Raw genomic sequence first — 47,855 nt, 5'->3', positions numbered from 1 at the left:
GGCGGGATGGGGGGGATTGTGGGATTGTAGGATTGTGGGAAGCCGTGGCCGCGAACGGGCCATCCGGACGAGAAGAGGTCCGCGCCGTGCCTTGTTCCCTGCAGGCTTGGTTCCCTGGAGGCCCGGTTGCCGGGGCACCGGGTTCCCCGAAGACCGGTCCGTGGAACGGCCGCGGCATCGATCCCGTTGGCCCCGCGGCCCGCACCGGAGTGAACTTCGGCCGGACAGCCTCGCCGGGAAGGCCCCATGCTGCTCCTCGTCCTGTCCCTCCTGCTCCTGGCGACCTTCGTCCTGATGATCGTCCGGCGGCGCGACATCGGTCGCCTCACCTCCTTCGCGACGCTGCTGGCGGCCGTGATGCTGATGATCTGGATGCAGAACAACGGCCTCCTGCCGGGCAGCCAGGGGCGCTTCAGCGACGACCGGCCCCGGACGAGCCTCGATCCGCCGGCCCCGGCGCCGGCCGCGCGCATTCCCTGAGGGGCAGGGCCGTCACAGCACGGAGCCTGTGTCGCTCGATCGCGTGGGATGCCATGGACCGTTCCGGCCGATCGTGCGTTCACCGCTCGGCCCGTGCACGTGTCTTGCTCGGGGGGCTCGTGTGTCGGGGGCCGGGTCCTGTGCGGACCGCCCGGGGCGCGACAGATCCGGCGGCATCGGGGCCGGGGACGATCGAAGGGTATTGGGGTGATGGCGAAAATTCTTCTGGTGGAAGATCACGAGGAGATCTGGGACTTCCTGTCCCGCCGGCTGAAGCGGCGCGGCTACGACGTGATCCTCGCCCATGACGGCGAATCCGGCGTGCAGCAGGCCCGCACCGGGCAGCCGGATGTCATCCTCCTCGACATGAACCTGCCCATCCTGGACGGCTGGTCGGCGGCCCGCGTGCTGAAATCCGGCAGCGACACCAAGGGGATCCCGATCATCGCCCTGACCGCGCACGCCATGTCGGGCGATCGCGACAAGGCGATCCAGGCCGGCTGCAACGACTATCACCCGAAGCCGGTGGACTTCTCCAAGCTGCTGACCCAGATCAACGCCGCCGTCGGTCCGCAGGCGCCCGCCATCGCCTGAGGCGGCCCGCCCGGCCGCCCCGCGCACCCGATGCCCGCGCATCGGCGACCGCGTCGCTCACCCCAACGAGACCCATCCCATCCATGAGCGACGATCCCATCACCGCCCGCCTCCTGCGGCAGGCGATGCCGGTCTTCACGACCCTGGCCTCCTGCCTCCTCGTGATCACCATCGCGGCGGCCCTGTATCTCGGGCGCGACATCTTCGTGCCGGTGACCCTGGCGATCCTGCTGAGCTTCGTCCTGGTGCCGGGGGTACGCCTCCTGCGTCGCATCCGGGTGCCCCGGGCGCTGGCCGTCCTGGCGGTGGTGCTCACGGCCTTCGGGGCGCTCCTCGGGGTGTCGGTCCTCATCGCCAACGAGGCGGCGCAGCTCGCCTCCGACCTGCCGCGCTATCAGGTGACGATGCGCGAGAAGATCGCCTCGTTGAAGGAGGCGACCGCCGGCAGCGGCACCCTCTCCCGCATGGTCGACATGGTGCAGGATCTCGGCGCCGAGCTGCAGCCGGACCCGAACGCCACCCCGCCCGAGGGCAGCGCCGGCAGCGTCGCCCATCCCCTCCACGTCCAGATCGCCTCGGCCAAGGCCGGGCTGATCGGAACCCTCGGCGCCGTCGCCGGCCCGATCCTGCATCCGCTCGCCACCACGGGCCTGATCCTGATCTTCACGATCTTCATCCTGCTGCAGCGGGAGGATCTGCGGAACCGCGCGATCCGCCTGGCGGGCTCGGGGGATCTGCGCCGGACCACGGCGGCCATCGACGACGCGGTGGCCCGCCTCAGCCGGTTCTTCCTCGCCCAGCTCGTCCTCAACATCGCCTTCGGCCTCGTGATCGGCCTCGGCCTCTGGGTCATCGGCGTGCCCAACCCGATCCTGTTCGGGGTGCTGGCCGCGATCATGCGCTTCGTGCCTTACATCGGCGCGGCGATCAGCGCCCTCCTGCCCCTGATCGTGGCCGCCGCCGTCGATCCGGGCTGGAGCATGGTCATCGCCACCGCGGCCCTGTTCCTGGTGGTGGAGCCCATCGCCGGCCACGTGGTCGAGCCCCTGCTCTACGGCCATTCCACCGGACTCTCGCCCATCGCGGTGATCCTGGCCGCCACCCTCTGGGCCTTCCTGTGGGGGCCGATCGGCCTCGTGCTGGCCACCCCCATCACCGTCTGCCTCGTGGTGCTGGGGCGCCACATCGAGCGGCTCTGGTACCTCGACGTCATCCTGGGCGACCGCCCGGCCCTGTCGCCGCCGGAGATCTTCTACCAGCGCATGCTGGCGGGGGACCCCGAGGAGGCGATCGACCAGGGCCGGATGTTCCTCAAGGCCCGTGCCCTCGTCACCTACTACGACGAGGTCGTGCTGGCCGGCCTGCTGATGGCCCAGGAGGACCTGTCTCGCGGGACCCTCGACCGGATCCGTCAGGACCAGGTCGGCACCGCCCTGCGCACCGTCGTCGCCCGCCTCGGCACCATGCCGGTGGGCCGAAAGATCGGGTCCTCCGGCTCGGCCGGCAATTCCGAGACCTCGGCGGCGATCGCCGCCATCGGGCCGGACCGGCAGGTCGCCGCCGTGGTGCTGCGCCCGGACGACCTCCCGGCGCGCTGGCGCGCGGCCCGGCCGGTGCTCTGCGTCTCGAGCCGCGGTCCCTTCGACGAGGCGGCGACGGCGATGCTGGGGCAGATCCTGGGACGGCACGGCCTCGGCGCGCAGGTGATGTCGATGGCGGAGCTGCGCCGGGGCGAGACGCCGGACGACCTGTCGGGGATCGCCCTGGTCTGCTTCTCCTACCTGGAGCCCGTCAGCCTGTCGCAGATCCGGCTGAACGTCCGCCAGGCGCGGCGGGCGATTCCGGGCGTGCGGGTCCTCGTCGGCTTCTGGCGCGAGCGCGATCCGGCCTCCCTCGACCGGCTGCGCCGCACCCTCTCCGCCGACGTGCTGGTGACCACCCTGAACGGAGCGCTCGACGCAGCCCTGACCTTCGCCAAACGGGGGTGAGGCCCGGCCGGGCCGGCCCGGTCATTTGACATCCCCCTGGGCTTGACCCACTTCTCCCCCGCGCCGACCCCCTCTCCGGACGGGTGGCGACGCCCCCCGCACAATCTGGGAACGGTCGTTGCTGCGGGTCAGGCCCTGACGAGAGGCTAGTACCAGCACATGAAAGTCGTCGTCGTCGAGTCGCCGGCCAAGGCCAAGACGATCAACAAGTATCTCGGCCGCGACTACGAGGTTCTCGCCTCGTTCGGCCATATCCGAGACCTTCCGGCCAAGGACGGTTCCGTCGATCCGGAGGCGGACTTCCACATGCTGTGGGAGCTCGACGATCGCGGATCGAAGCGCGTCTCCGACATCGTCAAGGCGCTCAAGGGCGCCGACGGCCTGATTCTCGCCACCGACCCGGATCGCGAGGGCGAGGCGATCTCCTGGCACGTGGTCGAGGCCCTCACCGCCCGCCGCGCCCTCAAGGGCATGCCGGTGGAGCGCGTGACCTTCAACGCCATCACCAAGGCGGCGGTGGAGACCGCCATGCGCCAGCCCCGGCAGATCGACCAGGCGCTGGTCGACGCCTACCTGGCCCGCCGGGCGCTCGACTACCTCGTCGGCTTCAACCTCTCGCCGGTGCTGTGGCGCAAGCTGCCCGGCGCCCGTTCGGCCGGGCGCGTGCAGTCGGTGGCGCTACGCCTCGTCTGCGAGCGCGAGCGTGAGATCGAGGTCTTCAAGCCGCGGGAATACTGGTCCCTGGTGGCGACCCTGGTGACGGAGACCGGCGCCAGCTTCGAGGCCCGCCTCACCGGCGCGGACGGCAAGCGCATCCAGCGCCTCGACGTCGGCACCGGCGAAGAGGCGGCGGCGTTCAAGCGCGACCTCGAGCTCGGCACCTTCTCGGTGGGCAGCGTCGAGGCCAAGCCCGCCAAGCGCCACCCTGCCCCGCCCTTCACCACCTCGACCCTGCAGCAGGAAGCCTCCCGCAAGCTCGGGATGGCGCCGGCCCAGACCATGCGCGCCGCCCAGAAGCTCTACGAGGGCGTCGAGATCGACGGCGAGACGGTGGGCCTGATCACCTACATGCGGACCGACGGCGTCGACATGGCGCCGGAGGCGATCGCCGACGTCCGGCAGGTCATCGGCAAGGAATACGGCGAGCGCTACCTGCCGGGGGCGCCGCGCAAGTACAGCGTCAAGGCCAAGAACGCCCAGGAGGCGCACGAGGCGGTGCGCCCCACCGACATGAGCCGCCTGCCCAAGACGGTGGCCCGCACCGTCGATGCCGAGCAGGCCAAGCTCTACGAGCTGATCTGGACCCGCACGGTGGCGAGCCAGATGGAATCGGCCGAGCTGGAGCGCACGACCGTGGACGTGGTCGCCCAGGTCGGGCCGCGCACGCTGGAGCTGCGCGCCACCGGCCAGGTGGTGAAGTTCGACGGCTTCCTCACCCTCTACCAGGAGGGCAAGGACGACGAGGAGGACGAGGACGGCCGGCGTCTGCCGCCGATGAAGGCGGGCGATCCGCTCAAGCGCGAGCGCATCGCCTCGACCCAGCACTTCACCGAGCCGCCGCCGCGCTACTCCGAGGCCAGCCTCGTCAAGCGCATGGAGGAGCTCGGCATCGGCCGGCCCTCCACCTACGCCGCCGTGCTGCAGACCCTGCGCGACCGCGAATACGTGCGGATCGACAAGAAGCGCCTCGTGGCCGAGGACAAGGGCCGCCTCGTCACCGGATTCCTCGAGAGCTTCTTCAAGCGCTACGTCGAGTACGACTTCACCGCCGACCTCGAGACGCAGCTCGACCGGGTCTCGAACGCCGAGATCGACTGGCGCGAGGTGCTGCGCGACTTCTGGCGCGAGTTCTCCGCGGCGATCGCCGGCACCAAGGAACTGCGCGTCACGGAGGTGCTCGACGCCCTCAACGATCTCCTCGGCGCCCACATCTTCCCCGAGAAGGCCGACGGCTCGAACCCGCGCACCTGCCCGACCTGCGGCTCCGGCCAACTCTCCCTGAAGCTCGGCAAGTTCGGCGCCTTCGTGGGCTGCTCGAACTACCCGGAGTGCAAGTACACCCGCCAGCTCGCCGCCTCGGGCGTCGAGGGCGACGGCGAGGGCTCGTCCGAGAACGGCGGCCAGCCCGGCACGCGGGTGCTCGGCAACGACCCCGTCTCCGGGCTGCCCGTAACGGTGCGCGACGGCCGCTTCGGCCCCTTCGTGCAGCTCGGCGAGGCCTCCACCGAGAAGGAGGCGCCCAAGCCCAAGCGCTCGTCGATCCCGAAGGGCACCAGCCCGTCCTCGGTCGACCTGGAGATGGCCCTGAAGCTGCTCTCCCTGCCGCGCGAGGTGGCGAAGCATCCCGAGACCGGGGAGCCGATCCTGGCCAATCTCGGCCGCTTCGGGCCCTACGTGCAGCACGGCAAGATGTACGCGAATCTCGGGCGCGACGACGACGTGCTGGAGATCGGCGCCAACCGGGCCATCGACCTCATCGTCGCCAAGGAACAGGGCGGCGGCCGGCGCGGGCCGGCGGCGGATCCGGGCCGGCCCCTCGGCGAGCACCCGGAAACGGGCAAGCCCATCGTGGTGAAGTCGGGCAAGTACGGCCCCTACGTCACCGACGGCACCACCAACGCGACGCTGCCCAAGACCATGGCGGCCGAGGCCGTCGACCTGCCCCAGGCGCTGGAACTGATCGCCGCCCGGGAAGCCGCGGGCGGGGGCAAGAAGAAGGCCCCGGCTCGCAAGGCGGCGGGCGCCAAGGCCCCGGCGACCAAGAAGGCGGCTGCCAAGAAAGCGCCTGGCAAGAAAGCGCCTTCCAAGAAGGCTGCCGGGACGACGGCGGCGGACGGCGACGCGGTCACCGAACCCGCCAAGGCACCGGCGAAGAGCGCCGGCAAACCGGCATCCAAGTCGGCATCGGAGAAGTCTGCATCGGAGAAGTCTGCGGCGGGGAAGCCCGCCCCGGCCGCGCGCAAGAAGGCCTGAGCGCCCGCGAAGGCTCGCCCTCCCCCGATCGTCGCGGTTGTCGGGCAACCGCGCCGGTGGCGGGACGGCGCGCCCCTCGACGGCCGGGTCGGAGAGGATCTCGGCAAGGCTGCGGCGACCCTTGGGCGAGAGCCCGGCACATGACGCCGCGGGCTTCGGCCTCCGAGCCCGGCGACGGCCGAACCCGTGACCGGTCCCACGTCGCGATCCGGCCCTTTGTGGTCGGTTGGACTGCGCAATGTTAGCACTTGTTTATGGACTTGCCCCAAACATTGCAGACATGCGATTCTTATCCAGACAACAGGCTGACGGGCCCGAGACGACAACTGCACAGGCCGTGCCGGTGGCGCAGCCCCGAGTGGGGGCCGATCCGCCGCCGCGGGCCGTTCACGGCGAGGTGCTGGACGCCATCGAGAGCGACGTCCTGACGGCGATCGGCAATGTCGGCGCCGCCATCGCGGCGACCCGGACCGAGGTGGTGGACATGCAGGCCGGGCTCGCCGGCATCCGCGACCGCATGCGCCACCTCGCCGAGGCCGCCGAGGCGGCGAGCGCGGCCAGTGCCGGCTTCACCGGGCGGACCCAGGGCCTGTCCACGGTCTCGACGCGCATCACCGACGCCATGGCGCAGGCCTCCGGGCATCTCGATCAGGCGGGCACCCGCGGGGACGAGGCCCGGGCACTCATCGGCGCCCTGGCGACGGCCGGCAACGAGATCGCCAGCATCGTCGACACCATCTCGGCGGTGGCGCGCCAGACCAACCTGCTGGCGCTGAACGCCACCATCGAGGCGGCCCGGGCCGGCGAGGCGGGCCGCGGCTTCGTCGTGGTGGCGGCGGAGGTGAAGGCCCTCGCGGTGGAGACCGCCCGGGCGGCCGACGACGTCCGCAGCCGGATCGCGCGGCTGCGCGAGGGGGCGACCGCCTCCAGCGCCGCCATCGGTGCGGCGGCGGAGGCGATCGAGGCGGTCCGGCCGGCCTTCGGCACCGTGCGGGGCATCGTCGACCAGCAGGTCGGCATCGTCACCGACGTGGTCTCGGAGGCCACGCGGACGGCGGGCCTGATCGCCGACGTGAGCGTCGGCGCGGGCGAGACCAGCGCCGCCACTGTCGCCCTCGACCGACGGGCCGAGGCCATGGAGAGCGCCGCCGGCCAGGCCGCCGAGGAGGCCGCCGGCCTCGGGCGCCGCTTCGTCGCGGTGATCCGCCAGAACGAGATCGGCGACCGGCGGCGGGCGGACCGCTACCCGGCCGACCTGTCGGTCGCGCTCCGGGACGGGACCCGGACCCGCACCATCGACCTCAGCGAGGGCGGCCTCCTGCTGGCCCGGCCCGAGGCCGGGCCGGCGATCGCCGCCGGGAGCCTCCTCGAGCTCGAGGTCGCCGCGATCGGGCCCGTCCGGGCCCGGGTGGCGGCCGTCAGCCCGATGGGCCTGCACTGTGCCTTCGAGGATCTCGGCGCCGAGACCGCGGCGAAGCTCGCGGCCAGGCTCGCGGCGATCCAGGCGGAGTACGCCCCCCTGGTCGCCCGGGCCCAGGCCGTCGCCGGCACCATCAGCGGCCTGCTGGACGCCGAGATCGTGGCCGGGCGTCTCTCCGCCGGCCTCCTGTTCGACACCGACTACGTGGCGATCCTCGACACCCACCCGCGCCAGTTCATGACCCGGTCGGTCGAGACCCTGGAGCGGCTGCTGGGCGGCGTGCTGGAGGCGCCCCTGGCCGAGGACCCGGCGATGATGTTCTGCATCGTGGCCGACCGGAACGGCTACGTGCCGGTGCACAATCGCGCGGTGTCGCAGCCGCAGCGGCCGGGCGACCCCATCTGGAACAACGCCCACAGCCGCAATCGGCGCATCTTCGACGATCGCACCGGCATCACCGCCGCGCGCTCCACCCGCCCGGCCACCGTCCAGGTCTATCGTCGCGAGATCGGCGACCGTATCGTCATGGTGCGCGAGGTCGATGCGCCGATCCGCGTGCAGGGCCGGCACTGGGGCGCCTGCCGGACGGCCTACCGCTTCTGACGCTCCGGGACGCTGTCACACCGGTGCCATGCGGGGCGGCTAGCGGGAGGGTTTGCCGCCCGCTGTCCGCCTTCCCGCTGTCCCGCCTTCCCGCCACCCGCCTTGCCGGAGCCGCCGCATGACCGAACCGATGCGAACCCGCTCGCAGGCCGCCGAGGCCGCCGAGGATCACGGCTCGAACGGCAGCCGGAACCCGACCTTCGGCGACGTCGTGGCGGCGCGCTTCGACCGGCGCGACCTCCTGCGCGGTCTCCTCGGCGTCGGCGCCATCGCGGCCGTGGTGACGCCCCGCGCCCTGGCCGCCGGCGGGACGCAGGCGGCCGAGGCCGCTCCCAGCGCCGACACCCGCTTCCCCTTCGCCGAGATCGCGGCCGGATCGGATGCGCACCACCACGTCGCCGCCGGGCACGACGCCGAGATCCTGATCCGCTGGGGCGACCCGGTGCTGCCCGGCGCGCCCGCCTTCGACCCGCGCAACCAGACGGCGGCCGCCCAGGCCCAGCAGTTCGGCTACAACAACGATTTCGTCGGCTACTTCCCCATGCCGGGGGCGGCCGACCCGGCGGCGCACGGCCTCCTCGTGGTCAACCACGAATACACCAACGAGGAGCTCATGTTCCCCGGCCTCGGCCGCCAGGACGGCAAGGCGGTCGACTTCCAGGGCATGACCCGGGAGCTCGTCGACATCGAGATGGCGGCCCATGGCGGCTCGGTCATCGAGATCCGGCGCCAGGACGGCCGCTGGGCGGTGGTGCCCGACTCGCGCTACGCCCGCCGCATCACCGCCGCGACGCCGATGGTCCTGACCGGCCCGGCCGCCGGCACCGACCGGGTGCGGACCGCCGCCGATCCCAGCGGCCGCTCGGCCCTCGGGATGATCAACAACTGCGCCGGCGGCACGACCCCCTGGGGGACGTGGCTGACCTGCGAGGAGAACATCAACTACTACTTCTCCGGCGCCCTGCCGGCGGAGTCGCCGGAGGCCGCCAACCACAAGCGCTTCAACCTGCCGGCCGGCGCCTATGCCTGGGGCCGCTTCCACGAGCGCTTCGATGTCGGCCGCGCGCCCAACGAGCCGAACCGCTTCGGCTGGGTGGTGGAGATCGACCCCTTCGACCTGACGAGCGTCCCGAAGAAGCGCACGGCCCTGGGGCGCTTCAAGCACGAGGGCGCGGCCGGCATCGTCGCCAAGCAGGGCCAATACGTGATCTACCAGGGCGACGACGAGCGCTTCGACTACGTCTACAAGTTCGTCACCGCCGGCCGGGCCGACAGCGGCGACCGCGACCTGCTCGATTCCGGCACCCTGCACGTGGCCCGCTTCGACGCCGACGGGCGCGGCACCTGGATGCCGCTGGTCTTCGGGCAGGGCCCGCTGACGCCCGAGAACGGCTTCGCGTCCCAGGCCGACGTGGTGATCGGCGCCCGGCTCGCCGCCGACCGGCTCGGAGCCACCAAGATGGACCGGCCCGAGGATGTCGAGGCCAACCCGAAAACCGGCAAGGTCTATGTGATGCTGACCAACAACGGGAAGCGCAAGGCGGATCAGGTCGACGCCGCCAACCCCCGGGCCGACAACCGCTTCGGCCACATCGTCGAGCTCACCCCCGACGACGGCGACCACGCGGCCCCGGGCTTCGCCTGGGAGATCCTGGTCCGCTGCGGCGATCCGGCCATCGCGGCGGTGGGCGCCACCTTCTCGTCGGCCACCACCGCGAACGGCTGGTTCGGCATGCCGGACAATTGCGCCGTCGACGGTCTCGGCCGGCTCTGGGTCGCCACGGACGGCAACGCGCCCTCGCGCACCGGGCGCAACGACGGGATCTGGGCGGTGGAGACCGAGGGCGCGGGCCGGGGCACGGCCAAGCACTTCTTCCGGGTGCCCCACGGCGCCGAGATGTGCGGCCCCTATTTCGTCCCCGACGACACCACCTTCTTCGTGGCCGTCCAGCATCCCGGCGAGGCCGACGAGGAGGACCCGAAGGCGGTGCCCGCCACCTTCGAGGCGCCCGCCACGCGCTGGCCCGATTTCGACCCGGCGATGCCGCCGCGCCCCGCCGTGCTGACGATCACCCGCCGCGGGGGCGGCCGCGTCGGGACCTGAGGCGGCCCACGGGCGCGGTACCCGGGGCAACGATCCACGGATCACGCCACCGTCAGGCCTTCTTAACCACCCCCATACCATGTCATGGGGCGGTACGCCCTGTGCGGCGGGGGCTTCCGGCTCCCGCCTCTCGGAGCGGGAACCCCTTTCTGTTTCCGGTTTGTTCCGGTATGGTGAGAGGATGAAGGCGAATGCTGCACGGTCTCCCTCTGCGATCCGGCCCGCGAAGCCCGCGGCCTCACCATCACCCGCGCGAGGCGCTCCGGTGAGCGACCCCGCACGCGATCTCTTCGCCGGCGGCAAGGCGCCCCTGCCGAAGGCCGCCGAGCGTCGCAAGCTCGACGCCGCCGTGGCGCCGCTTGCGCCGCCGCCGCCGCCCGCCTCGGCGGAAGCCGACTACGACGCCTCTGCCATCGGGGTGCTGGAGGGGCTGGAGGCGGTGCGCCACCGGCCCGGCATGTATATCGGTGGCACCGATGCGCGCGCCCTGCACCACCTCTTCGCCGAGGTGATCGACAATTCCATGGACGAGGCCGTGGCGGGTCATGCCAGCTTCATCGAGGTGGAGCTCGAGGCGAGCGGCCACCTCGTCGTCACAGACAACGGCCGCGGCATCCCGGTCGACCCGCACCCGAAATTCCCCGAGAAGTCGGCTCTCGAAGTCGTGCTGACCGTGCTGCATGCCGGCGGCAAGTTCGATTCCAAAGTCTACCAGACCTCGGGCGGCCTGCACGGTGTCGGCATCTCGGTGGTGAACGCGCTCTCGGATGACTTGGAAGTTGAGGTCGCCCGCGGCCAGACCCTCTACCGCCAGTGCTTCTCGCGCGGCCACGTGCTCGGGCCGCTGGAGACGGTGGGGCGGGTGCAGAACCGGCGCGGCACGCGGGTGCGCTTCCACCCGGACGCGCAGATCTTCGGCGACCACGCCTTCGATCCCCGCCGCCTGTTCAAGATGGCGCGCTCCAAGGCCTACCTGTTCGGTGGGGTCGAGATCCGCTGGCGCTGCGCCCCAGCCCTCCTCGTGGGCCTGGACGACGTACCGGCCGAGACCGTGCACCGCTTCCCCGGGGGCCTGCGCGACTATCTCGCCCGCGATCTCGAGGGCAAGGAACTCGTCACCGACGCGATCTTTTCCGGCAAGATCACCAAGCCGGGCGGGCACGGCTCCCTCGAATGGGCCGTCGCCTGGATGGTGACCGACGACGGCGTCTCGGCCTCCTACTGCAACACCATCCCGACGGCGGAGGGCGGCACCCACGAGAGCGGCCTGCGCGTCGCCCTGCTGCGGGCCCTGCGCGAGCATGCCGAGCGCGTCGGCCAGGCCAAGCGCATGACAGCGGTGACCACCGACGACGTCATGGCGACCTGCGCCTCGATGCTCTCGGTCTTCATCCGCGAGCCCGAGTTCCAGGGCCAGACCAAGGACAAGCTCGCCACCGTCGAGGCCTCGCGCATCGTCGAGACCGCGATCCGCGACGCCTTCGACCATTGGCTCGCCGCCTCCCCGGCCCAGGCCAACAAGCTCCTCGACTGGGTGATCGACCGGGCCGAGGAGCGCCTGCGCCGGCGCCAGGAGAAGGAGGTCGCGCGCAAGTCCGCCACCCGCAAGCTGCGGCTGCCGGGCAAACTCGCCGACTGCTCCAAGGCGGGCATGGCCGGTTCGGAGATCTTCATCGTCGAGGGCGACTCGGCCGGCGGCTCGGCCAAGCAGGCGCGCGACCGCGCCACCCAGGCGATCCTGCCCCTGCGCGGCAAGATCCTCAACGTCGCCTCGGCGAGCCGGGACAAGCTCGGCGCCAACCAGCTGATCTCGGACCTGACCCAGGCGCTGGGCTGCGGCACCGGCACGGGCTACCGCTCGGAGGACCTTCGCTACGAGAAGGTGATCATCATGACGGACGCCGACGTCGACGGTGCCCATATCGCCTCGCTGCTGATCACGTTCTTCTACCGGCAGATGCCCAAGCTCATCGACCGGGGGCACCTCTACCTGGCGATCCCACCGCTCTACCGGATCAGCCAGGGGGCCAAGACGGCCTATGCCCGGGACGATGACCACAAGGCCCAGCTGATCAAGACCGTGTTCAAGAACGGCAAGGTCGAGATCGGCCGCTTCAAGGGCCTCGGCGAGATGATGCCGGCGCAGCTCAAGGAGACCACCATGGACCCGAAGAAGCGCACGCTCCTGCGGGTGGAAGTGCTGGACGAGGCCCGGGACTCCACCGGGGACGCGGTCGAGCGCCTGATGGGCAACAAGCCCGAGGCGCGTTTCACCTTCATCTCCGAGCGGGCGGCCTTCGCGGACGGGGCCGAACTCGACATCTGAGACGGCAAGCGCCTGCGCCTCCGGAAACCCGGGGGCGCGGGCGAGGATCGGCAGCTCTCCACCATCGGCAAGTCTTCGAACTCCGCAAGTCTTCGAGCTCGGCAGGTGCCCGAAGACGCGGCGCCGCGGATCAGGAGCCCAAACGCAAGAAAGCCCGGCCGTGAGGCCGGGCTTTCCTGTTGGCCGGGGCCCGCGCGACCGGATCGATCGCGCGGGAGGCCGTTGGTTCGGATCCTAGTAGGAGCCGAACTTGTAGTTCAGGCCGGCGCGGACGACGGCGAACTCGGTGTCGCGCACCTGGCGGCCGCCGCTGACCAGGACGACGCCCGGGCTGGTGGTGGTGACGACGTTGCCGACGTTGTTGACCGCGAAGGCGCCGTTGTTGCGGTTGCCCTGGTCGAGGTTCACGTACAGGCCTTCGATCTTCAGCGTGACGGCCGAGGACTTGAAGAAGTTCAGGAACGAGTCGGTGGGGAGCGCGTACTCGACGCCGCCGCCGGCAGCCCAGCCGGTCTGGAAGTCGTCGCGGCTGGAGTTGGTCAGACCGAAGTCGCGACCGCCGCCCGAACCGTAGGCGAAGCCGCCGGTGCCGTACACGAGGGTGCGGTCGAAGGCGTAGCCGAGGCGACCGCGGACGGTGCCGAAGTAGTCGAGGCCCGAGACGCCGGCCGGGTTGAAGACCTGCTGGGCGGCCAGGGGGCCGGTGGCCGAGAAGCGGTTCCGCTCACGGCCGAAGTCGACGTACTGGGCGTCGGCTTCGATACCGACGACCACGCCCGAGCCCGGGGTGAACTGGTAGTTGTAGCCGACCTGGCCACCGCCGACGAAGCCGTCGTTGCTCTGGCCGTTGCTGAAGGCGATGGCGGCCGTGGTGCCCGGCAGGACCAGAGTGCTGGCGCCGTTGACGCCGATGACGGTCGGCTGGCTGTTGCTGGAAGCGTCGAAGCCGTAACCGGCGTTGAAACCAGCGTAGAAGCCGGTCCAGGTGAACACCGGCACCGGCACGAACACCGGGGGAGCCGCGCGGCGCGGAAGGTCAGCGGCCGAAGCGACGGCAGTCAGGCCGGCGAGCACGGTGGAGGCGAGAATCAGTCTTTTCATTGGTTTACCTGGTCCTGGTTGGCGAGAGCCGGCGCGCTTGTAGTCCCTGGCCGACGCGAGGTCTGTCGCTTTCCTGCAACAAGGCCACCTCTTAGGCCCCCAGATGTCAAAGAAGGGTAAAGGTTAGCGATCGGTCATCCTGACCTTTGTGTGCGGGTGCCATCACGCACATCCACGAGAAACAAGTGATCCGCGGTTTGCGCGGGCCTTGTTGAAATCAAGACCCCGCTCAACACTTTCTTGAGATGTTGAAGATCGGCAAAATCTTGCCGAGCGTTGGTTCGCGCCGGTGTTTTCTTGCCTGTCGGTCGAGGGGGTGCCTTACCGGGCTGCCCAGGCGGGCTGCGCGGGCGCGACCTGCACGGTGGCGCGCGGGCAAGCCTTGCCCCCACCCCGCCGCCCGAGGATCCCGAGGCCCGGTCGCCGCCGCCGCCTTCGGCGCGACCCATGAATCCTCCTGCGCGGCGAACGGGATGGCGCGGGCGTCAGGCGGCGCGGGCGGGCGCGGCGAGGCCGCCGAAGCGGCGGTGTCGCCCGGCGAAGGCCGCCAGCGCGGCGGCGAGGTCGTCCGCATCGAAGTCCGGCCAGTGCGTCGACGTGAAGTACAATTCCGCGTAGGCGCTCTCCCACAGCAGGAAGTCCGACAAGCGCTGCTCGCCGCTGGTGCGGATCACGAGGTCGACATCCGGCACCGCCTCGCCGCTGACCGCACGTCCGAAGGCGGCGGCCGAGGGCGGTCCGGAGTCCGCCAGCGCCGCGTCGGCCGCCAAGGCTGCGGCAGCCGCCCAGGTCGCGGCGGCCGCCAGGATCGCCGCGCGGCCGGAATAGTCGATCGCCACGCGCAGGTGCAGGGCGGTGCCCGTCGCGGTCAGGCGCTCCGCCCGCCCGATGGCTTCGGTGAGACCGTCCGGCAGGCGGTCGCGCCGGCCGATCACGCTGAGGCGGATCCCCGCGCGCGCGAGGCGCTCCGCTTCGGTCCGGAGGTAGCGTCCCAGCAGGCCCATCATGCCGGCCACCTCCTCCGGCGGTCGACGCCAGTTGTCGCTGGAGAAGGCGTAGAGCGTCAGCGTGCCGATGCCGGCACCGGGCGCCGCCGCCACGACCCGCCGGGTCGCCGCGACGCCGGCCCTGTGGCCCGCCAAGCGCGGATAACCGCGCTCGGTCGCCCAGCGGCCGTTGCCGTCCATGATGATGCCGACGTGAAGTTGGTTCTGCAGAGCGCTTTGCATTGTAAAGTTTCCGGGTAAATGGAGAACGGATCTCGGACGTGGGGCGCGAGGGGGGGGCGGCTCGGTCAGGCCGGCTGCGGCCGGCCTCCGGGTTGGGGCGCGCGCTCGGTCGCCTCGGCGGCGTCCCGGACCACGCGCTCCAGCACGGCGAGGTAGTCGAGGAAGCGGCCGCGCCCGGCGGCGGTCAGGCCGCAGGTGGTCTGGGGCCGGTTGCCGTCATAGCCCTTGCGGATCTCGACGAGCCCCGCCTCCTGCAGCACCTGGAGGTGCCGGCTGAGATTGCCGTCGGTGAGGCCGCAGAGCTGCTTCAGGTCGGAGAAGGCGAGCCCCTTCGGATGCGCGATCAGGGAGGTGAGGAGACCGAGGCGGGCCTTCTCGTGGATGACCCGGTCGAGCCCGTCATAGGCGAAGGGGGCGGCCTCACGCGTCGCCATCGGTCGCCTCCGAGGCCGGGTGACGGATCGGGGCTTGGTGCGTGATGGAGGGTTGGTGGGGAATGGACGCTTGGCGGATGACGAGCGCCATCAGCCCCTGCCCGATCCCGAAGGGCAGCCCCATCGCCCAGGGCAGGAGGGCATGGCTCTCGGCCGTCAGCACCAGGACCGCGAGGCCCGCCACGAGGTACCAGGCGCCCACCACGGCGACCCCGCGCGGCATGACCCGGGCCCCGGCGAAGATCCCGAGGCTGACCAGCACCGGCCACAGGCCGGGCAGCAGCCACAGTGTCTCGGGCGAGACCCGCGCCAGCACCAGGGCGAGAAGCGCACCGGCGGCGCCGGCCGGCAGGAACTGCTCCACCGCGTCCCCGATCATCGCATCGGCGAAGCCGCCGCTGTGGCGGCGGGCCCGGGCCCGCATCTCCCAACCGACGAGGCCGAGGGCGCCGAAGGCGGTGGCGATCCAGCCGCCGAAGAAGAGCAGGGGCTGCGCCGTCGGATCCTCGAGGAAGAGGGTCTGCGCCGTGGCGGTGATCAGCGCTAGGCCGGCGGTGGCCGCGAAGGCGGCCGCGCCATAGCCCCGGAAGGCGCTGCCGCGCACCAGCTGGGCGCGGATCGCGACGATGTCGGCCAGGGCCTTGTCCAGATCCGTCATGTCCTGCGTCCTACTCTGCGCCACAAAGTATATGGGCCGGCAAAGTCCATGCAAGCGATTTTTTTGCGCTGCAAAGTGATTGGGGCGCTGCGCGGAACGAAGCCGAGGGCGTCAGTCCCCCGCCAGCAGGGCGGCGAGGGCCGGCGACAGGCCGTGGCTCGCCAGCGGCGGCGCCTCGCAGGTCCGGCCCCCTCCCCCGGCGCCGGCGGCGAGGACGGCGCGGGTCCCGGCCTCCACCGAGCAGAGGACCGGCGCCGGGACGGCGGGCTGGATCCGTGCCGCGAGGCCGGCCAGGGCCGCGCCGCCGAGGATCACCGCCTCGGCGGCGTCCTCCCGAACGCAGGCGCTGCAGGCCGCCGCCAGGAGGCCGAGGGCCGCCTCCGGGTCCGCGGCGATCTCGCCCCCCGTGGGCGCGACGGTGCGCACGCCGGTGAGGTGGTCGCCGAGGCCGAGGCCGGCGACGAACTCCGCCAGCATCGGTCCCCAGAGGACGCCGCCCGTGACGATGGCGAAGCGTCGGCCGCCCGCATGGGCGGCCCGGCAGGCGGCGTCCGCCATCCCCACCACGGGCACCGGGGAGACCTCGCGCAGGGCGGCGAGGCCGGGATCGCCGAAACAGGCGAGGTAGACCGCATCGCAGCCGGCCCCGTGCTCGGCGAAGGCGTCGAGGGCGGCGTGCCCGGCGATCGCCGCCGCTGCGCGACTGGAAATGTAGCGGGCTCCGAATCGTCCCGTGGCGGGCACCAGGGTGACGCCCGGCCCGGCGATCGCCCGGACATGGCCGGCCACGAGGTCGGTGACCGATGCGGTGGTGTTCGGGTTGATGAGCAGGATGCGCAGGGCGGTCGGGCCTCGTCCAGGGAGGGGGTGACGGCCCGAGAAAGGGGCCTGCCAGGGCGGGCGGCGGATCACGGGCTTGCGGATAAGCCGTCCTGCTGGGGTTCCCCTCGATTGACAAGGCCGTGCAAGGGCCTAAGTGTCCCCGCAACGCGTGTGCGCGGCGGGTCGTGTGTCGAAGCCGCCCCTGATGCCAGCCGTCGCCGTGTCGATGTCCTCCGCGCCGGTTGGTCCATTCCCGCGCGCAACGGTTCTCATAGAATATGTCTTTTGCCGACCTCGGATTGAGCGACAAGGTCCTCCAGGCCGTCACGGCGGCCGGTTATTCCGAGCCCACGCCGATCCAGGCCCAGGCCATCCCCCACGTGCTCGCGCGCCGCGACGTCCTCGGCATCGCCCAGACCGGCACCGGCAAGACGGCGGCCTTCACGCTGCCGATGCTGACGCTGCTGGAGAACGGCCGCGCCCGGGCCCGCATGCCGCGCACGCTGATCCTGGAGCCGACCCGCGAGCTCGCGGCCCAGGTGGTGGAGAATTTCGACCGCTACGGCATCAACCACAAGCTCAACGTCGCCCTCATCATCGGCGGCGTCTCCTTCGCGGAGCAGGACGCCAAGCTGATGCGCGGCACCGATGTGCTGATCGCGACGCCGGGCCGGCTCCTCGATCATTTCGAGCGCGGCAAGCTGCTGCTCACGGGCGTCGAGCTCCTCGTCATCGACGAGGCCGACCGCATGCTCGACATGGGCTTCATCCCCGACATCGAACGCATCGTGAAGATGGTACCCTTCACGCGCCAGACTCTGTTCTTCTCCGCCACCATGCCGCCGGAGATCGAGCGGCTGGCCGACATGTTCCTGCACACGCCGCAGCGGATCGAGGTGGCCCGGCCCGCCTCCACCGCCTCGACCATCGTGCAGAAGCTCGTGGCGACGAGTTCCGAGGGGCACGAGAAGCGCGACCTCCTGCGCCGCCTGATCCGGGGCGAGGCCGAACTGAACAACGGCATCATCTTCTGCAACCGCAAGCGCGACGTGGCGCTGCTGCAGAAGTCCCTGGCGAGCCACGGCTTCAACGTGGCTGCCCTGCACGGCGACATGGACCAGCGGGCCCGCACCATCGCCCTCGACGGGTTCCGCTCGGGCGAGGTTCCGCTCCTGGTGGCCAGCGACGTGGCGGCGCGTGGCCTCGACATCCCGGCGGTGAGCCACGTCTTCAACTTCGACGTACCGCATCATCCGGAAGACTACGTGCACCGCATCGGCCGCACCGGCCGCGCCGGTCGCGCCGGCAACGCCTTCACCCTGGTCAGCCGGGCCGACGAACGGTCGCTCCACGCCATCGAGGCGCTGATCGGCCAGCCGATTCCCTGGGCGGAGGGCGACCTCGCCTCGGTGCCCGAATCCAGCCCCTCGGCGGAAGGCGAGTCGACCCGCACGCGTTACCGCGGCAAGACCGGCCGGCAGGTTCGCGGCGGCGAGGCCCGCCGCTCCGAGGGTCGCAAGCCCGAGGGCCGGACTTCCGAGAGCCGGACTTCCGAGGGCCGGACGTCCGAAGCCCGCACGTCCGAGAGCCGGAATCCCGAGGGACGGGCCGCATCGGCCGGCCGCTCGGAGCCGAAGGCCGAGAGCGTCCGCTCTGAGGGGAGGCCCGAGGCCGGCGACCGGCCGGAGGTGTCCGCCGAGGCGCGCGCGCCCAGGCGGGAGGGACGCCGGGACGGACGGAGCGGGCGGTCGTCCCGCCGGGGTTCGTCCGAGCGTGCGGCCCCGGAGACGGAGATCGCGCAGGACGTCGCCGCCGCACCCGCGGCCCAGGCTCCGCAGCGGGCCCCCCGGCCCGAGCGCACGGCCGAGCGGCCCCGCGACGAGCGTCGCGCGCCGCGGCGGCGCGGCGACGAGGACGAGGGCGACACGCCCGTCGGTCTCGGCTCGCACGTGCCGGCCTTTCTGTTGCGTCCGGCCGTGGTCAAACCCTCAAAGTAACGTGACCCCATAAGTCGTTCGCCCGGGCGAACCTTAACCGCATCTCCACGAACGTTTCCGCATGATGCGATCCTGCGGAAACGCTCCGCTCCGGGATTGGGCCGGATGGATGAGACGGTTGGACGAACGATGGGCGGCAGTCAGGGCGACCACGAACGGAGCTTTGCGCTGGCCGAGCGTGCCAACGCGCTGATCCGTGATTATGGACCGTCGGCGGAGCCGCGCGCCTACGCGGTCTGGTACGCCTACGTCTCCGGCACGCAGCCACACATGAACGACGCTCTGAAGCGCCTGACGGCGGTCTCCGGGCGCCTGACCGAGGCGGATATCGACGGCCTCTACGCGGCCTATCTCGATCCCTCCCGCCTGTCCTCCGCCACCGAGCGCGCGAGCAGCAGCGTGCTGTCGGAGATCGCGGGGGTGATGGAGGTGCTGGATCTCTCCCTCGGCTCGACCGCCCAGTACGATGCGTCGCTGCGCGATCTGGCCAAGGATCTCGACGGGACGGTCCCGACCGCGGCCAGCGTGCACGCCATCGTGGCCGCCCTGGTGGCGACCACCCGCGAGGTCACGGCCAACAACCGTACCCTCGAGGCGCGGATGCGCGAGAGCCGGCGCGAGATCGAGACCCTGCGCGAGACCCTGGAGGCGACCCGCCTCGAGAGTCTCACCGATCCGCTCACGGGATTGTCGAACCGCAAGCACTTCGAGGATAGCCTGTACCAGCTGGTGCAGGGGGCTTCCCCCGCGGCGCCGGCCTGCCTCATCGTCGTCGACGTCGACTCGTTCAAGCGCTTCAACGACGTCTACGGCCACATCACCGGCGACCAGGTGTTGCGCCTCGTGGCCATGGTCATGCGCGAGCACGTCAACACCCGCGCCGTCCTCGCCCGCTTCGGCGGCGAGGAATTCGCCATGCTGCTGCCCGCCACCAGCCGGACGGCGGCCTACGCGGTTGCGGAGACGGTGCGAACCAGTGTGATGGCCCGTGAACTCGTGAAGCGCTCCACCGGCGAATCGCTCGGCAAGATCACGATCTCCCTGGGGGTCGCGGTGCATCGCCCGGGCGACACCGCAGTGTCCCTGCTCGAGCGTGCCGACCAGTGCATGTTCAGGGCCAAGCGCGACGGCCGCAACCGCACGGTCGACGACGCCGACATGGACGCGTCGGGCGTCGCGGATCTGTCGAGCGTCGCCTGACCCTGCGTCCGGCCGGGCGCCTCAGGCGCCGGCGTGGACCGCCTCGGGGTTCACCGGGGTGATCGCCACGGACTCGCCGCAGCCGCAGGCCGAGGTCTGGTTCGGGTTGTTGAACACGAACTGCGACGAGAGCTTGTTGGTCTGGAAGTCCATCTGCGTCCCCAGCAGGAACAGCAGCGCCTTCGGATCGACGAAGACGGTGACGCCGCGATCCTCGACCTTGTCCTCGCCGGGCTTCTGCCCGTCGGCATATTCCATGGTGTAGGACATGCCGGCGCAGCCGCCGTTCTTCACGCCGACCCGGACGCCCGCGATCGGCTGGTCCGCATCCGCGATGATCGCCTTGATCCGGTCGGCGGCCGCGTCGGTCAGCGACAGGACCTTGAACTTCGATGCCATGATGTCTCTCCGACGGCCGGGTTCAAGGCCCGGGCGGGTGAGGGTGATTGAACCCGGTTAAGATAAGGATTGCGGAGCCTGCGGTCCATGGCCGACCGCGCAGGAAGCGATGCCGTGTGGTAGAGTGGTATGAGGGAAGGCAGGGAACGATCGTCATGGCCGACTCCGCACGCCTTACCATGACACCCGAGGATTTCTTCGTCTGGCAGCGCGATCAGGACGAGCTCTACGAACTCGTCGACGGTCAGCCGGTGCCGCGGCATCGGATGATGACCGGAGCCAGCATGCAGCACGATCGGGCGACGGTGAACGTCATCGTCAGTCTCGGGACGCAGTTGCGTGGGACATCCTGCCGTCCGACGACCGCCGATATTGCGCTCCGGACCAGCATCCGGGGCCTGCGCAGGCCCGATGTGATGGTCGAATGCGCGCCTCTGGTGCCGGATACTTACGAGGCGCGGGAGCCGAAGCTGGTGGTCGAGGTGGCATCGCCATCGACCACGACGATCGACCAGACGCGGAAAGTCGAGGAATACAAGCGCCACCCGACCCTGGCCTACATTCTCCTCGTCGAGACGCTGAAGCCGCAGGCCCTGCTCTACCGGCGCCTCGGCGACGGATGGGACATCGAGACCTTTGAGGGGCTCGATGCCGTCATCGCCCTCCCGGAGATCGGCGCGACCCTGTCGCTGGCGGAGATCTATGACGGCTTGAGCTTCCCGCCGCGCCGGGATCTCGCCGGCGCAGGCTGATCCCCGCTACCACATGTCCAGGGCGACGCGGGCTTCGTCGGACATCCGGCTCTGGTCCCACGGCGGGTCGAACACCATGGTGACGGCGCAGGACTGCACGCCCGGCACGGCGGCCACGGCGGTCTCGACCCAGCCCGGCATCTCGCCGGCGACGGGGCAGCCCGGCGCGGTGAGGGTCATGTCGATGGCCACCTTGCGGTCGTCGGCGATGTCGACCTTGTAGATCAGGCCGAGCTCGTAGATGTCGGCCGGGATCTCGGGATCGTAGACGCTCTTCAGGGCGACCACGATGTCGTCGGTCAGGCGGTCGAGCTCCTCGGGCGGGATCGCCGAGTCGCTCGCGATGGTGGGGGTATTGGCCCCGCCGGTGATGGCCGAATCGCTCATGGGTGTGTCCTCGTCTCGGGGCGGCGCCCCGGATCGCGCTTCCGCGACCCGCGCGCCGCCGGAATGCGTCAGGCGAACATCATCTCGGCCTTGGCCAAGGCCTCGGCGAGGGCGTCCACTTCCTGCGTGGTATTATACAGGCCGAAGGAGGCGCGACAGGTGGAGGTCGCGCCGAAGCGGGTGAGAAGAGGCATGGCGCAGTGCGTCCCCGCCCGGATCGCGACGCCGTAGCGGTCGATCACGGTGGCGATGTCGTGGGCATGCGCCCCCTTCATCTCGAAGGCGATGACGCCGCCCTTGTCCCGGGCCGTCCCGATCATCCGCACGGAATTCATCGCGCCGAGGCGATCCTGCGCGTAGGCCAGCAGGGACGCCTCGTGGGCGGCGATCCGGTCGCGCCCGACGCCCATCATGAATTCGAGCGCGGCGCCGAGGCCCACCGCCTCGACGATCGCGGGCGTGCCGGCCTCGAAGCGGTGCGGCGGATCGTTGTAGGTGACCGAGTCCTGGCTGACCGTGCGGATCATCTCGCCGCCGCCCTGGTAGGGGGGGAGCCGCTCCAGCCATTCCTTCTTGCCGTAGAGGACGCCGATGCCGGTGGGGCCGTAGACCTTGTGGCCGGTGAAGACGAAGAAGTCGCAGTCGAGCGCCTTCACGTCGATCGGCGTGTGGACGGCGCTCTGGGCCCCGTCCAGGAGCACCGGGACGCCGTGGGCATGGGCGATGCGCACGATTTCCCGGGCCGGCGTTACCGTGCCCAGCACGTTCGACATGTGGGTGATCGCCACCATCTTGGTGCGGGGCGTGAACAGCTTCTCGTACTCCTCGACGAGGAAGTTGCCCGCGTCGTCCACGGGCGCCCACTTGATCACCGCCCCCCGCCGCTCGCGCAGGAAGTGCCAGGGCACGATGTTGGAATGGTGCTCCATGATCGAGAGGATGATCTCATCCCCCTCCCCGATCAGGCCGGCCCAGCCCATGGACGAAGCCACGAGGTTGTAGGCCTCGGTGGCGTTGCGGGTGAAGATGATCTCGTCGGTGGAGTCGGCGTTGAGGAACTGCCGCGTGGTCTCGCGCGCGCCCTCGAAGCCCTCCGTGGCGGCGTTCGCCATGAAGTGCAGGCCGCGATGGACGTTGGCGTAGCCCGTCTCCATGCAGGTCACCATGGCGTCGATGACGGCGCGCGGCTTCTGTGACGAGGCCGCGTTGTCGAGATAGACGAGCGGCCGGCCATAGACCTTCTCGGCGAGGATCGGGAACTGGGCCCGGATCGCCTCGACGTCGTAGGGAGTGTTCGGGACGGGTGCGTTCATGGGTGGACCTGTGTGGTGTCGGACGCGCGCGGCCCTCCCCCGTGGCGGGGAAGGGCCGTTGGCGGGGTGCGATCAGCCGCGCGCCGCGAGCCACGCCTCAATGGTGCCGACCAGCGCCTCGCGGGCGCCGTCGTGGCTGACCGACTCGATGGCCGCGCCGAGGAAGGCCTGGACCAGCAGGCTCTCGGCCTGGGCCTTCGGCAGCCCGCGCTGCATCAGGTAGAACAGCAGGTCCTCGTCGAGGGCGCCGCAGGTGGCACCGTGGCCGCAGGCGACGTCGTCGGCGAAGATCTCCAGCTCGGGCTTGTTCATCATCTGCCCGTCGTCGGACAGGATGAGGCAGGCCGACATCATCTTGCCGTCGGTCTTCTGGGCCGCCTGCTGGACGATGATCTTGCCCTGGAACACGCCCGTGGCCTCGCCGTCCACCACGGTCTTGAACAGCTCGCGGCTGACGCCGCCGGTGCCGGCATGGTCGGCCAGGAAGGTGGTGTCGGCGAGCTGCCGGCCGTTGAGCATGGCCGCCCCGTTCACCACCGCGCGGCCGTCGGCCCCGGCGAAGTTCAGGTAGACCTGGTGGCGCGAGAGCACACCGCCGACGACCACGTTGACGGTCTCGACCGCCGAGGCCGCGCCGAGCTTCACCGAGAGCGTCGAGAGGGCCACGGTCTCGCGGCCCTCGGCGTTCAGGCGGGCATGCCGGAAGGTGGCGTCGTCGGCCACCGTCACGTCGAGGGCGTCGTTGGGCTGGTAGGCGACGCCGTCCGGCCCCTCGTGGCTCTCCAGCACCATGACCTCGGCGCCCTCCCCCAGCACCACGAGGGCGCGGGTGGCGGTGGAGAAGTCCTGGCTTCCGGCGGCGACGAAGCGCAGGTGCAGCGGGGTCTCGACCTTGGCGCCGGGCTCCACGGCGATCAGCACACCATCCGCCAGGAAGGCGGTGTTGAGCTGGTAGATCGGGTTCTCGGAGGCCTGGCGCACCGGCGTCAGCCGGTCGAGGAGCGCGTGGCCCTCGGTCAGCGCCCGGGTCAGGGGCGTGACGGTGACGCCAGCGGGAATGCGGCCGAGGTCGGATTCGGCCTCGATCAGGTGGCCGTTGACGAAGCTGAGGCGCACGGCCTCGATCCCGGCAAAGCCCTTGGCGCTAGCCACGGCCGCCTGGGCGACCTCGGCGGAGGGCATCTCGGCCGGATGGGCCGCGTCACGGAAGGCCGAGCGCAGGTCGGTGTACTTGAACGCCTCGACGCGGCGGGTGGGCAGGCCGACCGCCTCGAAGTAGCGGAACGCCTCCTCGCGGGCGATCGAGACGCCCGTGGGGTACTTCATCTTGGTGGCTTCGAAGAGCTTGGACAGCCCGGTCTCGGCCGCAGTGCGGAGGGAGGTGATGTCGGCCATGATCAGGCGGCCTCCCCGGTGCGGTACTCGGCGTAGCCGGAGGCCTCGAGCTCGAGGGCGAGCTCCTTGCCGCCAGACTTCACGATGCGGCCCTGGGACATCACGTGGACGACGTCCGGCACGATGTGGTTCAGCAGGCGCTGGTAATGGGTGATGACCAGGAAGGAGCGCCCCTGGGCGCGCAGGGCGTTGACGCCCTCGGAGACGATGCGCAGGGCATCGATGTCGAGGCCGGAATCGGTCTCGTCGAGGACGCAGAACTTCGGCTCCAGCAGGGCCATCTGCAGGATCTCCATGCGCTTCTTCTCGCCGCCGGAGAATCCGACGTTGAGGGCGCGCTTGAGCATGTCCTTGTTGATCTCGAGCTTCTCCGCCGCGGCGTTCACCCGGCGGATGAAGTCGGGGGTCGTGAGCTCGCCCTCGCCCCGCGCGCGGCGCTGGGCGTTCAGGGTCGCCTTGAGGAAGGTCATGGTGCCGACGCCCGGGATCTCCAGCGGGTACTGGAAGGCCAGGAACACGCCCGAGGCCGCGCGCTCGTCGGGGCTCATCTCGAGGATGTTCTCGCCGTCGAGCAGGATCTCGCCGTCGAGGACGTCGTAATCTTCCTTGCCCGCGATGACGTAGGACAAGGTCGACTTGCCCGAGCCGTTCGGGCCCATGATGGCGGCGACTTCGCCGTCGTTCACGGTGAGGTTGAGGCCGTTGAGGATCTGCTTGTCCTCGATGGCGACCACGAGGTTCTTGATTTCGATCATTGCAGCATAGTCCGTTCTAAAACTTGATACGCGGAGCGACCCTTCCGCTCCGACGGCGGAGGGGGCCTGCGAAGCAGGCGGGTGGGGGAAAGGTGCCTCCGAAGCAGGCGGGCCACCCTCTCCCGCAGTCGGGAGAGGGGAAGTGCGCGCCGGACGCGGTCGAGGCGATCCTAGCCCACCGAGCCTTCGAGGCTGATCGAGATCAGCTTCTGGGCCTCGACGGCGAACTCCATCGGCAGCTGCTGCAGCACGTCGCGGACGAAGCCGTTGACGATGAGCGCGGTCGCCTCCTCGTTGGAGAGGCCGCGCTGCTGGCAGTAGAACATCTGGTCTTCCGAGATCTTCGAGGTGGTGGCCTCGTGCTCGAACTGGGCCGACGAGTTCTTGGACTCGATGTACGGCACGGTGTGCGCGCCGCACTGGTCGCCGATGAGGAGCGAGTCGCAGTTGGTGAAGTTGCGTGCGCCCGTCGCCTTCCGGTGCGCCGAGACGAGGCCCCGGTAGGTGTTCTGCGAGCGCCCGGCCGAGATGCCCTTCGAGATGATCCGGCTGGTGGTGTTCTTGCCGAGGTGGATCATCTTGGTGCCGGAATCGACCTGCTGCATGCCGTTCGACACCGCGATCGAGTAGAACTCGCCGCGGGAATTGTCGCCGCGCAGGATGCAGGATGGGTACTTCCAGGTGATCGCCGAACCGGTCTCGACCTGCGTCCAGGAGATCTTCGAGTTGGCGCCGCGGCAATCGCCGCGCTTCGTCACGAAGTTGTAGATCCCGCCCTTGCCCTCGTTGTCGCCCGGGTACCAGTTCTGGACGGTCGAGTACTTGATCTCGGCGTCGTCGAGGGCCACGAGCTCGACCACGGCGGCATGGAGCTGGTTGTCGTCGCGCTTCGGGGCGGTGCAGCCCTCGAGGTACGAGACGTACGAGCCCTTGTCGGCGATGATCAGCGTGCGCTCGAACTGGCCGGTGTCGCGCTCGTTGATGCGGAAGTAGGTCGACAGCTCCATCGGGCAACGCACGCCCGGCGGGATGTAGACGAACGAGCCGTCGGAGAAGACCGCCGAGTTCAGGGTCGCGAAGAAGTTGTCGGTCACGGGCACGACCGAGCCGAGGTACTTGCGCACCAGGTCAGGGTACTCGCGGATAGCCTCGGAGATCGGCATGAAGATCACGCCGGCCTTCGACAGCTCGGCCTTGAAGGTGGTGGCCACCGAGACCGAATCGAACACGGCGTCGACCGCGACCCGGCGCTCGGGGGCGATACCTTCCAGCACCTCGACTTCGCGCAGCGGGATTCCGAGCTTCTCGTAGGTCTTCAGAATCTCGGGATCGATCTCGTCCAGGGACAGGGCCGCCGGACGCTTCGGAGCCGCGTAGTAGTAGATGTTCTTGTAGTCGACCTTGTCGTAGGAGACCCGCGCCCAGGCGGGCTCCTGCATGGTCTGCCAGCGCTTGTAGGCGTCCAGGCGCCAGGCCAGCATCCACTCGGGCTCGTCCTTCTTGGCCGAGATGTAGCGGATCACGTCCTCGGAGATGCCCTTCTCGGACTTCTCCATCTCGATGGTGGTCTCGAACCCGTACTTGTACTGGTCGAGGTCGATCGAGCGGACCCGGTCGATGGTTTCCTGCACTGCAGGCATTAAACGTCTCCTGACATGCCCGGCGTCAAGGGCCGGGTGTGGGTCGGATGGCTTGGGAAGGCGGCACTCACGCCGCGTGCCCCTGCCGTCGATATAGGGTCTCCACCAGGCGTTCGCAGGCGGCGCGACACCGCGCTGCGTCGCTTTCGGTGCTGTTCCACCCGAGGCTCACGCGCAGGGCCCCTGCGGCCAGCGCAGGGGTGACGCCCATGGCTGCGAGGACGGGCGAGCGGGCGACCTTGCCGGAGGCGCAGGCCGAGCCGGACGAGATCGCGACGCCCGACAGGTCGAGCGTCATCAGCGCCGTCGGGGCATCGATCCCCGGAACGGCGAAGCACAGGGTGTTGGGCAGGCGCGGGGCGCCGGCGCCGAACACGACGAGGTCGGGCGCGCAGGCCCGCAGGCCCGCCTCGAGGCCGTCGCGCAGATCCGCGAGGCGGTCCGCGGATGCGGGATCGGCCAGGTCCGCCGCGACCCCGAGCCCGACGATGCCGGGCAGGTTCTCGGTGCCGCCGCGCAGGCGCGCCTCCTGGCCGCCCCCGCGCAGGAAGCCCGTGCTGAGAGTCACGCCCGCGGCGAGTACCAGGGCGCCGATGCCCTTCGGGGCGCCGAACTTGTGGCCCGAGAGGCTGAGGGCGTCGAGGCCGAGGGCGGCCATGTCCAGGGGGATCTTGCCGATGGCCTGGACCGCGTCCGTGTGCACCAGGGCGCGGCCATGCGCCCGGGCCAGGGCCACGATCGCCGCCAGCGGCTGGATCACGCCGGTCTCGTTGTTGGCCGCATGGATCGAGATCAGCACGTCCGCGTCGGCATGCCGGCGCAGCAGCCTCTCCAGCGCGCCGAGATCGACCAGGCCCGCGGCGTCCACCGGCACGCGGTCGACTGCCTCCGCCGGGAAGCGGTGGCCGTCCGAGACGCAGGGGTGCTCGGTGGCGCCGAGGAGGAGGCGTGTTGGTGCGGAATAACCCGCCCGCGCCAGGGCGCCGGACAGGACCGCGTTGGCCGCCTCGGTGCCGCCGCTCGTGAACACCACGCGTCCCCCACCCGCACCGACCCGCCGGGCCACAGCGTCGCGGGCGCGCTCCAGGGCGGCGCGCGCCGCCCGGCCCTCCGCGTGCACCGACGAGGGGTTCCCCGGCAGGCTCAGCGCCTGCGCCACGGCAGCCGCCACCTCCGGCCGAACCGGTGAGGTCGCATTGTGGTCGAGATAGGCGCGGGGCGAAGTCATCCGGGAAAAACCACTGGCGGCGTCAAGTGCGAAAGCGACAAATCCTTGCTTTTGCCCCCCACGATCATGCTAAGGCGCGGACACGATACGTGTTCCGGTCACCCGTCGTGCGGGGAACGCGCCGATCCGAAGCTGGCTCGACCGACGCTTGTTTAGAATAATTCTAGTTCGCTAGAATTATTCTAAGAGCGCTTTTAGGTTCGTGGCCGGACGAGTCAAGGCACGCCTCACGGCTTTGCCCAGGCGTCGGACGCGCGCGTGTTGCCATCGCGTCGGCGATCCACCGCGCGATGCCCGCCCGGGACATCCGCTCAGGAGTGTTGGTTTCCATGCCCGAAGTCATCTTCACCGGTCCCGCCGGCCGTCTCGAGGGGCGCTACCAGGCCCCTAAGAAGAAGGGCGCTCCGATCGCGATCGTGCTGCATCCGCACCCGCAATTCGGGGGCACGATGAACAATCAAATCGTGTACAATCTCTTCTACACCTTCGCCAATCGCGGCTTCGCGGCCCTGCGCTTCAACTTCCGCGGCGTCGGCCGCAGCCAGGGCGCGTTCGACCACGGCACGGGCGAGCTGTCCGACGCGGCCTCGGCCCTCGACTGGGTGCAGTCGGTGAACCCGGAAGCCCGCGCCTGCTGGATCGCCGGCGTCTCGTTCGGCTCCTGGATCGGCATGCAGCTGCTGATGCGCCGCCCCGAGATCGAGGGCTTCATCTCGATCGCCGCGATGGCCAACCGTTACGACTTCACCTTCCTGGCGCCCTGCCCGTCCTCGGGCCTGTTCGTGCACGGCTCCGAGGACCGGGTCGCCCCGGCCCGCGAGGTCATGCCGGTGATCGAGAAGGTGAAGACCCAGAAGGGTGTCATCATCGAGCACCAGATGGTGGAGGGCGCGAACCACTTCTTCGACGGCAAGGTCGACGAGCTGACCCAGACCGTCGACACCTACCTCGACAAGCGCCTCGGCCCGAAGCCCGACGTGGCCTAGGGATTGTGCTACTTGAAGTTGATTTAAGGGAGGACTATCCTTCATGGCGCAACCTGAGGAAGCGTCATGAATGATGATTTGGAACGTCGCGGTCCGGAGGATCCGAGCAAGGTAAGCCTTAGCGAGGCCTGGGAGATCCGCTACTGGACGAACCGATTCAACGTTACGGAAGAGCAACTCCGTGCCTGCGTGAGTCGCGTCGGAAACGGAACAGCGAAGGTTGCTCAGTGCCTTGGTAAGAGATGGCCTTAGCGGTCCAGCTGAGTCGTCACAACGAACATCGATCGAGTTGATAAGCGGCGGCGCTCTGCAAAAGGAGCGCCGCCGTTTTTTATCGTAGTTCCGTTCTTACGCCGCTGCGTGCACCACAGGCACCGCCGGGGCTCCCTCCCACTCCGAATGGGCCGGGATCGACTCGCCCTTCATCACGATGGTGAGGGGGCGCAGGCGGGCGTAGTCGCCGACCTTGGTGTCGTAGAGCACCGTCGAGAAGGCGCCGACCGACACGCCCCGGCCGACCTCGACCCGGCCGACCTTCATGATGCGGTCCTCGTAGAGGTGCGTCTGCAGGGCGGAGGTGCGGTTGATGGTGGCGTAGTCGCCGATGGTGACGCAGTCGAACTCGGTGATGTCGGTGGTCAGCATGCAGACGCCCTGCCCGATCTTCACCCCGAGGAGGCGCAGCATCCAGGGCAGGAACGGAGTGCCCACGAGGTGCTCCAGCAGCACCTTGCCGGCCAGGCCCCAGTAGAGCACCGCGACGGCCTCGGTGCGCATGGCCCACCACGACCACATCGGTTGCATGCCGGGCTTGTAGACGCCCATCAGCAGCCACTTCACCGCGATCACCGTGAAGGACTGGATGAAGGCGATGGCGACGGAAACCGCCACGAAGCTGACCGCGAGGCCGGTCCAGTCCTGGGCCAGGATCGCCGGGTAGAAGTAGAAATCGATCGCCGAGATCGCGAGGGTGATGAACAGCATCGGCGAGAACGAGGTCGAGAACGCCTCGAAGATGCCGCGCCGGAGCTTGGGCCCGATGCCGGGCTCGTAGGTCTGGGTGTTCGAGCCGAGGTCGACCCGCTGGCGCGAGGGCAGCTTGATCGGCGGCGAGCCGAACCAGGTGTCGCCCGGCGTCATCAATTCGTTCGCGGGCGGCTTCGACTTGATGCCGATGAGCACGTCCTCGGGGATCACCGCCCCCGGCGGGACCACCGCGTCGTTGCCGACGAAGACGCGCGCGCCGGTATGGACCTCGTGCATCGACATCCAGCCGCGCCGGATCTCCTCCTCGCCGAACACCACCTCGTCGGCGATGAAGTTGCGCGCGCCGATATCCGCGAGGTCGTAGCGCCCGGCGAGGTTGGTGGAGATCTCGGCCCCCTGCCCCATCCGGGCGCCCATCAGGCGGTACCAGGCCCGCATGTAGACGGTGGCGAACAGGGAGGAGAGCGTCTCCAGGGTCACCTCCGCGGCCAGGGCCACGGCCCATTTGCGCAGGTAGAAGCCGCTGTAGATCGAGTGGGTGCCCGAGGAGACGCGGGGCAGCGCCAGCCAGCGGATCGCTGCGATCAGCAGCACCGTGCCCGCCGTCATCAGCATGGCGGTCGGCCAGGTCAGCAGGGGCAGGTACCAGTGATAGTCGATGTCGGTGATGTCCCCGAGGGAGTCGCTGAGCTGGTCGAAGATGTAGAAGGCCGGGAAGATCGGCAGCAGGCCGATGGCGGGGATCGCCGCCAGGAGGAAGGTGTAGAGGGCCGCGAAGGCGAAGCGCCGCCGGGGCGAGGCCGCGGCCGGCGCGGGCAGCGCCTCCGGGTCGGCCTCGCCGACCTTGCGCCCGGGCGAGCCGTCCCAGATCTCGGCCGCCCCCACCCGCGTTCCGGTCGGGATGGTGGTGAGGTCGCCGATCTCGGCATGGTCGCCGAGGACCGTGTCGGGCCCGATGACGCAGGAGGCGCCGATGGCGACGTCGGCGCCGATGCGCACGCGGCCGATGATCAGCGCGTCGCCCACCACCTCCGCGTTGGCGATGACGAGGCGGCCGCCCAGCGAGGCGCCGGGGCCGACGCTGAGGAGGTCCGGCGCACCGATCTCCGCGTCGGAGATCAGCGCGTCCTTGCCGATGTCGGCGCCCAGCAGCCGCAGGTAGAACACGATGGCGGGCGAGCCCTGCAGCCACTTGATGTGGACGAGCGGCGTCAGCCGCTGCGCCAGCCACCAGCGGTAGTAGTAGACGCCCCAGAGGGGATAGCGCCCGGGCCGGGTTCGCCCGAGGATCAGCCACTTGGCCGCCACCGCGATGGCGGCCGTGACGGCGTTGATGCCGATATAGACCAGCAGCAGAACGCCGAGCTCGCCGAAGAACCCGAGCCCGCCGCCGGTGAGCAGCAGGTAGGTCACGAAGATGCCGAGCCACTGCGCCGTGGCCAGCGCGATGACGAAGGGCAGGGCCGCCGCCTGGGCGAGGCCGCAGAGGAAGCGGCGCCGGAGGGACGGCGCCGGGAAGCTGAGATCGCGGATCGCCATCTCGGTGCCGACGCCGCCCGTGCGGGCGATGAGGGTGTCCGCCATGGCCCGAAGGGTGCGCTGGCCGTAGACGTCCTGCAGGGTGATGGCGGCCAGCGCCGGCACCTCACGGACCGCGCCGACGAAGCGGGCGGCCAGCAGCGAGTGGCCGCCGAGATCGGCGAAGAAGTCGCCCTCGAAGGGGATCGCCTGGTTGCCGAAGATGCGGTTGGCCGCGGCGAGCAGCGCGGCCTCGGTCTCGTTGCGCGGCGGCTCCTGCTCGCCCGCGGTGTCGGCCACCGTGAGGGTGGCGATGCGCAGGGCCTTGCGGTCGACCTTGCCCGAGGTCAGGCGCGGCAGCACCGCGACCCCCTCGAAATGCCCCGGCACCATGTAGGGCGGCATCTGCTCGGCCAGGGTCTGGCGCAGGGCGGCCCGGTCGATCTCGGTGCCGCGCTCGGGCACCAGGAAGGCGACGAGGCGGTCGACCCCGTCATCCTGGCGCAGCACCACCGCCGCCTGGTTGATGCCGGGCAGCACCTGGATGCGCGACTCGATCTCGCCGAGCTCCACCCGGAAGCCGCGGATCTTCACCTGGTCGTCGATGCGGCCGTGGAACAGGATGTTGCCGGCGGCATCGAGGGAGACCGCGTCGCCGGAGCGGTACAGGACCGGGTCGGTCCCATCCGAGGCATAGGGGTTGGCGATGAATTTTTCCGCGCTCAGCTCGGGGCGCTTCAGGTAGCCCTTGGCGACGCCGGGACCGCCGATGAGGAGTTCGCCCTGCTGCCCCCGCGCGAGAAGCTCGAGCGCCTCGCCCGCGACATACACCGAGTAATTCGGGATCGGCCCGCCGATGGTCACGGGCACGCCGGGTTGCATCTCCGCCGCGGTGGCCACCACCGTGGCCTCCGTCGGGCCGTAGGTGTTGAAGAGCTTTCGCGCGCCGCTCGCCCAGCGGGCGACCAGGGGCTCGGGCAGGGCCTCGCCGCCGAGCAGCACCAGGCGCACCGTGGGCAGGTCCCGGGAGATCATCGCCAGCAGCGTCGGCACGGTGTCGAGGACGGTGACGCCGGCCCGGGCGATGATGTCCGGCAGGCTCTCGACGTCGCCCATCATGGCCGGTGAGGCCACGAACAGCGTCGCGCCCACGAGGTAGGGCACCCAGATCTCCTCCATGGAGAGATCGAAGGCCACGGAGGCGCCCTGGAACACCACGTCGTCCGGTCGCATCCCGTAGAGGGCGTTCCCCGAGCGCAGGAAGTGGCAGATGTTGGCGTGGCTGATGACGATGCCCTTCGGCACGCCGGTCGAGCCCGAGGTGTAGATGAGGTAGGCCGGGTGTTCCGGCGTCAGGCCCGCCGCGCGCAGGTCCGGGAGCACGGCCTCCGCCGGCGTCGCGGACGCGAGTCCCGCGACCGTCAGGCTCGGCGTGCCGGCGGGGGCCTGCGGTTCCAGGGCGGTCGAGACGAGGAGGGCCTTGGCCTGGGCATCCTCCAGGCAGACCGCGACGCGGTCGGCCGGGGCCTCGGCATCGAAGGGCAGCCAGGCCGCCCCCGACAGGGTGATGCCGATCTGGGCGATCAGCAGGTCGGGGCCCCGTGCCATCCAGAGGCCGACCACGTCGCCGGGGCCGATGCCCCGGTGGGCGAGGCCGCGGGCGATCGCACCGGCCTGGGCCTCGACCTCCGCATAGGTGAAGGCCGGATGGGCGCCGTCGGGACCGGTCCGGGCGCCGTCGACCAGGGCCGGATGATCCGGGCGTGCCGCGGCGCTCGCGCGGAAGATCTCGCCCAGGGTCTCGTCGCGGATGAGGTCGGGGCGGACCGCGCCGCGCAGGACCGCCCGCGGGCCGGCCGCGTCCGTCGACGGACTCGTGTCCTGAGGCCCGCGCGCTGCCGCCCGGGGCCGGGTCGTCTCGGCGAGACTGGTCATCCGTTGCTCCGCTGCCGGCGCCCGATCGATCGGGAACCGTCCTTTTGGCCGGGTAGGCGCCCGGATCGCGCCGAAATCACGGCGCGTCTAGCACGTTTGGGCGGCCGGCTTGAACCGGGGTTGAACGCGCAGGCGAGGCCGGTCAGGCCCAGCGCCAGCCGGCCCGGTCGAGGATGAGGACGCTGCCCTGTCGAATTCCGATGCGGGGCGCGTCGCGGATGCCGAGGTGACCCCGGATCACCAGGATCGCCCGGGCGACGCCGCCATGGGCGACGATCACGGTGGGCCGCGTCAGTCCGGTGATGGCGGGCGTGACCCGCTCCACCAGCATGGCATAGCTCTCGCCGGTGCCGCCGGGCGGACGATAGCCCCAGCGGTCGCGGTCGCGGGCCAGGGCGCCGGCCGGATCCCAGCGCCGGATCTCGGCCCAGGTCGAGCCCTCCCAGGCGCCGAAGCTGATCTCCGCCAGGCGCGGATCGCGGCGATAGCCTTCCGGTTCGAGGGCCAGGGCCGCCCGCAGCGTCTCCATGGTCCGGCGGGTCCGCGTGAGGGGACTGGCGACGAAGTCCATGGCGGCGAGGTCGGCACCGCCGGCCGCCGCGGCGAGACGCTCGGCCACGGCCCCGGCCTGACGCAGGCCCTCGGCGTTCAGGTCGATGTCCCGCTGGCCCTGGAGGCGTCCCTCCGCGTTCCAATCGGTCTGGCCGTGGCGGATGAAGTAGATCGGATTCACGGCCTCACGCCCGCCGTTCGGCGGAACGGCCGAGCCGGGCTATCGTTTTCGCACTCACATCCTGGCCTTGCACATCCTGGCCCTGCATCTCGGCGGCCGCCCCCGTCCGCCGTCCACCGCGGAAGCGAGTCTCATCATGTCGAAGCATCACGGCAAGCATCGCCGGGGCCAGAGTCCGGGAGAAACCGGAGCTTCCGCGTCGCAGCGTGACGTTTCGCACCGCAAGGAGGCCGCCCGCGGCAAGGCGGACAAGAAGGCCGAGGCCCGCCGGGCCGGGCACCGGCCCCCCTCCGCGGCGCACTGGGCCCGCGAGGCCGAGAGCCGGACGACCGCGGCCGGCGAGACCATCGATCCCCGCCTCGCCCCCGCCGCCGGCGGCATCGTCACGGTGCAGCCGGGAAGCCGCTGCGACCTCGAGGCCATCGACGCGAACGCCGATGGCGGCCTCGACAAGGAGGAGGCCAAGGCGGCGCTGGTGACCGAGCGGGCCCGCATCGCCACCCTGCAGGAGCGGCTCTACGCCGAGCACAAGCGCAGCCTGCTCGTGGTGTTCCAGGCCATCGACACGGGCGGCAAGGACGGTACGATCCGGGCGGTGTTCGAGGGGGTCAACCCGCAGGGCTGCCGGGTGTGGTCCTTCAAGGTGCCCAGCGCCGAGGAGAGCGACCACGACTTCCTCTGGCGCTATCACGCCAAGGCGCCAGCGCGCGGCATGATCAACGTGTTCAACCGGAGCCATTACGAGGATGTTCTCGTGGTGCGGGTGAAGGATCTCGTGCCGGAGCCAGTCTGGCGGGCCCGCTACGACCAGATCAATGATTTCGAGCGGATGCTCGCCGCCGCCGGCACCACCGTGCTCAAGTTCTTCCTCCACATCTCGAAGGACGAGCAGAAGGAGCGGCTCGAGGCGCGCATCGCGAACCCGGACAAGCACTGGAAGTTCGATCCGGCCGATCTCGTGGAACGCCGGTCCTGGGACGCCTACCAGGCGGCCTTCGCGGATGCGCTGACCGCGTGCTCGACGTCGCATGCCCCCTGGCACGTGGTCCCGGCCAACCGGAAGTGGTACCGCAACCTCCTCATCGCCCGCACCATCGCCGACACCCTGGAGGCGATGGATCCGCGATTTCCCGAGGCGCAGACGGGCATCTCCGGGATGACCGTTCCGGATTGACCCGGCGCCCCACCGCAATCCATCGTTGCGTTCCGGATCTCGCGAGGCCCGAGCGGTCGATGGGAGCGCGCATGCTGGCTGTTCGCGACGTCGCCGTGTCGGGGTCCCGCTCGCTGCACGCGATCCGCTTCCCGCTGGGGTCCCTCTCGGTTTTCATCGGCGCCAACGGCGTCGGCAAGACCAATCTCTACCGGGCCCTGGAATACCTGCAATCGGCTGCGACGGACACCCTGATCCGAAATCTCGTGGCCGAAGGCAGCCTGGACTCCGTGAGCTGGGCCGGGGCGCGCAAGGTCCACGAGTCCGCTCGGATTCGCTGGAGCGTCGAACTCGCCGACGATGTGAGCGGCCTGGCCTACGATTATGCCGTCGAGGTCGGCTGCAAGCCGCCCGCAGCCGCGGCCGGCTTTCCCCTCGAGCCCGAACTCAAGACCGAGCGGCTTCGCCTGATCTCGGCCCGGCGGCCCGCCACCCTGCTCCACCGCCACGGCCCGGGCGGCTTCCTGCGCGACGGGGAGGGGCGCAAGCGCAGCCTCGGGGGCGACCTGCTGCCGTCCGAGACCGTACTCGGCACCGTTCCGGATGGCGGCGGCTATCCCGACCTGCATCCGGACCTGCTGGCGCCCCTCGCCCGCCTGATCGTGATGGCCTCCGCGCGGACGCAGGTCTGGCTGGTGACCCATTCCGGACGGCTGGCCGACGCCATCCTGGCGGAGGGCGGGACGCGCCCCCACCGGGTGATCCAGCGCGAGGGCGCGACCTGGATCGAGGGCCTGAAGCTGTTCGGTGCCTTCGCCGAGGACGACTGAAGGCCGTCGGTCCCGTCAGTCCTTGTCGAGACTGAGGTCCGGGGCTTCCGGGTTCTTCATGCCGACGACGTGGTAACCGGCATCGACGTGGAGGATCTCGCCGGTCATGCCCTTGCTCATGTCCGAGACGAGGTAGGTGGCGGTCTCGCCGACCTCCTCGATGGTCACGGTGCGCCGCAGGGGGGCGTTGTACTCGTTCCACTTCAGGATGTAGCGGAAGTCACCGATGCCGGAGGCGGCCAGCGTCTTGATCGGGCCCGCCGAGATGGCGTTGACGCGGATCTTCGAGGGGCCGAGATCGGCCGCGAGGTAGCGCACGGAGGCCTCGAGAGCGGCCTTGGCCACGCCCATGACGTTGTAGTGCGGCATCCACTTCTCGGCACCGTAATAGGTCAGCGTGAGCAGCGAGCCGCCGTTCGGCATCAGCTTCTCGGCGCGCTGGGCGATGGCCGTGAACGAGTAGCAGGAGATCAGGAGCGACTTGGTGAAGTTCGCCTCGGAGGTCTCGACGTAGCGGCCCGTCAGCTCGTCCTTGTCCGAGAAGGCGATGCAGTGGACGACGAAGTCGATGCCTTCGGGGAACACCTCGGCGGTGGCGGCGAAGACCGCGTCGATCGAGGCCGGATCGGTGACGTCGCAATGCCCGACCACGTGGGCATCGAGCTCCCGTGCCAGGGGCTCGACGCGCTTCTTGAGGGCGTCGCCCTGGTAGGTGAACGCGAGCTTGGCGCCGTGGGCGGCCGCGCTCTTGGCGATACCCCAGGCGATCGAGCGGTTGTTGGCGACACCGAGCACCAGGCCGCGCTTGCCGGCGAGAAGGCCGCCGACGTGATCGTGAACCGGGTGCGTGTCCGCCATGTGTCACCTGAGCGAGAGCCGTGGCGCGTGCCGTCGGGCCCGTCGGGCGACGGATCGGCGTGTTCGCGCCGGGCATCCTTAGCGGAGGCGCGCCTGGGACGGAAGTCCGGGGCCTGACAGCGCCGGAGCGCCGTCGCGCATCCGGCCGGGGGCGTCGGGATCGGCCTGGTCCGCCGGGTGGTCGCGTCAGCCCGCCTTGGCCGCGCGCCGGGCGCGGGCGAACTCGGTGAGCGCCGGATCCTCGGCGGTGGGCAGCATCACGGCGGTGACCGCCAGGAGGTCGCCCCGGGTCCCGTCCTTCTTCGGCAGGCCCTTGCCCCGCAGACGGAAGGTGCGGCCCGAGCCGGTCATCGGCGGGATTTTCATCTCGACGGCGCCGGTGAGCGTCGGCACCCGGATCGGGCCGCCGAGGATCGCGTCCTCCAGGGACACGTCCACGGTGCCGCGCAGATCCGCGCCGTCCACGCTGAAGCGCGCATGGGGCAGGATGCGGATCGTCAGCAGCGCATCCCCCGGCGCGCCCCGCAGGCCGCCCGGGTTGCCGAGGCCGCGCAGGCGGATGGTCTGGCCGTCGACCACGCCCTTGGGCACCACCACGTCCACGTCGCGCCCGCCCGGCAGGGACAGGCGCAGCTTCTCCTCGCTGGCGACCTGCTCCAGGGTCACGCTGAGCTCGGCCGCCACGTCCTCGCCCTTCACGGGGCCGCGCTGCGGGCCGCCGGGCCCGGCACCGGCCGCCCGGAAGGCGTCGCCGAACAGGTGGGAGAAGATGTCCTCGCCGATGCCGCCGCCCCCGCCGGGGGCGCGGCCGCGCGCGGCGCTCTCGAAGTCGAAGCCTCCACCGCCGCCGCCGCCGCGCCCGCCGCCGAATCCGCCGAAGCCCTCGAAACCCGTCGCGCGCGGCTTGCCGTCCGCGTCGATCTCGCCGCGGTCGAACTGCGCGCGCTTGCCCGCATCACCCAGGATCTCGTACGCGCTGCTGGCCTCCGCGAAGCGGTCCTTGGCCTTGGCGTCGTCCTGGTTGCGGTCGGGATGGTAGGCCTTCGCGAGCTTGCGGTAGGCCTTCTTGATATCGGCTTCGCTGGCGCCCTTGGAGACACCCAGCACATCGTAGGGATTTCGCATCGGTCTTCAGGATTCTCGGTGCCGCCTGGGACCGGGCACGGGCCCGGCTCCTTCGGATTCGTCTGTCATGTGGACGGCCTGTTGCTTCTCTGCAACGGTCTCGCGCGAGAATTCGCTGCGATTGGCGCGGCGTCAACGCTTCTGTTCGCCCTGTGATCCGGACGGACCCGCCGCGGCCTTCCGCGACGACCCTCAGGACGCCGCCTTCGCCGTCCGCACCTTGGTCAGGGTCCAGTCGCCGCCGGAGGGCTTGCAGCCGGTGCCGCGCACGAAGCGGCTGCCCGCCGGCGAGATGACGGAGGCCAGGAAGTCGCGGCAGACGAGGTCGTTGGCGACGTAGGGCAGGCCGGTGGGGTTCACCGAGCCGCGCAGGGTGGTTTCCGGATTGTCCCACTTTACCGGGCGGCCGTTGCCCTGCGGATCGAGGGCGACGGCGAGCGCCGCGTTGGCGCGGCGCCAATCCTCGACGCCCAGATCGTTGCCGAAGCCCAGCGGGCGCTTGTCGATGCTGCCTGTGACCGTCGGCTCGTCCGACAGGGCCGCACTCGCCTTGTCGCCGCGCTTGGCCGCCTCCGCCACGGCGCCGGCCGCCGTCTCCTCCGCCTGGAAGGTGATGATCGGCAGGCCGCAACCGCTCAAGCCGAGCAGCACGCTGAGGCCGATGGCCCGCGTGGCCCGTCGCGGCACGGTCCGCGACCGGCGGCGGACATGAATTTCCGGGACGGCCTGGGCTTTACAGTCGCGCCGACGCATTACACCTGATCTCAAACGACGTGTTGGGCCGAAACGTTCGTGTCCCACGTCGGTGCCCCCGACCCGGATCTCACCACAGGATTACGCCTTGGAACGGTTAAGGATCGATGATCCCGCTTCCCGCAGCGCGAACGGGGACGCCACGGGGGCCGGCGGCGACTTCACCCGCGCCACCGATCCGTGGGCCTTGTTCGCGACCTGGATGGCCGAGGCCGAGGCCTCGGAACCCAATGATCCCAACGCGATGGCGCTGGCCACGGCCGGCGCCGACGGTCTGCCCGACGTGCGCGTGGTGCTGCTGAAGGGCGTCGATGCGCGCGGATTCGTGTTCTACACCAACGTCGATTCCGCCAAGGGCGACGAGCTGCGCGAGAACCCGCAGGCGGCCCTGGTGCTGCATTGGAAGAGCCTGGGGCGTCAGGTCCGCGCTCGTGGCCCCGTGACCCGCGTCACGCCCGAGGAAGCGGATGCCTACTTCGCCAGCCGTGCCCGCAACAGCCGCCTCGGGGCCCATGCGAGCCGCCAGTCGCGTCCCCTGGGTGATCGGGCGACCCTCGAGCGCGAGGTCGAGGCCCTCGCCGAGCGCTACGGGGAGGGCCCGGTGCCGCGTCCGGAGAACTGGACGGGCTTTCGCATCGCACCGGTCTCGATCGAGTTCTGGCAGAACGGCGCGTTCCGCCTGCACGATCGCGTCCGCTTCACCCGCGACGGCGAGACCTCCGACGGCGAGACCTCCGACGGCGGGATTTGGCGCGGGGCGCGCCTCTATCCCTGAGGCGGATCGGCGGACCCTGGCCCTCCGCAGGCCGGCCACTTGGTGCGTCGCGGGATGACCCTGGATTTTAGCCCCCGCGCCCCTTAGACCTGAGCGTGGCGTGGGGGCTTCGCGGCGGCACGGCGGTTCCGCCGGCCGAACGCCTCCCGATCCTGAAGGAACGGTCTTGGCCTCATCCAACGAACGCCGGCGCATCATGCTGCTCACGGGGGCGAGCCGTGGGATCGGCCATGCCACCGTCAAACGGTTCTCGGCCGCCGGTTGGCGGGTGATCACCTGCTCGCGCCATCCCTTTCCGGAGAACTGTCCCTGGGAGATGGGCCCGGAGGATCACCTCCAGGTCGATCTGTCCGATCCCCAGGATACGGTGCGGGGCATCGAGGAGGTGGCCGGGCGCCTCGCTGCCGAGGGTGGCCTCCTGCACGCGCTGGTCAACAATGCCGGCATCTCGCCGAAGGGCCCGCAGGGCGAGCGCCTGGGCGCCATCGCCACCGAGTTCGGCGATTGGCAGCGGGTGTTCCAGGTCAACCTGTTCGCCCCCCTCCTCCTGGCCCGCGGCCTCTGCGAGGAGCTGACCCGGGCCAAGGGCTCCATCGTCAACGTCACGTCGATCGCGGGGTCCCGCGTGCACCCCTTCGCGGGCGCCGCCTACGGCACCTCCAAGGCGGCCCTGGCCGGCCTGACCCGGGAGATGGCGAGCGATTTCGGCCCCCTCGGCGTCCGCGTGAACGCGATCTCGCCGGGCGAGATCGACACCGCGATCCTGTCGCCCGGCACGGACAAGATCGTGGCCGGCATCCCGCAGCGCCGGCTCGGCACGCCCGACGAGGTCGCCAAGGCGATCTACTTCCTGTGCACCGAGGCCTCCTCCTACGTGAACGGCGCCGAACTGCACATCAACGGCGGCCAGCATGTCTGAACGGGGGGCGCGCCGCGCGCTTCTCATCGGGCTGCTGATCGGCGTGTCCCCCGCCTGCGCGGAGCCGTCGGTGACGATCCTCGACCTGCCCTTCCGGGCCCGTGCCCTGCGGGGACCCGGCAGCGAGGTCGCGATCGCGGTGGCGACCTCCGGCCTGCTGCCCCTCGCCCGCTTCCGCAGCGCCGATCCGGCCACGCCCGAGCCCGAGGCGCCGATCGCCGTGGTCTGGGGCGACGCCGGCGGCGCAGCCCTCAGCCTCGTCGACGGACAGGTGACCACCACCCTGCTCGGCGCCGAGGCGGTGGACGGTCTGGCGACCGCCGAGACCCCGCGCGGCGCCCTGCCCGGCTCCCGGCGCGCGGTCTCGGGCCCCTTGAGCGTCCATCTGGCGGATCCCCGGCCGGCCCTGGCCGGCGGCCCCGAGCAGGCCGGCGCCCTCGTGATCCGCGAGCGTCAGCCGGTGGCGATGGGGGGCGACCCGAAGCCGGTGCCGATCGTCACCACCACCCTGTCCGCCGCGCCCGACGCGGCCTTCGCCCTGCGCCGACCGCGGATCGCCCGGCTGGACGGCAAGCCCGTCGTCCTCGCGGTCACGGTCGCGCCCGCGGGCGGGGCCGCCCTTGCCCTGTTCGCCAAGGCGGAGCCCGGTGCGACGGCCTCCGGAGCGGCCTGGACCCTGATGGCCCGCGGTCCGGAACAGGCGGCCGGTTCGGGAGGCCAGCCCCTGAAGCCGGCCGCCATCGCGGATTTCTCCGGCAGCGGCCGACCGCAGATCGCGGCCGTGGCGGCCCCCGACGGCGCCGGCCAGCTGCAGCTCTGGGCCCTGGAGGCCGGCGCCCTGCGCCTGGCCCGGGCGGCACCGGGCTACACCAACGTCTCGCCGGGCGAGGGCGAGGTCGACCTCGCGGCCCTGGTCGAGCCGGAGCGCGAGGGCGCCCCCGAGCTGGCCCTGCCGATCGCCGACCGGAGCGCCGTGGCGATCCTCTCCCTGAAGGAGGGCATCCGCGAGCGATCGCGCGCAGCCCTGCCCGGGCTCGCCGCCTTCGGCCTCGCCAGCCTCGGCCGGGGCCCGGCCACCCGACTCCTCGTCGGCCTCGCCGACGGGCGCATCGCCGTGGTGACGCCATGAGCGCGACCGATCCGGAGGCGGCCGAGTCGCGCCTGTTCCCGACGCGGCCCTTCGTCGGCACCTCGATCGCGGTCCTGCGCGACGACCGGGTGCTCCTCGCCGCCCGGGCCAACGAGCCGATGCGCGGTGTCTGGACCCTTCCCGGCGGCCTCGTCGAGGCGGGCGAGGCTCTCGCCGAGGCGGCCCTGCGCGAATTGCAGGAAGAGGTCGGGCTGTCGGCCGAGGTGGTGGGCGTGCTCAGCCCCACCGAGATCATCCTGCGTGACGCCGAGGACCGCGTGCGCCACCACTACGTCGTCCATCCCCACGCGGCCCTCTGGACCGGCGGCGAGCCCGTGGCCGGCCCGGAAGCCCTGGGCGTGCGCTGGTCCACCCTTGCCGAGCTCGAGACCCTGGCGACGACCCCCGGTCTCGCTGGGACCGTTCGCGAGGCCTTCGCCCGGGCCGCCCGCCGCGCGGAGCCCGCGGCGTGAAGGGTCGTGGTGCGGGGATCGCGGTCCTGTGCGGCCTCGCCGTGCTGATGGCCGTGCCGGAGGCCGGGTTCGCCCAGCAATCCCGCGGCGGCTCGTCCCGGGCTGCACCGAAGCCGGCCGAGAAGGAGAAGGAGCCGCCGCCCCCGCCCGAGCCGCCGCCGGCGCCCTACGACCGCGACCTGCTCCGCCTCTCGGAGGTCATCGGCTCCCTCGCGTTCCTGCGCGACCTCTGCGCCGCGCCCGATGCCGCCGAGTGGCCGGCCCGGATGAAGGCCCTGATGGAGGCCGAGGGCGTCACCCCCAGCCGGCGCGACCGTCTCGCCGGCGCCTACAATCGCGGCTATCGCGGCTACAGCCTGACCTACCGGGTCTGTACCCCCGCCGCGAACGAGGCGGCCGCCCGCTACGTGGCCGAGGGCGAGCGCCTGTCGCACGCCCTGGCGAGCCGGTTCGGCGGGTAGTGATGCCGGTTGGCCACAGCGTCCGGGCCGCAGGCGAAAACGGAGAATTTGAGCGCCCGCGTTAACCGCTTCGCAATTCCTGGCTTTGCGAACTCCACCGATCGCCCTATCCTCGTGGTTACTCGCCGGGTCGTTCACCGGCGCAAACGATGATGTGGCCCATGCACATGGATACGGTCTCCGCGCCCTTCGAGGCGGATCTCGACGACAAGCGCGTCGCCCTGAGCTACGTCTCGGAAGCGTTCGCCGAAGGCTGTCTCGACGGGCTCGACGGCGACTGCATGGCTCAGGCCGCCCTGTTCGCGGCCTTCCAGGAACTCGTCACGACCTATGGCGAGGAAGCCACTGCCCGCTACGCCGAGGGCTTTCCGGACCGTATCCGCGGCGGCGCCTTCACCACCAGCCCGCAGCATTAACGAAGCCCAAGCCTTAACGAGGCCAAAACCTTAACGAAGTCGATGTCGGAGCGCCGCGGCGCTCCACCGGCGCGAAGAACCGAAGGGCAGGCGCCGGGCGCCTGCCCTTTTTGCTGCGTCGGCCTCAGGCCGGACGCAGAGCCTCTTCGAACAGCACCGCCTCGCCGCGGGACGGCGCGGTCAGAGCCCCCTCCCACATCACGCCGTGGCCGCGCACCAGGGTGCCCACCGGCCAGCCCGTCACGGTGACGCCGTCATAGGGCGTCCAGCCGCATTTCGAGGCGATCCAGTCGTTGCGGATGGTCTCCCGACGCTTGAGGTCCACCACCGTCACGTCGGCGTCGTAGCCGACGGCGAGCCGCCCTTTCCGGGCGATGCCGAACAGCCGCTTCGGGCCGGCGCTGGTGAGGTCGACGAACCGGGCCAGGGACAGCCGTCCGGCGGCGACATGGTCGAGCATGATCGGCACCAGGGTCTGCACTCCGGTCATGCCCGAGGGCGAATCCGGATAGGGCTTGGCCTTCTCCTCCAGCAGGTGCGGTGCGTGGTCGGAGCCGAGGATGTCCGCGACGCCCTGGGACAGGCCGCGCCAGATGCCGTCGCGATGGTCGGCCCCGCGCACCGGCGGGTTCATCTGCACCAGGGTGCCGAGGCGGGCATAGGCCTCGTCGCCGTCGAGGGTGAGGTGATGGGGTGTCACCTCGCAGGTCGCCACGTCCTTCGCTCCGGCGAGATACGCCATCTCCTCCTTGGTCGAGATGTGCAGGATGTGGATGCGCGCGCCGGTGGCCCGGGCGATGCGCACGAGGCGCTGCGTCGCCGTCAGGGCTGCCTCGGGTGAGCGCCAGACCGGGTGCGAGGACGGATCGCCGGGGATGCGCCGGTCCTTCTGCGCCCGCAGCATCGGCTCGTCCTCGGCGTGGAAGGCGGCGCGCCGGCGGGTCCGCTTCAGGATCTCGGTGACGCCGGCATCGTCCTCGACCAGCAGCGAGCCCGTCGAGGAGCCGACGAACACCTTGATGCCGGCGGCCCCAGGCAGGCGCTCGAGCTCGGGAACGAGGTGCGCGTTCTCGTGGGTGCCGCCGACCCAGAACGCGAAGTCGCAATGCATCCGATGATGGGCCCGGGCGACCTTGTCGGCCAGGGCCTCGGCGCTGGTGGTGAGCGGGTTGGTGTTCGGCATCTCGAACACCGTGGTCACGCCGCCCATGACGGCCGCGCGCGAGCCTGATTCGAGGTCTTCCTTGTGGTCGAGTCCCGGCTCGCGGAAATGCACCTGGCTGTCGATGACGCCGGGCAGCAGGTGCAGGCCGGTGCAGTCGCGCCGCTCGGCGGCCTCGGTCGCCGCGAGGTCGCCGATCGCCGCGATGCGGCCGGCGCGGATGCCGAGGTCGGCGCGGTGCGCGCCGTCCTGGTTCACCACGGTGCCGCCGGTGAGGAGGAGGTCGAAGGGCTGGTCCATTCCGAATCTCCTGGGGCCGTGCGCGGTCCGGACGCACATTGAGACGGGGTCGCGGGCGGCTTATGTCAGGCCCGGACGGGGCGCAATGCCGCCGCCGCCTGTGTTAAGGAGTCGCCATGCCGATCGCCCTGCTGCCGGACCGCGCCGTCGTCACCGTCTCGGGCGAGGATGCGACGAGCTTCCTGCAGGGCGTGTTGACCTGCAACGTCGAGACCCTGGAGCCCGGCGAGGCCCGCCTCGGTGCGCTGCTCACGCCGCAGGGCAAGATCCTGTTCGACTTTCTCGTCGGCCGCACCCCGGAGGGCTTCGAGCTCGACGCCGCCGCCGAGCGTGCGCCTGACCTCGCCAAGCGCCTCGGGCTCTACCGCCTGCGCGCCAAGGTGACGATCGCTCTCGCGCCGACCCTCGGCGTGGCCGCCGCCTGGGACGGGGCCGAGACCGCCGCCGCGGTGACCCGCCGGCGCGACGGCCGCCTCGGGGCGCTGGGCGAGCGCCTGACTTTCGCCCTCGGCGCCTTCTCGGCGGATGCGACCGAGGCCGATTACCACGCCCACCGCATCGCCTTCGGCATTCCGGAGGGCGGGCGCGACTTTCCCTGGTCGGACGCCTTCCCGCACGAGGCCCTGATGGACCAGATCGGCGGCGTCGACTTCCGCAAGGGCTGCTATGTCGGCCAGGAGGTGGTCTCGCGCATGCAGCATCGCGGGACGGCCCGGACCCGGATCGTCCCGCTGGTCGCGGTCTCGGACGAAGCACTCCAGACCGGGGCCGAGATCACCGCCGGACAGCGCGCACTCGGCACCGTCGGCAGCGTCGCGGGCGGGCGGGCTCTCGGTCTCCTCCGCCTCGACCGCCTCGCCGACGCCCTGGCGGCCGGCGAGCCCCTGCGGGCGGGCACGGTTCCGGTCGGCGTCGAGAAGCCGGCCTTCGCCACGTTTCCGTTCCCCGAGACGGCACCGGCCGGCTGAGCGCAGCGCGACATCGACGGCGCCGCCGCGCCCGGCTAAACCCTCGGCGATGCTGACCGACGCCTCCGGCCTGATCCCCCATCCCGACGGCTGCACCCGCTGCTGGTGGGCCGGGCTGGACCCCGTCTACGTCGCCTATCACGACACCGAATGGGGCGTTCCGGAGCGGGACGGCCGTGCCCTCTACGAGAAGCTGATCCTCGACGGTTTCCAGGCCGGCCTGTCCTGGATCACCATCCTGCGCCGGCGCGAGGGCTTCCGTCGCGCCTTCGCGGGCTTCGACCCGGAGGCGATCGCACGCTTCACCGAGGCCGATGTGGCGCGGCTGATGCAGGATACCGGCATCATCCGGAACCGGGCCAAGATCGTCGGCACGATCGCGGGCGCCCGGGCCTACCTCGCCATCGAGGCGCGCGGGACGGGCTTCGCGGCCTTCCTCTGGGACTTCGTCGACGGCGCGCCGATCCAGGGGACGGCGCGGGATCGGGCGGGCATCGCCACCGAAACCGACATCTCGCGAAAGCTGTCCAAGGCCCTGAAGGCGGAGGGCTTTGCGTTCTGCGGCCCGACCATCGTCCACGCGTTCATGCAGGCGGTCGGCCTCGTCAACGATCACCTCGTCGGCTGCCACCGGCACGGGCCCTGCGCCGCCCTCGGGGGGCGGATCCATCAAGATGAAGATAAGGTCGTCGGGGGCCCGGCATGAGCGGCGCGCCCGGCCGCGCCTGGCAGCGGATGCTGTCGGGGCGCCGCCTCGACCTCCTCGACCCGGCCCCCCGCGACATCGAGATCGCCGACATCGCCCATGGGCTCGCCCGCGTCGCCCGCTGGAACGGGCAGACGGCCGGGCCGCACGTCTTCTCCGTGGCCCAGCACGCTCTGCTGGTGGAGGCCATCGGCCGCGGGGAGGCGCCGGGCCTCGGCGCCGGCGACGGCCTCGAGCTGCTGCTGCACGATGCCCCCGAATACGTCATCGGCGACATCATCTCGCCCTTCAAGGCGGCGATCGGCGATTCCTACAAGGCGGTGGAGCGACGGCTCCTCGCTGCCATCCGCGAGCGCTTCGGGCTTCCCGAACCGGGCGCGGCGCTGTCCGCCCTGGTCAAGCGGGCCGACGGCGTCGCCGCCTATCACGAGGCGACGCGTCTGGCCGGATTCTCCGGCTCGGAGGCCGATGCGATCTTCGGCGCCTGCGCGCCCCTCGGTCCCGAGGCCGAGGCGCTGCTGGTCCCCTGGCCCACCGACGTGGTGCAGGCCCGCTTCCTCGCGCGTTTTCACGTCCTCGCCCCTGTCCCTGTCCGCGCGCCCCCGGAGCCCGCCTGATGCCGCATCTCGAGGTCTGCCCCCTGTCGCGGCTTCCCGACACGCTCGACGGGTCCGGCGCGACCCATCTGATGACCCTGATGAAGGTCGGCACCGCGATCGCCCGACCGGCGGGCATCCCGGAGGGACGCCACTGCGTCGTGGAGGTCAGCGACATCGTCGCGCCGATGGAGGGGCACGTCACGCCGGGCGAGGCCCACATCGCGCAGATCCTCGACTTCGCGAGAGCCTGGGACCGGACCCAGCCCCTGCTGATCCACTGCTATGCGGGGATCAGCCGCTCGACGGCGGCGGCCTACATCGTCGCCTGCGCCCTGGCCCCGGACCGCGACGAGGCCGAGATCGCCCGGGCGCTTCGCGCGGCCGCCCCGTCGGCAACGCCCAACGCCCTGTTCGTGGCCCTCGCCGACCGCATGCTGGGCCGCGAAGGCCGCATGGTCGCGGCGATCGCGGAGATCGGTCGTGGCGCGGAGGCCTTCGAGGGGGCGCCGTTTCGGCTGGACTTCAGCGCCGGCCTCCAAGTCGTCGCGTAAGCTCTTCCAGGACAAACCGATCCGGCTTCGGGCCTGCTGCCCGTCGTCGCCCTGAAACCGGGCTGTCGAGGTGTGGCGCAAACGCCGCCCCGGACGACGAAACGACGATCCACCGGCCGGATCGGGTTGTCGGCTTCCGGGCTCGCGGCTTAGACCGTCAGAATCACGGGGTAGTTTAGAATGAGTGTCACGCGACCCGCCGTTGCGTCGACGTCCGGTACGGACGAGCCGAGCCTCGACCTGCCCTTCGAGAAGGCGTTGGAGCAACTCGAGGACATCGTGCGCCGCCTGGAGAAGGGGGATGTCCCCCTCGACGAGTCGGTGGCGATCTACGAGCGCGGCGAGGCGCTGAAGCGTCACTGCGAAGGGCTGCTGCAGAAGGCCGAGGCACGCATCCAGAAGATCACCCTGGGTGCCGACGGCAAGGCGGCGGGCGTCGCGCCCCTCGACGTTGACTAGGGAGCGGTTCCGCTTCCAATTGAAATTCTTCATTGGCGCCAAGTCATTGCGCGCATGTTTTCCCTCCGGGCGTGAGGTTGGTTCGGTGTCACGGCAAGAAACCTCGCAAGGCAAGACCTCGCACGACGAGCGCGCGCAAGCGGCATCGGAGACCGTCTCGGAGGCGACGGCGATCCTGGACGGCCTGGCGGAGCCTTCGGCGCTGCGTCTGTTGCCGGAGAGCGCGCTGCAGGCGGTGGCGGATGCGGTGCGCACCGAGAT

The 47,855-nt window shown here is 70.8% G+C and carries 43 protein-coding genes and 2 pseudogenes; 26 read left to right on the top strand and 19 right to left on the bottom strand.

Annotation, left to right across the window (positions count from 1 at the left end; genetic code table 11):
• The first annotated feature begins 246 nt into the window (after window positions 1–246).
• The 7 genes from AC0IY1_RS23705 (at window position 247) to parE (ending at window position 12,488) form a co-directional block, all read left to right on the top strand.
• Window positions 247–480, top strand: a complete 234-nt coding sequence (locus tag AC0IY1_RS23705; protein ID WP_055955571.1) for a hypothetical protein — start codon at window positions 247–249, stop codon at window positions 478–480.
• 210 nt (window positions 481–690) lie between these two features.
• The gene (locus AC0IY1_RS23700) at window positions 691–1,074 is read left to right on the top strand and encodes a response regulator (protein WP_055955569.1); all 384 of its coding nucleotides are present in this window, start codon (window positions 691–693) and stop codon (window positions 1,072–1,074) included.
• 83 nt (window positions 1,075–1,157) lie between these two features.
• Window positions 1,158–3,062: an AI-2E family transporter gene (locus AC0IY1_RS23695; RefSeq protein ID WP_055955566.1), complete on the top strand. Its 1,905-nt coding sequence runs from the start codon at window positions 1,158–1,160 to the stop codon at window positions 3,060–3,062.
• A gap of 159 nt (window positions 3,063–3,221) precedes the next feature.
• Window positions 3,222–6,035, top strand: a complete 2,814-nt coding sequence (topA, locus tag AC0IY1_RS23690) for a type I DNA topoisomerase (protein WP_471772906.1) — start codon at window positions 3,222–3,224, stop codon at window positions 6,033–6,035.
• A gap of 343 nt (window positions 6,036–6,378) precedes the next feature.
• On the top strand, window positions 6,379–8,058 hold the full coding sequence (locus AC0IY1_RS23685) for a methyl-accepting chemotaxis protein (protein WP_471772904.1): 1,680 nt from the start codon (window positions 6,379–6,381) through the stop codon (window positions 8,056–8,058).
• Window positions 8,059–8,176: 118 nt separating this feature from the next.
• Window positions 8,177–10,162 carry a PhoX family protein gene (locus AC0IY1_RS23680; protein WP_471772902.1) on the top strand — a complete coding sequence of 662 codons (1,986 nt, stop codon included), beginning with the start codon at window positions 8,177–8,179 and terminating at the stop codon, window positions 10,160–10,162.
• 265 nt (window positions 10,163–10,427) lie between these two features.
• The gene (parE, locus tag AC0IY1_RS23675; protein WP_471772899.1) at window positions 10,428–12,488 is read left to right on the top strand and encodes a DNA topoisomerase IV subunit B; all 2,061 of its coding nucleotides are present in this window, start codon (window positions 10,428–10,430) and stop codon (window positions 12,486–12,488) included.
• Window positions 12,489–12,722: 234 nt separating this feature from the next.
• Here parE and AC0IY1_RS23670 read toward each other — a convergent pair whose 3' ends face one another.
• From AC0IY1_RS23670 to AC0IY1_RS23650, 5 genes are all read right to left on the bottom strand, one after another.
• Window positions 12,723–13,589: an outer membrane protein gene (locus tag AC0IY1_RS23670; RefSeq protein WP_471772897.1), complete on the bottom strand. Its 867-nt coding sequence runs from the start codon at window positions 13,587–13,589 to the stop codon at window positions 12,723–12,725.
• A 485-nt stretch (window positions 13,590–14,074) separates the two neighbouring features.
• Complete coding sequence (locus AC0IY1_RS23665) at window positions 14,075–14,818, bottom strand: di-trans,poly-cis-decaprenylcistransferase (protein WP_471772895.1); 744 nt, start codon at window positions 14,816–14,818, stop codon at window positions 14,075–14,077.
• A 65-nt stretch (window positions 14,819–14,883) separates the two neighbouring features.
• The gene (locus AC0IY1_RS23660) at window positions 14,884–15,252 is read right to left on the bottom strand and encodes a transcriptional regulator (protein ID WP_103712195.1); all 369 of its coding nucleotides are present in this window, start codon (window positions 15,250–15,252) and stop codon (window positions 14,884–14,886) included.
• On the bottom strand, window positions 15,239–15,910 hold the full coding sequence (locus tag AC0IY1_RS23655; RefSeq protein ID WP_471772893.1) for a hypothetical protein: 672 nt from the start codon (window positions 15,908–15,910) through the stop codon (window positions 15,239–15,241). Before AC0IY1_RS23655 ends, AC0IY1_RS23660 begins: the two co-directional genes overlap by 14 nt.
• 111 nt (window positions 15,911–16,021) lie before the next feature.
• On the bottom strand, window positions 16,022–16,750 hold the full coding sequence (locus AC0IY1_RS23650; RefSeq protein ID WP_471772908.1) for an aspartate/glutamate racemase family protein: 729 nt from the start codon (window positions 16,748–16,750) through the stop codon (window positions 16,022–16,024).
• 260 nt (window positions 16,751–17,010) lie between these two features.
• Between AC0IY1_RS23650 and AC0IY1_RS23645 the strand changes: the two genes are divergently transcribed.
• On the top strand, window positions 17,011–18,729 hold the full coding sequence (locus AC0IY1_RS23645; protein ID WP_471772890.1) for a DEAD/DEAH box helicase: 1,719 nt from the start codon (window positions 17,011–17,013) through the stop codon (window positions 18,727–18,729).
• Window positions 18,730–18,834: 105 nt separating this feature from the next.
• A complete protein-coding gene (locus AC0IY1_RS23640) occupies window positions 18,835–19,929 on the top strand; it encodes a GGDEF domain-containing protein (RefSeq protein WP_471772887.1) in 1,095 nt (364 codons plus the stop codon).
• A gap of 21 nt (window positions 19,930–19,950) precedes the next feature.
• Here the strand turns inward: AC0IY1_RS23640 and AC0IY1_RS23635 are convergent, their stop codons facing one another.
• Window positions 19,951–20,328: a HesB/IscA family protein gene (locus AC0IY1_RS23635; RefSeq protein WP_055954156.1), complete on the bottom strand. Its 378-nt coding sequence runs from the start codon at window positions 20,326–20,328 to the stop codon at window positions 19,951–19,953.
• A gap of 155 nt (window positions 20,329–20,483) precedes the next feature.
• Between AC0IY1_RS23635 and AC0IY1_RS23630 the strand changes: the two genes are divergently transcribed.
• Window positions 20,484–21,080, top strand: a complete 597-nt coding sequence (locus tag AC0IY1_RS23630; RefSeq protein ID WP_471772885.1) for a Uma2 family endonuclease — start codon at window positions 20,484–20,486, stop codon at window positions 21,078–21,080.
• 6 nt (window positions 21,081–21,086) lie between these two features.
• Here AC0IY1_RS23630 and AC0IY1_RS23625 read toward each other — a convergent pair whose 3' ends face one another.
• The 6 genes from AC0IY1_RS23625 to AC0IY1_RS23600 all read right to left on the bottom strand — a co-directional run bounded on the left by AC0IY1_RS23625 (window position 21,087) and on the right by AC0IY1_RS23600 (window position 27,798).
• Window positions 21,087–21,467 carry an SUF system Fe-S cluster assembly protein gene (locus AC0IY1_RS23625; protein WP_055954150.1) on the bottom strand — a complete coding sequence of 127 codons (381 nt, stop codon included), beginning with the start codon at window positions 21,465–21,467 and terminating at the stop codon, window positions 21,087–21,089.
• A gap of 68 nt (window positions 21,468–21,535) precedes the next feature.
• Entirely contained in the window at window positions 21,536–22,780 is a 1,245-nt protein-coding gene (locus AC0IY1_RS23620) for a cysteine desulfurase (RefSeq protein ID WP_471772882.1), read from the bottom strand.
• A gap of 72 nt (window positions 22,781–22,852) precedes the next feature.
• Complete coding sequence (gene sufD, locus AC0IY1_RS23615; protein WP_471772879.1) at window positions 22,853–24,175, bottom strand: Fe-S cluster assembly protein SufD; 1,323 nt, start codon at window positions 24,173–24,175, stop codon at window positions 22,853–22,855.
• A gap of 2 nt (window positions 24,176–24,177) precedes the next feature.
• Entirely contained in the window at window positions 24,178–24,930 is a 753-nt protein-coding gene (gene sufC, locus AC0IY1_RS23610) for a Fe-S cluster assembly ATPase SufC (protein WP_055954140.1), read from the bottom strand.
• Window positions 24,931–25,100: 170 nt separating this feature from the next.
• A complete protein-coding gene (gene sufB, locus AC0IY1_RS23605; protein WP_103712188.1) occupies window positions 25,101–26,570 on the bottom strand; it encodes a Fe-S cluster assembly protein SufB in 1,470 nt (489 codons plus the stop codon).
• 67 nt (window positions 26,571–26,637) lie between these two features.
• Window positions 26,638–27,798 (bottom strand): cysteine desulfurase family protein, encoded by a 1,161-nt coding sequence (locus tag AC0IY1_RS23600; RefSeq protein WP_471772876.1) that lies wholly within the window; start codon window positions 27,796–27,798, stop codon window positions 26,638–26,640.
• Window positions 27,799–28,127: 329 nt separating this feature from the next.
• Between AC0IY1_RS23600 and AC0IY1_RS23595 the strand changes: the two genes are divergently transcribed.
• Window positions 28,128–28,784: an alpha/beta hydrolase gene (locus AC0IY1_RS23595; protein WP_055954131.1), complete on the top strand. Its 657-nt coding sequence runs from the start codon at window positions 28,128–28,130 to the stop codon at window positions 28,782–28,784.
• 66 nt (window positions 28,785–28,850) lie between these two features.
• On the top strand, window positions 28,851–29,036 hold the full coding sequence (locus tag AC0IY1_RS23590; RefSeq protein ID WP_471772874.1) for a DUF3606 domain-containing protein: 186 nt from the start codon (window positions 28,851–28,853) through the stop codon (window positions 29,034–29,036).
• Window positions 29,037–29,132: 96 nt separating this feature from the next.
• Here AC0IY1_RS23590 and AC0IY1_RS23585 read toward each other — a convergent pair.
• The 3 genes and pseudogenes from AC0IY1_RS23585 to AC0IY1_RS23575 all read right to left on the bottom strand — a co-directional run.
• Window positions 29,133–31,235 (bottom strand): annotated as a pseudogene (locus AC0IY1_RS23585) (Pls/PosA family non-ribosomal peptide synthetase); the annotation flags it as partial.
• A gap of 117 nt (window positions 31,236–31,352) precedes the next feature.
• A pseudogene (locus tag AC0IY1_RS23580) lies at window positions 31,353–33,224 on the bottom strand (amino acid adenylation domain-containing protein); the annotation flags it as partial.
• Between the two features lie 142 nt (window positions 33,225–33,366).
• The gene (locus AC0IY1_RS23575; RefSeq protein WP_471772871.1) at window positions 33,367–33,957 is read right to left on the bottom strand and encodes a histidine phosphatase family protein; all 591 of its coding nucleotides are present in this window, start codon (window positions 33,955–33,957) and stop codon (window positions 33,367–33,369) included.
• Window positions 33,958–34,093: 136 nt separating this feature from the next.
• Here AC0IY1_RS23575 and AC0IY1_RS23570 point away from each other — a divergent pair, with 136 nt between their 5' ends.
• Together AC0IY1_RS23570 and AC0IY1_RS23565 are read left to right on the top strand one after the other, a co-directional pair.
• Window positions 34,094–35,131: a polyphosphate kinase 2 family protein gene (locus AC0IY1_RS23570; RefSeq protein WP_471772868.1), complete on the top strand. Its 1,038-nt coding sequence runs from the start codon at window positions 34,094–34,096 to the stop codon at window positions 35,129–35,131.
• A 71-nt stretch (window positions 35,132–35,202) separates the two neighbouring features.
• Window positions 35,203–35,940, top strand: coding sequence for an AAA family ATPase (locus tag AC0IY1_RS23565; protein ID WP_471772866.1), 738 nt, complete (start codon window positions 35,203–35,205; stop codon window positions 35,938–35,940).
• A 15-nt stretch (window positions 35,941–35,955) separates the two neighbouring features.
• On the opposite strand, the gene fabI is transcribed toward AC0IY1_RS23565, so the two are convergent.
• The 3 genes from fabI to AC0IY1_RS23550 all read right to left on the bottom strand — a co-directional run bounded on the left by fabI (window position 35,956) and on the right by AC0IY1_RS23550 (window position 38,676).
• Window positions 35,956–36,798, bottom strand: coding sequence for an enoyl-ACP reductase FabI (gene fabI, locus AC0IY1_RS23560; RefSeq protein WP_055954111.1), 843 nt, complete (start codon window positions 36,796–36,798; stop codon window positions 35,956–35,958).
• 186 nt (window positions 36,799–36,984) lie between these two features.
• Window positions 36,985–37,923 carry a DnaJ C-terminal domain-containing protein gene (locus AC0IY1_RS23555; RefSeq protein WP_471772863.1) on the bottom strand — a complete coding sequence of 313 codons (939 nt, stop codon included), beginning with the start codon at window positions 37,921–37,923 and terminating at the stop codon, window positions 36,985–36,987.
• A gap of 192 nt (window positions 37,924–38,115) precedes the next feature.
• Entirely contained in the window at window positions 38,116–38,676 is a 561-nt protein-coding gene (locus AC0IY1_RS23550) for an RT0821/Lpp0805 family surface protein (RefSeq protein WP_471772860.1), read from the bottom strand.
• Between the two features lie 88 nt (window positions 38,677–38,764).
• Between AC0IY1_RS23550 and pdxH the strand changes: the two genes are divergently transcribed.
• The 6 genes from pdxH (at window position 38,765) to AC0IY1_RS23520 (ending at window position 42,849) form a co-directional block, all read left to right on the top strand.
• Entirely contained in the window at window positions 38,765–39,451 is a 687-nt protein-coding gene (pdxH, locus tag AC0IY1_RS23545; protein ID WP_471772858.1) for a pyridoxamine 5'-phosphate oxidase, read from the top strand.
• Window positions 39,452–39,647: 196 nt separating this feature from the next.
• Window positions 39,648–40,370 carry an SDR family NAD(P)-dependent oxidoreductase gene (locus AC0IY1_RS23540; protein ID WP_055954102.1) on the top strand — a complete coding sequence of 241 codons (723 nt, stop codon included), beginning with the start codon at window positions 39,648–39,650 and terminating at the stop codon, window positions 40,368–40,370.
• The gene (locus tag AC0IY1_RS23535; RefSeq protein WP_471772856.1) at window positions 40,363–41,499 is read left to right on the top strand and encodes a hypothetical protein; all 1,137 of its coding nucleotides are present in this window, start codon (window positions 40,363–40,365) and stop codon (window positions 41,497–41,499) included. Before AC0IY1_RS23540 ends, AC0IY1_RS23535 begins: the two co-directional genes overlap by 8 nt.
• Complete coding sequence (locus tag AC0IY1_RS23530; RefSeq protein WP_471772854.1) at window positions 41,496–41,972, top strand: NUDIX hydrolase; 477 nt, start codon at window positions 41,496–41,498, stop codon at window positions 41,970–41,972. Before AC0IY1_RS23535 ends, AC0IY1_RS23530 begins: the two co-directional genes overlap by 4 nt.
• 47 nt (window positions 41,973–42,019) lie before the next feature.
• Window positions 42,020–42,433 (top strand): TIGR02301 family protein, encoded by a 414-nt coding sequence (locus AC0IY1_RS23525; protein WP_103712197.1) that lies wholly within the window; start codon window positions 42,020–42,022, stop codon window positions 42,431–42,433.
• A gap of 161 nt (window positions 42,434–42,594) precedes the next feature.
• Window positions 42,595–42,849: a hypothetical protein gene (locus AC0IY1_RS23520; RefSeq protein ID WP_055954093.1), complete on the top strand. Its 255-nt coding sequence runs from the start codon at window positions 42,595–42,597 to the stop codon at window positions 42,847–42,849.
• A 124-nt stretch (window positions 42,850–42,973) separates the two neighbouring features.
• Here the strand turns inward: AC0IY1_RS23520 and AC0IY1_RS23515 are convergent, their stop codons facing one another.
• Window positions 42,974–44,311, bottom strand: a complete 1,338-nt coding sequence (locus AC0IY1_RS23515; RefSeq protein ID WP_471772851.1) for a dihydroorotase — start codon at window positions 44,309–44,311, stop codon at window positions 42,974–42,976.
• Window positions 44,312–44,427: 116 nt separating this feature from the next.
• Between AC0IY1_RS23515 and ygfZ the strand changes: the two genes are divergently transcribed.
• The 6 genes from ygfZ to AC0IY1_RS23485 all read left to right on the top strand — a co-directional run.
• Entirely contained in the window at window positions 44,428–45,279 is an 852-nt protein-coding gene (gene ygfZ, locus AC0IY1_RS23510; protein WP_471772848.1) for a CAF17-like 4Fe-4S cluster assembly/insertion protein YgfZ, read from the top strand.
• A gap of 49 nt (window positions 45,280–45,328) precedes the next feature.
• The gene (locus AC0IY1_RS23505; protein ID WP_471772846.1) at window positions 45,329–45,985 is read left to right on the top strand and encodes a DNA-3-methyladenine glycosylase I; all 657 of its coding nucleotides are present in this window, start codon (window positions 45,329–45,331) and stop codon (window positions 45,983–45,985) included.
• Window positions 45,982–46,602 (top strand): HD domain-containing protein, encoded by a 621-nt coding sequence (locus AC0IY1_RS23500; RefSeq protein ID WP_471772844.1) that lies wholly within the window; start codon window positions 45,982–45,984, stop codon window positions 46,600–46,602. The genes AC0IY1_RS23505 and AC0IY1_RS23500 overlap by 4 nt, the downstream gene beginning before the upstream one ends.
• Entirely contained in the window at window positions 46,602–47,135 is a 534-nt protein-coding gene (locus AC0IY1_RS23495) for a tyrosine phosphatase family protein (RefSeq protein WP_471772841.1), read from the top strand. Before AC0IY1_RS23500 ends, AC0IY1_RS23495 begins: the two co-directional genes overlap by 1 nt.
• Window positions 47,136–47,315: 180 nt before the next feature.
• On the top strand, window positions 47,316–47,594 hold the full coding sequence (locus AC0IY1_RS23490; protein WP_103712171.1) for an exodeoxyribonuclease VII small subunit: 279 nt from the start codon (window positions 47,316–47,318) through the stop codon (window positions 47,592–47,594).
• Window positions 47,595–47,613: 19 nt separating this feature from the next.
• A partial coding sequence (locus AC0IY1_RS23485) for a hypothetical protein (protein ID WP_471772838.1) occupies window positions 47,614–47,855 on the top strand: 242 nt, incomplete at its 3' end.

The organism is Methylobacterium sp. AC690 (genome assembly GCF_979256535.1).
This window is presented reverse-complemented; position numbering and strand designations above follow the sequence as displayed.

Coding starts and splice junctions, on each gene's coding strand:
- AC0IY1_RS23705 (WP_055955571.1), top strand. CDS start 247: ATGCTGCTCCTCGTCCTGTCCCTCCTGCTCCTGGCGACCTTCGTCCTG.
- AC0IY1_RS23700 (WP_055955569.1), top strand. CDS start 691: ATGGCGAAAATTCTTCTGGTGGAAGATCACGAGGAGATCTGGGACTTC.
- AC0IY1_RS23695 (WP_055955566.1), top strand. CDS start 1,158: ATGAGCGACGATCCCATCACCGCCCGCCTCCTGCGGCAGGCGATGCCG.
- topA (WP_471772906.1), top strand. CDS start 3,222: ATGAAAGTCGTCGTCGTCGAGTCGCCGGCCAAGGCCAAGACGATCAAC.
- AC0IY1_RS23680 (WP_471772902.1), top strand. CDS start 8,177: ATGACCGAACCGATGCGAACCCGCTCGCAGGCCGCCGAGGCCGCCGAG.
- AC0IY1_RS23670 (WP_471772897.1), bottom strand. CDS start 13,589: ATGAAAAGACTGATTCTCGCCTCCACCGTGCTCGCCGGCCTGACTGCC.
- AC0IY1_RS23665 (WP_471772895.1), bottom strand. CDS start 14,818: ATGCAAAGCGCTCTGCAGAACCAACTTCACGTCGGCATCATCATGGAC.
- AC0IY1_RS23660 (WP_103712195.1), bottom strand. CDS start 15,252: ATGGCGACGCGTGAGGCCGCCCCCTTCGCCTATGACGGGCTCGACCGG.
- AC0IY1_RS23655 (WP_471772893.1), bottom strand. CDS start 15,910: ATGACGGATCTGGACAAGGCCCTGGCCGACATCGTCGCGATCCGCGCC.
- AC0IY1_RS23645 (WP_471772890.1), top strand. CDS start 17,011: ATGTCTTTTGCCGACCTCGGATTGAGCGACAAGGTCCTCCAGGCCGTC.
- AC0IY1_RS23640 (WP_471772887.1), top strand. CDS start 18,835: ATGGATGAGACGGTTGGACGAACGATGGGCGGCAGTCAGGGCGACCAC.
- AC0IY1_RS23635 (WP_055954156.1), bottom strand. CDS start 20,328: ATGGCATCGAAGTTCAAGGTCCTGTCGCTGACCGACGCGGCCGCCGAC.
- AC0IY1_RS23630 (WP_471772885.1), top strand. CDS start 20,484: ATGGCCGACTCCGCACGCCTTACCATGACACCCGAGGATTTCTTCGTC.
- AC0IY1_RS23625 (WP_055954150.1), bottom strand. CDS start 21,467: ATGAGCGATTCGGCCATCACCGGCGGGGCCAATACCCCCACCATCGCG.
- AC0IY1_RS23620 (WP_471772882.1), bottom strand. CDS start 22,780: ATGAACGCACCCGTCCCGAACACTCCCTACGACGTCGAGGCGATCCGG.
- sufD (WP_471772879.1), bottom strand. CDS start 24,175: ATGGCCGACATCACCTCCCTCCGCACTGCGGCCGAGACCGGGCTGTCC.
- sufC (WP_055954140.1), bottom strand. CDS start 24,930: ATGATCGAAATCAAGAACCTCGTGGTCGCCATCGAGGACAAGCAGATC.
- sufB (WP_103712188.1), bottom strand. CDS start 26,570: ATGCCTGCAGTGCAGGAAACCATCGACCGGGTCCGCTCGATCGACCTC.
- AC0IY1_RS23600 (WP_471772876.1), bottom strand. CDS start 27,798: ATGACTTCGCCCCGCGCCTATCTCGACCACAATGCGACCTCACCGGTT.
- AC0IY1_RS23595 (WP_055954131.1), top strand. CDS start 28,128: ATGCCCGAAGTCATCTTCACCGGTCCCGCCGGCCGTCTCGAGGGGCGC.
- AC0IY1_RS23590 (WP_471772874.1), top strand. CDS start 28,851: ATGAATGATGATTTGGAACGTCGCGGTCCGGAGGATCCGAGCAAGGTA.
- AC0IY1_RS23570 (WP_471772868.1), top strand. CDS start 34,094: ATGTCGAAGCATCACGGCAAGCATCGCCGGGGCCAGAGTCCGGGAGAA.
- AC0IY1_RS23565 (WP_471772866.1), top strand. CDS start 35,203: ATGCTGGCTGTTCGCGACGTCGCCGTGTCGGGGTCCCGCTCGCTGCAC.
- fabI (WP_055954111.1), bottom strand. CDS start 36,798: ATGGCGGACACGCACCCGGTTCACGATCACGTCGGCGGCCTTCTCGCC.
- AC0IY1_RS23555 (WP_471772863.1), bottom strand. CDS start 37,923: ATGCGAAATCCCTACGATGTGCTGGGTGTCTCCAAGGGCGCCAGCGAA.
- AC0IY1_RS23550 (WP_471772860.1), bottom strand. CDS start 38,676: ATGCGTCGGCGCGACTGTAAAGCCCAGGCCGTCCCGGAAATTCATGTC.
- AC0IY1_RS23540 (WP_055954102.1), top strand. CDS start 39,648: ATGCTGCTCACGGGGGCGAGCCGTGGGATCGGCCATGCCACCGTCAAA.
- AC0IY1_RS23535 (WP_471772856.1), top strand. CDS start 40,363: ATGTCTGAACGGGGGGCGCGCCGCGCGCTTCTCATCGGGCTGCTGATC.
- AC0IY1_RS23530 (WP_471772854.1), top strand. CDS start 41,496: ATGAGCGCGACCGATCCGGAGGCGGCCGAGTCGCGCCTGTTCCCGACG.
- AC0IY1_RS23525 (WP_103712197.1), top strand. CDS start 42,020: ATGGCCGTGCCGGAGGCCGGGTTCGCCCAGCAATCCCGCGGCGGCTCG.
- AC0IY1_RS23520 (WP_055954093.1), top strand. CDS start 42,595: ATGCACATGGATACGGTCTCCGCGCCCTTCGAGGCGGATCTCGACGAC.
- AC0IY1_RS23515 (WP_471772851.1), bottom strand. CDS start 44,311: ATGGACCAGCCCTTCGACCTCCTCCTCACCGGCGGCACCGTGGTGAAC.
- ygfZ (WP_471772848.1), top strand. CDS start 44,428: ATGCCGATCGCCCTGCTGCCGGACCGCGCCGTCGTCACCGTCTCGGGC.
- AC0IY1_RS23505 (WP_471772846.1), top strand. CDS start 45,329: ATGCTGACCGACGCCTCCGGCCTGATCCCCCATCCCGACGGCTGCACC.
- AC0IY1_RS23500 (WP_471772844.1), top strand. CDS start 45,982: ATGAGCGGCGCGCCCGGCCGCGCCTGGCAGCGGATGCTGTCGGGGCGC.
- AC0IY1_RS23495 (WP_471772841.1), top strand. CDS start 46,602: ATGCCGCATCTCGAGGTCTGCCCCCTGTCGCGGCTTCCCGACACGCTC.
- AC0IY1_RS23490 (WP_103712171.1), top strand. CDS start 47,316: ATGAGTGTCACGCGACCCGCCGTTGCGTCGACGTCCGGTACGGACGAG.